The 57671-nt window shown below is 64.9% G+C and carries 42 protein-coding genes and 2 pseudogenes (1 of these 44 running past the window's edge); 18 read left to right on the top strand and 26 right to left on the bottom strand.

Annotated elements, in window-relative coordinates; genetic code table 11:
• The 6 genes from MSIMFI_RS13610 to MSIMFI_RS28945 all read right to left on the bottom strand — a co-directional run.
• Positions 1–162 carry the 5' end (the start) of a peptidoglycan DD-metalloendopeptidase family protein gene (locus tag MSIMFI_RS13610; RefSeq protein WP_191497593.1) on the bottom strand. It extends 1059 nt beyond the left edge of the window, so only the first 162 of its 1221 coding nucleotides appear in the window; its start codon is at positions 160–162; its stop codon lies off the left edge, out of view.
• A gap of 26 nt (positions 163–188) precedes the next feature.
• The gene (locus MSIMFI_RS13605) at positions 189–1115 is read right to left on the bottom strand and encodes a class I SAM-dependent methyltransferase (RefSeq protein ID WP_224770182.1); all 927 of its coding nucleotides are present in this window, start codon (positions 1113–1115) and stop codon (positions 189–191) included.
• A gap of 11 nt (positions 1116–1126) precedes the next feature.
• Positions 1127–1297: a hypothetical protein gene (locus tag MSIMFI_RS13600; RefSeq protein ID WP_191497591.1), complete on the bottom strand. Its 171-nt coding sequence runs from the start codon at positions 1295–1297 to the stop codon at positions 1127–1129.
• 183 nt (positions 1298–1480) lie between these two features.
• A complete protein-coding gene (locus MSIMFI_RS13595; protein ID WP_191497590.1) occupies positions 1481–2392 on the bottom strand; it encodes a class I SAM-dependent methyltransferase in 912 nt (303 codons plus the stop codon).
• A 238-nt stretch (positions 2393–2630) separates the two neighbouring features.
• A complete protein-coding gene (locus MSIMFI_RS13590; RefSeq protein ID WP_191497589.1) occupies positions 2631–4130 on the bottom strand; it encodes a serine hydrolase domain-containing protein in 1500 nt (499 codons plus the stop codon).
• Between the two features lie 9 nt (positions 4131–4139).
• The gene (locus tag MSIMFI_RS28945) at positions 4140–4268 is read right to left on the bottom strand and encodes a hypothetical protein (protein ID WP_263597371.1); all 129 of its coding nucleotides are present in this window, start codon (positions 4266–4268) and stop codon (positions 4140–4142) included.
• Positions 4269–4673: 405 nt separating this feature from the next.
• On the opposite strand from MSIMFI_RS28945, the gene MSIMFI_RS13580 reads away from it, so the two are divergent.
• Entirely contained in the window at positions 4674–4952 is a 279-nt protein-coding gene (locus MSIMFI_RS13580; RefSeq protein WP_191497588.1) for a hypothetical protein, read from the top strand.
• A 16-nt stretch (positions 4953–4968) separates the two neighbouring features.
• Here MSIMFI_RS13580 and MSIMFI_RS13575 read toward each other — a convergent pair whose 3' ends face one another.
• Complete coding sequence (locus MSIMFI_RS13575) at positions 4969–5319, bottom strand: hypothetical protein (protein WP_191497587.1); 351 nt, start codon at positions 5317–5319, stop codon at positions 4969–4971.
• Positions 5320–5807: 488 nt separating this feature from the next.
• Here MSIMFI_RS13575 and stf0 point away from each other — a divergent pair, with 488 nt between their 5' ends.
• From stf0 to MSIMFI_RS13550, 5 genes are all read left to right on the top strand, one after another.
• The gene (gene stf0 / locus MSIMFI_RS13570; protein WP_191497586.1) at positions 5808–6611 is read left to right on the top strand and encodes a trehalose 2-sulfotransferase; all 804 of its coding nucleotides are present in this window, start codon (positions 5808–5810) and stop codon (positions 6609–6611) included.
• Between the two features lie 68 nt (positions 6612–6679).
• A complete protein-coding gene (gene cysD / locus MSIMFI_RS13565) occupies positions 6680–7594 on the top strand; it encodes a sulfate adenylyltransferase subunit CysD (protein WP_191497585.1) in 915 nt (304 codons plus the stop codon).
• 8 nt (positions 7595–7602) lie between these two features.
• Entirely contained in the window at positions 7603–9486 is a 1884-nt protein-coding gene (cysC, locus tag MSIMFI_RS13560) for an adenylyl-sulfate kinase (RefSeq protein ID WP_396819948.1), read from the top strand.
• A gap of 52 nt (positions 9487–9538) precedes the next feature.
• Positions 9539–11275, top strand: coding sequence for a fatty-acid--AMP ligase FAAL21/FadD21 (fadD21, locus tag MSIMFI_RS13555; protein WP_191497583.1), 1737 nt, complete (start codon positions 9539–9541; stop codon positions 11273–11275).
• Between the two features lie 41 nt (positions 11276–11316).
• Positions 11317–12399 carry a PE-PPE domain-containing protein gene (locus MSIMFI_RS13550; protein WP_191497582.1) on the top strand — a complete coding sequence of 361 codons (1083 nt, stop codon included), beginning with the start codon at positions 11317–11319 and terminating at the stop codon, positions 12397–12399.
• Here the strand turns inward: MSIMFI_RS13550 and MSIMFI_RS13545 are convergent.
• The 7 genes from MSIMFI_RS13545 to fdxA form a co-directional block, all read right to left on the bottom strand.
• Complete coding sequence (locus tag MSIMFI_RS13545) at positions 12396–15353, bottom strand: MMPL/RND family transporter (RefSeq protein WP_263597416.1); 2958 nt, start codon at positions 15351–15353, stop codon at positions 12396–12398. The two genes, MSIMFI_RS13550 and MSIMFI_RS13545, sit on opposite strands and share 4 nt — an antisense overlap.
• Positions 15354–15455: 102 nt before the next feature.
• Positions 15456–16871 (bottom strand): condensation domain-containing protein, encoded by a 1416-nt coding sequence (locus MSIMFI_RS13540; RefSeq protein WP_191497581.1) that lies wholly within the window; start codon positions 16869–16871, stop codon positions 15456–15458.
• A gap of 15 nt (positions 16872–16886) precedes the next feature.
• Positions 16887–23159 (bottom strand): sulfolipid-1 biosynthesis phthioceranic/hydroxyphthioceranic acid synthase, encoded by a 6273-nt coding sequence (gene pks2 / locus MSIMFI_RS13535; RefSeq protein WP_318187407.1) that lies wholly within the window; start codon positions 23157–23159, stop codon positions 16887–16889.
• A 301-nt stretch (positions 23160–23460) separates the two neighbouring features.
• A complete protein-coding gene (locus tag MSIMFI_RS13530; RefSeq protein ID WP_191497579.1) occupies positions 23461–24702 on the bottom strand; it encodes an alpha/beta hydrolase in 1242 nt (413 codons plus the stop codon).
• Positions 24703–24713: 11 nt separating this feature from the next.
• A complete protein-coding gene (locus MSIMFI_RS13525) occupies positions 24714–27059 on the bottom strand; it encodes an APC family permease (protein ID WP_396819945.1) in 2346 nt (781 codons plus the stop codon).
• A 114-nt stretch (positions 27060–27173) separates the two neighbouring features.
• A complete protein-coding gene (gene dapC, locus MSIMFI_RS13520; protein ID WP_191497577.1) occupies positions 27174–28259 on the bottom strand; it encodes a succinyldiaminopimelate transaminase in 1086 nt (361 codons plus the stop codon).
• Positions 28260–28291: 32 nt separating this feature from the next.
• Positions 28292–28618 carry a ferredoxin gene (gene fdxA / locus MSIMFI_RS13515; protein WP_186242277.1) on the bottom strand — a complete coding sequence of 109 codons (327 nt, stop codon included), beginning with the start codon at positions 28616–28618 and terminating at the stop codon, positions 28292–28294.
• Positions 28619–28875: 257 nt separating this feature from the next.
• Between fdxA and MSIMFI_RS13510 the strand changes: the two genes are divergently transcribed.
• The 4 genes from MSIMFI_RS13510 (at position 28876) to MSIMFI_RS13495 (ending at position 32306) form a co-directional block, all read left to right on the top strand.
• Positions 28876–30912 (top strand): NADPH-dependent 2,4-dienoyl-CoA reductase, encoded by a 2037-nt coding sequence (locus tag MSIMFI_RS13510; protein ID WP_191497576.1) that lies wholly within the window; start codon positions 28876–28878, stop codon positions 30910–30912.
• A 202-nt stretch (positions 30913–31114) separates the two neighbouring features.
• Entirely contained in the window at positions 31115–31447 is a 333-nt protein-coding gene (locus tag MSIMFI_RS13505) for a hemophore-related protein (protein WP_186245659.1), read from the top strand.
• Positions 31448–31644: 197 nt separating this feature from the next.
• Complete coding sequence (locus tag MSIMFI_RS13500; protein WP_186242275.1) at positions 31645–31893, top strand: FitA-like ribbon-helix-helix domain-containing protein; 249 nt, start codon at positions 31645–31647, stop codon at positions 31891–31893.
• The gene (locus tag MSIMFI_RS13495) at positions 31890–32306 is read left to right on the top strand and encodes a type II toxin-antitoxin system VapC family toxin (protein ID WP_191497575.1); all 417 of its coding nucleotides are present in this window, start codon (positions 31890–31892) and stop codon (positions 32304–32306) included. Before MSIMFI_RS13500 ends, MSIMFI_RS13495 begins: the two co-directional genes overlap by 4 nt.
• 61 nt (positions 32307–32367) lie before the next feature.
• Here MSIMFI_RS13495 and MSIMFI_RS13490 read toward each other — a convergent pair whose 3' ends face one another.
• Positions 32368–34974 carry a bifunctional FO biosynthesis protein CofGH gene (locus tag MSIMFI_RS13490; protein ID WP_191498181.1) on the bottom strand — a complete coding sequence of 869 codons (2607 nt, stop codon included), beginning with the start codon at positions 34972–34974 and terminating at the stop codon, positions 32368–32370.
• A 147-nt stretch (positions 34975–35121) separates the two neighbouring features.
• Here MSIMFI_RS13490 and MSIMFI_RS13485 point away from each other — a divergent pair, with 147 nt between their 5' ends.
• Positions 35122–35997, top strand: coding sequence for a PE family protein (locus tag MSIMFI_RS13485; RefSeq protein WP_191497574.1), 876 nt, complete (start codon positions 35122–35124; stop codon positions 35995–35997).
• Positions 35998–36000: 3 nt separating this feature from the next.
• Here the strand turns inward: MSIMFI_RS13485 and MSIMFI_RS13480 are convergent, their stop codons facing one another.
• Both MSIMFI_RS13480 and mshB read right to left on the bottom strand, forming a co-directional pair.
• Positions 36001–36462, bottom strand: coding sequence for a hypothetical protein (locus MSIMFI_RS13480; protein ID WP_191497573.1), 462 nt, complete (start codon positions 36460–36462; stop codon positions 36001–36003).
• Between the two features lie 68 nt (positions 36463–36530).
• The gene (gene mshB / locus MSIMFI_RS13475; protein WP_191497572.1) at positions 36531–37439 is read right to left on the bottom strand and encodes an N-acetyl-1-D-myo-inositol-2-amino-2-deoxy-alpha-D-glucopyranoside deacetylase; all 909 of its coding nucleotides are present in this window, start codon (positions 37437–37439) and stop codon (positions 36531–36533) included.
• 165 nt (positions 37440–37604) lie between these two features.
• On the opposite strand from mshB, the pseudogene MSIMFI_RS13470 reads away from it, so the two are divergent.
• Positions 37605–37727 (top strand): annotated as a pseudogene (locus tag MSIMFI_RS13470) (PPE domain-containing protein); the annotation flags it as partial.
• An 86-nt stretch (positions 37728–37813) separates the two neighbouring features.
• Complete coding sequence (locus MSIMFI_RS13465; RefSeq protein ID WP_186242269.1) at positions 37814–38428, top strand: TetR/AcrR family transcriptional regulator; 615 nt, start codon at positions 37814–37816, stop codon at positions 38426–38428.
• A 7-nt stretch (positions 38429–38435) separates the two neighbouring features.
• Here MSIMFI_RS13465 and MSIMFI_RS13460 read toward each other — a convergent pair whose 3' ends face one another.
• The 8 genes from MSIMFI_RS13460 to MSIMFI_RS13425 form a co-directional block, all read right to left on the bottom strand.
• Entirely contained in the window at positions 38436–40013 is a 1578-nt protein-coding gene (locus tag MSIMFI_RS13460; RefSeq protein ID WP_191497571.1) for a PE family protein, read from the bottom strand.
• Positions 40014–40249: 236 nt separating this feature from the next.
• Entirely contained in the window at positions 40250–42160 is a 1911-nt protein-coding gene (locus MSIMFI_RS13455) for an ABC transporter family substrate-binding protein (RefSeq protein ID WP_191497570.1), read from the bottom strand.
• Between the two features lie 92 nt (positions 42161–42252).
• Positions 42253–44139, bottom strand: a complete 1887-nt coding sequence (gene typA / locus MSIMFI_RS13450; protein WP_191497569.1) for a translational GTPase TypA — start codon at positions 44137–44139, stop codon at positions 42253–42255.
• Positions 44140–44220: 81 nt separating this feature from the next.
• Positions 44221–44952, bottom strand: a complete 732-nt coding sequence (gene narI, locus MSIMFI_RS13445; protein WP_191497568.1) for a respiratory nitrate reductase subunit gamma — start codon at positions 44950–44952, stop codon at positions 44221–44223.
• Complete coding sequence (gene narJ / locus MSIMFI_RS13440) at positions 44949–45605, bottom strand: nitrate reductase molybdenum cofactor assembly chaperone (RefSeq protein WP_191497567.1); 657 nt, start codon at positions 45603–45605, stop codon at positions 44949–44951. Before narJ ends, narI begins: the two co-directional genes overlap by 4 nt.
• Positions 45602–47200 (bottom strand): nitrate reductase subunit beta, encoded by a 1599-nt coding sequence (gene narH, locus MSIMFI_RS13435; protein WP_191497566.1) that lies wholly within the window; start codon positions 47198–47200, stop codon positions 45602–45604. Before narH ends, narJ begins: the two co-directional genes overlap by 4 nt.
• Positions 47201–47203: 3 nt before the next feature.
• A complete protein-coding gene (locus MSIMFI_RS13430) occupies positions 47204–50956 on the bottom strand; it encodes a nitrate reductase subunit alpha (RefSeq protein ID WP_224770180.1) in 3753 nt (1250 codons plus the stop codon).
• Positions 50957–50991: 35 nt separating this feature from the next.
• On the bottom strand, positions 50992–51384 hold the full coding sequence (locus MSIMFI_RS13425; RefSeq protein ID WP_186242262.1) for a (deoxy)nucleoside triphosphate pyrophosphohydrolase: 393 nt from the start codon (positions 51382–51384) through the stop codon (positions 50992–50994).
• 24 nt (positions 51385–51408) lie between these two features.
• Here MSIMFI_RS13425 and MSIMFI_RS13420 point away from each other — a divergent pair, with 24 nt between their 5' ends.
• The 3 genes from MSIMFI_RS13420 (at position 51409) to MSIMFI_RS13410 (ending at position 54901) form a co-directional block, all read left to right on the top strand.
• Positions 51409–51693 (top strand): 4a-hydroxytetrahydrobiopterin dehydratase, encoded by a 285-nt coding sequence (locus MSIMFI_RS13420; protein ID WP_186242261.1) that lies wholly within the window; start codon positions 51409–51411, stop codon positions 51691–51693.
• A gap of 353 nt (positions 51694–52046) precedes the next feature.
• Complete coding sequence (locus MSIMFI_RS13415; protein WP_224770179.1) at positions 52047–53432, top strand: alpha/beta fold hydrolase; 1386 nt, start codon at positions 52047–52049, stop codon at positions 53430–53432.
• Between the two features lie 32 nt (positions 53433–53464).
• Positions 53465–54901, top strand: a complete 1437-nt coding sequence (locus tag MSIMFI_RS13410) for a serine hydrolase domain-containing protein (RefSeq protein WP_191498178.1) — start codon at positions 53465–53467, stop codon at positions 54899–54901.
• Here the strand turns inward: MSIMFI_RS13410 and MSIMFI_RS13405 are convergent.
• On the bottom strand, positions 54895–56085 hold the full coding sequence (locus tag MSIMFI_RS13405; protein ID WP_191498177.1) for a mannosyltransferase: 1191 nt from the start codon (positions 56083–56085) through the stop codon (positions 54895–54897). The genes MSIMFI_RS13410 and MSIMFI_RS13405 overlap by 7 nt on opposite strands.
• A gap of 161 nt (positions 56086–56246) precedes the next feature.
• Here MSIMFI_RS13405 and MSIMFI_RS13400 point away from each other — a divergent pair, with 161 nt between their 5' ends.
• Positions 56247–56963, top strand: a complete 717-nt coding sequence (locus tag MSIMFI_RS13400; protein ID WP_186242260.1) for a hypothetical protein — start codon at positions 56247–56249, stop codon at positions 56961–56963.
• 46 nt (positions 56964–57009) lie between these two features.
• A pseudogene (locus MSIMFI_RS13395) lies at positions 57010–57671 on the top strand (hypothetical protein); the annotation flags it as partial.

Genomic DNA, 57671 nt, shown 5'->3' with positions numbered 1-57671 from the left:
AACATTGGTGACCGCGGCGTGGTTCGCTAGAATCGCAGCGGTGTCGTCGGTGCTGCGGTCGTCGATCGCGTAGATGTCGTCGCTGAAGGTGGCCAGCGAGTCCAAGGTATCAGCCAAAGTCTCGCCGGCGTTGTGGGCACGCGTTACCGCCAGAATCCGCATCGTGGGTGTCCACTAAGTCGCGTGGATCACGCAAGAACCGAAATGTAGTAGCTGGGCTTGTCGGAAGGCGCGACGTAATTGCCAGGCATCGGGGGCAGGTCGTGATCGGCCAGCAGCTGCGCGGCCGTGGTCCCCACCGATCGCCACCCGTGGTTGTCGAGGTAGTCGGCAACCTCGCTGCGGGCCCCGGAATAGTTCAGCGACCAGATGTCTAGATGGAATCCATGGTCACGCCAGGTGCGAGTCGCACTACGGATGATTTCTTCGACCCGCCCGGAGTCCAGGTCCGACGACCCCATGAACGCCTCCATGGCCATTCGGCTTGCCGGCGCGCTGAGATCGGTGACGTTGTCCAGCAAGCGATCCTGGGCTTCCGGGGGAAGATAGCCGAACAGTCCTTCGGCGATCCAGGCGGTCGGTAACGCCGGTTCGAATCCGCTACGCAGCAGCGCGGCCGGCCAGTCGTGACGCAGGTCAGCCGGCACCATCCGCAGATTCGCCGTCGGTTCGGCACCCAGCTGTGCCAACGTTTCGGCCTTGAACTTCAGCACGTCCGGCTGATCGATCTCATACACCGTCATGCCCGGCGGCCACGGCAGTCGGTAGCCGCGTGCGTCGAGCCCGGACGCCAGGATCACCGCCTGCCGAATCCCGGTGGCTGTGGCGTCCGTAAGGAACTGATCGAAGTAGCGAGTGCGGGCCACCAACTCGATGGTCATTCGCTGTAGACCCCAGGCCGCTTCGGGCTCGTCGACCTCGGACGCGCAGAGCTCTCCGGTGGCCCATCTGATAAGGAATTCGATACCCACCGCGCGGACCAACGGCTCGGCGAAGCGGTCCTCGATCAACGGATCGGCCGAATTGGTAGCCCTCGCGCGGCCCGCGGCCACCAGCGTTGCGGTCGCGCCGACATGGCTGGCCAAATCCCAGCAATCGTCGTCTCTACGCATCACAATCCTCCCTTCTAGACGCATTCGGCGCGCGCAACGACGGATTCGGTGCCCGGCACAGCCAGCTCGCCCGGCCGGCGCAACATGCGCACGACGTCCTCATCGCCACGAATTCGTTGACCAATCCGAACCTTTTCCTCCGCCGTTCCGCACAACTGCCAGGCGCCGTCGTCGTCCACAGCCACGGACAGTTCTTTCGTCGTGAGATGCACGCATCCCATCTCGCACAACTACGATCAGAGAATCGCATACAAACGCCGTGTTTAGTGAAACTATTCACCCTAATTAATTAGCCGACAGCGACGGGGATGAGCGGCATGCGGTGAACGCGTTCCTGGCGCATTTGAGCGGACGTAGGTTAAGTCCGGTCACCGCGGCTGGTCGGTCAAGCCGCCGCTAATGAAGATGGTGTCGTCGTCGTCTGGAGTGGGCACATTGAGGCCGCTGCGCCGGAACAGTTCCGCTAGCGGCACGCCTTCGAGCTGCCAGCCCTTGGCGCCGAGGTAGTCGAGGACGTGGTTGCGTTGGCCGCTGTAAAGCAACGAAGCCAAGTCGACGTCGACGCCATGGCCACGGAACACGCTGGATATGGTCCGCGCTCGCTCGGCGCCGAAATCCACGATACTGGTAACGAATTCGGTGGCTACCATGCTCCCGGGCGCGCTGAGTGCGGTGATGTTGTCGAACAGCCGGTCCTGGGCCTCCGGCTTTAAATAAATCAGTAACCCCTCGGCCAGCCACGCCGTCGGTGCTGCCGAGTCAAACCCGGCGGCTTGCAATGCCGTCAGCCAATCTGCACGCAAGTCGATGGGCACGGCGCGCCGAGTGGCGGCGGGTTCGGCGCCCAGCTCGGCCATGGTCGTCGTCTTGAACTCCATCACTTGTGGTTGGTCGATCTCGTACACCACTGTCCCGGTCGGCCACGGCAGACGGTAGGCCCGGGCGTCCAACCCGGAAGCGAGGATCACCACTTGCCGAATCCCTCGGTCGGTGGCGTTGAGGACGTAGTCGTCAAAGTACTTCGTGCGGACCGCGTTTCCATCGACCATCGCCTGCGCCACTGTCGGTGCGACGTCCGCGATCGTCGACATGTCGAGTTCGCCGTCCATCATCTTGGTGAAGAAATCCAGCCCCACCGCACGGACCAGAGGTTCGGCGAACGGATCGTTGATCAAACCGCGAGAATCCTTGGTGGCCATCGCGCGCCCGGCGGCAACAATGGTCGCGGTGACGCCGACGCTAGACGCCAGATCCCAGGTGTCGTCGTCGGTGCGGGGCATCAGCCCACCTTAGCCGTAACCGTGGCATCGGAGGGGAATCGTGCGAGACTCCTGCTACCGCAGCACAAGCTCCGGTAGCAGGAGTCTTGGCCGGGCCGCCGATCTGCTCCACGGGGATTTCACCGCGGGACAGCCGACCCATGACCCGTTAATCGGCTCTTCGTCCCCTACCGAACACTGGCAGCAGAGAAGCCGATTTTGCTCGGCTGTCTGCGCTGCTGAATTCATCGGTGCTGTGCTATTGGCGTCGGAACAGGCGCCCGTGCTGGCTACAGAACCAGGCGATGTTGCCGTCCGGTCCGCGGACGAAGTTGGACCGACTGCCGGTGGGCTTGTTGTCGGGTCCGAGGTCGAGCCCATAGTCGGGTCGGTAGAAGGCGAAGCCCAGTTTGGCGCTATTTTGGCCATCCGGGTTGGCATCGCCGGCGCCCATGCTTCCAGCGAGCTGGCCGTCCCTTGCCCGGAAGTCGATGACCGTTTGCTCGAGGCTGCCATCCTGGGAGACTTGCTCGGCGATGTACCGGCCCTCGTAGGGCGCCAGGTCGACGGCGCCAAGGTGTAGCGGTGTGGCAGGCAGGTTGGTGACCCCGGCGAATCTGTGCAACGCCCAGCCGCAGGCGAATAGGTCGTTGATCATATGAAATCCGCCATCAGAGTTGGTGAGCACGGTCATGGCGAAGTTGCGATCGGGCACCATGACGAAACCAGAGCGTTGCCCCTTCCAGGTGCCGCCGTGCTCAACGACGGTCACATTCTGCGCGGAGGGCCGCAGCATCCAGGTCACGCCCATCCCGGTCAGCTCGACGAAAAGCGTTCCGCCTGCGCCCGGGTTCGAGCGCATTGCCTCCAGCGACTGCCAGCTCAGAATCTGCTCGCCGCTAGGCGCCCTGCCGTCGCCGAGATGGAACTGTGCGTAGCGCAGCTGATCTCGCACTGTGGACATCAACCCACCGGTGGGGTTGCAGCTGCGTGGGAAAGCCCAAAAGTCGGTATCGACAATAGGTTTGCCGTCGACCACCTTGTGCGATGCCGCCACATTCAGACCGATTATTTGGTCGGAAAAGTAGCGGGTGTGAGCCAGCTGCAGCGGGTCAAGCACCAGCTTCTGCATCGCAGACTCGTAGGTTGTTCCGGAGACAAGCTCGATGATGCGGCCCGCCACCACAAGACCTGAATTGTTGTACGCGAACGCGGTTCCCGGAGGAGTCAGCTGCGGTAAACGTGTCATTGAGTTGACGTAGCGCGCCACCGCATCATCGCCGCGCCCAAAGTCCTGCCCATTGCGACCATCCCAGCCTGCAGTGTGGTTGAGCAGTTGGCGCACGGTCACCGTGGCGCTGACCGACTCGTCGGCCACCGCGAAGTCGGGGATGTAGAGGCGCACAGGTGAATCCAGGTCTACCTTGCCCTGCTCGACCAGCCGCATCATCGCTGTTCCTGTGAAAGTCTTTGTGGTGGAACCGATTCGGAAGACGGTGTCGCCTTCGACGGGCAACGGATGGTCGACATTGGTGACCCCGTAGCCCTTGACGTATTCTTGACCGCCGACCCAGATAGCAACCGCGACGCCTGGAATCGCATAGGCCTTCATGCCCGCGTTGATCTTGGCATCGAGTTCGTCGAACGCTACGCCAAGGTCTGTGCAGTTACCAGTTTCAACCACTGCGGCGGCGCTTTCGTGCGGCAGTTGGCCTAGCGCGCACACACATTCGGTGACAGCCGCACGACCATGGCGCATCGCCGCCTGTCAACTCAGGCCGAACCATCTGCGGATCTGCTCGCTGTTGTCGGCGTAGTCGGCGTCGTCCCGCACGAGCTCCTCGGCGATACCGAGTCCGCACCGCGGGCAGGCCCGCGTCGAGGGACTCGAGATCATCGGCGGACATAATGACCGCGGCCACTCGGCCCGTGGCGGCTGATCTGAGTGGCTTCGTGGGCTGTATCCGCTTCGTCAATTAGCCCGGAAAGCTTGTCTTTGGCATTCAGCGGCACCGTCCACATGACTGTCAATATAGCTGGACTTACATAGACATCGCGAAGCCCTAGGAGTGGTGCGCTTCGGCTGGATCTTCGTGGTGACGCGCCGGACCCCAAGGGCCTGCTGGTGCCGGATTCGGTTGCACCGCTTGGGCGGCAGATGTTCTTGTTCGGGCACAACGATATCGCGAATCGGTGAGCAAGTATCCGCCAATCGGCGCAGACAACATCGCGTATCGGCGACGGCCGTATCGCAAATCGGCGAAAGCTAGCTACGCTGTTGAGTTGAATCCGCCGTCCCACATTGCCCGAAACCTGCTTCCGTGGGGCTGCAGAGGCACTGATCGACACACGGATCGTCGTCGTTCAGGTCTGTGAGTCGTCCACGGTCGATCTGCTCAAAACCATCGGCCGCATGCTGGCCCAGCAGGGTGAGCTGGGCCGCGTCCTTGACGAGGCGGGTCAGGGAGCGGCTGCGGTTGCGGCTGATGGCGGCGATCCTCCACGTGGTGGCCCCGACCCCGAGGGCGTAGCCGGTACGCCTTGGTCCGCCCGACGCCCCGACGTCGTAACGCGCTTCTGACCGCCGACGTCGCAGCCTACTGACACAACCCGTCGCTGCGGCGCGGCGCAACAGATCGGCGGCGGTGGTCGTCGGTACCGTGACGACGATGAAGGTCGCAGCCCTGGTCCTCTACGTAGTCGGTTTCGCGCTGCAAATGGTGGGCGCTTACTTGGTGATCCAGGACGTGCGCACGAGCATAGGCAATATGCGGCGCTTGAAGTCGGGCCTGGCCGATGCAGACGAAGCCGCCGCCGAACACCGCCGACAAATCACAGAGATGGCGAACAAGCCCCGCCCCTTCGGGCTTGACGTAGCGATGTCCCAGCTCGCTGATCAGCTGGCTGACGTGGCCGTCGAACAGACCGGCCCCGCGGCCGCGAAACAACGCCGCGCACTCCTGACCTACGTCACCGCCCAGAACGATCAGCGACCGTCGCCGGTGGGTCGCGGTCGGTCTGCTGCTCGGTGGCCTGGTTGTGGGCTTCGTCGGCAACGTGCTGTCGCTGTTCCCCCTGTGACGCACATTCGCCCTGGTCCGCGCCGTGGATTGGGGTGTATCTCAGATGAATGCCCGCGGGCGCCACAATCTGGACATCTCCGAGCGGACACGCACACACCACCCGATCCGGCAGTCGGCTGCTGTTCCCACCCTTTGTGTGCCCACGGGCGCATATGTCCATCACCGCAGCGCCACAACCTCCGTCGACCTACTCACCCCATCGGGGCCAAATGATGCCCACCCGTCACCGAACGCAACAAACCACCGCCATTCTGGGCCGGTGCTAGCCGACCTGAACCCCGCGCAAGAGTTAAGTTCAGGCTGAAGGTAACCGCATGTCTTGCAGGGGATTTGCTACCAGTTAGGCTTCCTGGGTGGCTGATCGTCCGTCGTCATACCTGGTGCTGGCCTCCCAGCGCAGTGGCAGCACGCTGCTCGTCGAGTCGCTGCGCGCCACCGGAGTTGCCGGCGAGCCCCAGGAATTCTTTCAATATCTGCCGACAACGAGCCAGTCCCCGCAGCCACGGGAGTGGTTCGCTGGTGTCGAGGACGAGTCGATCCTGAGCCTGCTTGACCCGTTAGACGAGGGCAAGCCGGACCTCGCGCCGGCCGAGATCTGGCGCGACTACATCCGCACCGTCGGTAGAACACCCAACGGCGTCTGGGGCGGCAAGCTGATGTGGAATCAGACGCCGCTGCTGTTGAACCGCGCGGCCGGACTACCGGATCGATCAGGCGACGGCCTGCTGGCCGCGATTCGCGACGTCGTCGGCGAGGATCCGCTCCTCATTCATGTCCACCGGCCCGATGTGGTGTCACAGGCGGGGTCGGTTTGGCGGGCGGTACAGACCCGGGTGTGGCGCGGCAGGCCCGATCCGGTCCGCGATGCGCGTGCCACCTACCACGCCGGGGCCATCGCCCACGTCGTCACCATGCTGCGTGCCCAGGAGAAGGGCTGGCAAGCGTGGTTCGCGGAAGAAGACGTCAAACCGATTGAGATTTCCTATCCGGTGTTGTGGCGCAACCTAACTCAGGTAGTGGCCAACATCCTTGAGGAGTTGGGGCTCGACCCGCGACTGGCGCCCGAACCGGTGCTGCAGCGGCAGGCCGACCAGCGCTCCGACGAATGGGTGGATCGCTACCGGGCGGATGCGGAGAAAGAGGGGTTACCGACATGACCCCCGGCGACGATGCGTTGGGGCACCTCCCGCTTGCGGGGACGAAGCGATGAGGAGGAGCGGCGCACATGACCCATACTGACGCCCGGCGCGTCGACGAACTGCGGCTTCTGGAAGCCGAAGCGGTGCACATCATCCGCGAGGTTGTCGCAGAGCTGGAGCGCCCGGTGCTGCTATTTTCCGCCGGCAAGGACTCGATCGTGCTACTTCGGTTGGCGGAGAAGGCCTTTCGACCGTCACCGCTGCCATTTCCGGTGATGCACGTCGACACCGGACACAACTTCCCCGAGGTAATCGAGTTTCGGGACCGCAGGGTCACCGGCCGGGGACACAAGCTGATTGTCGCGTCGGTTCAGGATTCCATCGACAAGGGCCGAGTCCCCGATCCGGGCCCCGGGGCCTCACGCAACCGCGCACAGACCCGCACGTTGCTCGACGCGCTGGAGGAAGGCGGCTTCGACGCCGCGTTCGGGGGCGCCCGCCGCGACGAGGAGCGCGCTCGCGCCAAGGAACGGATTTTGAGCTTCCGCGACGAGTTCGGCCAGTGGGATCCCCGTGCACAGCGCCCCGAACCGTGGTCGCTCTACAACGGCCGGATCAAGAAGGGCGAGCAGGTGCGGGTGTTCCCGTTGAGCAACTGGACCGAGCTCGACGTGTGGCGCTACATCGAGCTGGAAGAGCTTGAGCTGCCGTCGATCTACTTCGCTCACGAGCGCGAGGTATTCGAACGCGACGGCATCCTGTTGGCGGTTTCGGACTACGCCGGGCCGCGTAACGGCGAATCGTCCGCCGTGGAGTGGGTGCGGTACCGAACCGTCGGCGACCTGACCATCACCGGGGCGGTGCGCTCCACGGCCACCGACATCACGCGAGTCATCACCGAGATCTCGGCGGCGACGGTATCGGAACGAGGCGAGACCCGCGCCGACGACCGCACGTCGGCGGCCGCCATGGAAGACCGCAAGCGAGAGGGCTACTTCTGATGACTCTGATGAGGCCTGTCACGCGTCAGCTACTGCGCATCGCCACCGCTGGTTCGGTGGACGACGGCAAGAGCACCCTGATAGGACGGCTGCTGCACGACACCGACAGCCTGCCGCTGGACCACCTCGAAGCCGTCACCGATGAAGAAGGCATCGCCGACCTCGCAGCACTGTCGGATGGCTTACGGGCCGAACGCGAACAGGGCATCACCATCGATGTCGCGTACCGATTTTTCTCCACCGAATCCCGCAGCTACATCCTTGCCGACACCCCGGGCCACGAACGCTACACCCGAAACATGTTCACCGGCGCCTCCAACGCACACGCAGCGATCCTGCTGGTCGACGCGCGCGCCGGGGTATTGCGTCAGACTCGCAGACACGCGCGGATCGCAAAGCTGTTGGGCGTCAAGCATTTTGTCGCGACAGTGAACAAGATTGACCTCATCGCCTTCGATCAAGCGGGATTCGCTCGGGTGGCGGACGAACTGCAACAGATGGCGGCACGCCTGGGCGACGTGGACATCACGGTGATCCCGATCGCGGCCAAACACGGGGACAACGTCGTGCACAGATCCGAGCGCACCCCATGGTACAGCGGCCCGACCCTGCTCGAGTACCTGGAAAGCATCGAGCTCGCCGCGCCGCAGGCTGAGGCGTCGCGCCTGAGGCTGCCCGTGCAGTGGGTGTCGCGCCCGACCGCAAACGTGCGCCGTCGTTATACCGGACGACTGGCGGCAGGAACGCTCAGCATCGGTGATCCAGTGGTATCACTGCCCGCCGGTACCCGGTCGACCGTGGCCGCGCTGGACACCCTCGACGACGACCGCACGACAGCCGTCGCACCGCTCTCAGTGTCCATCGAGCTGACCGACGATATCGACGTGGGTCGCGGCGACGTGCTGGTCAGTGGGGCTGAAGGGGCAACCCTGCCGATGCTGGCCCGCGAGCTCGACGCGACGGTGTGCTGGTTCTCCGACACCCCGCTACGAGGCGGAGACCGGCTGGCACTCAAACAAACGACCAAGACCGTGCGGACCACCGTACAAGAACTGCACACGCGGCTCGACCCGGAAACGCTCGACGAGCTCGATAGCCCAGTCGAATTGGCGCTCAACGACATTGGCACGGTGACGCTGCGAACCAGCTCGGTCGTCGTCGCCGACAACTACGCCGACAATCGCGACAGCGGCGCATTCATCCTGATCGACGAAACCAGCAACGACACCGTCGGCGCCGGCACCATCCTCGAAGCGCGCGAAGTCAAGCCGGGTACGCATCCGCGGACCGACATCCGTTGGCACCCGTCAGCGCTGGACCGGAAGTATCGCTGGCAAGCCACCGGACAACCAGGCGCGACAATCTGGTTCACCGGCCTGCCCGCGTCCGGCAAGTCGACAATCGCCGTCGCCGTGGAACGCGCACTGGTCGAATCGGGGCGGGTGGCCTACCTGCTCGACGGTGACAACCTGCGGCACGGCTTATCCGACGACCTGGGCTTCTCCCCCGGTGACCGCACCGAAAACATCAGACGGGTAGGGCATTTGACCCGGCTGCTCGGCGATGCCGGCGTGGTCGCACTGGCGTCCCTGGTGTCACCGCTCAAGTCGGACCGCGAGATCGCGCGCGCGCTCAACGACGCCGCCAAGCTGCCCTTCATCGAGGTATACGTCTCCACTTCGGTGCAAGAATGCGAACGGCGCGACCCCAAAGGCCTGTACGCGCGGGCGCGCAGTGGCAGTCTCAAGGGGCTTACCGGTGTGGATGCCCCCTACGAGCCGCCCGAGAACCCGGACCTGGTGCTCGACACCACCGACGCCGACATCGACGACCTGGCCGCGCAGGTCATTGCGCTGCTCAACGAGCGCAGCCCTCGATTGCCGGGACGTTGAGGCGGATTCGCCGCAGGAACTCGGTCGACGGCGCGGCGGTAACGTGGCCGTTATGCCCACTTCTTCTGTCGTCTCCTTGTTGCGGGAACGTGCCGGTCTGCAACCCGACGAAATCGCATACACATATCTCGATTACGAACTGGATTGGGCCGGCGTCGCCGAAAGTTTGACGTGGTCACAGGCGTATCGGCGGAGCCGCAACGTTGCGCACGAGATCCGTCGACATGGCCGACTCGGAGACAGAGCCGTGATTCTGGCTCCACAAGGCCTTGCGTATATCGCGGGTTTCCTGGGCGCTATGCAGGCCGGGATGATCGCAGTTCCATTGTCAGTCCCACAGATTGGTTCACACGACGAACGGGTGACTGCCGTACTCGCCGATACATCACCATCGGTGATCCTGACCACGGCCGCGGTCGCCGAAAACGTCGGCGAGTTCATTCGCCAGACGAACACGGACGCCATTCCGGCGATCGTCGAAATCGATTCTCTTGATTTGGACGGGAATTCACCGAATCCGTGGACCGAAGATTTGCCGAACACTGCGTACTTGCAGTACACGTCCGGTTCGACCCGACTTCCGGCCGGCGTCATGATCTCGCATCGGAATCTGCACGCGAATTTTCGGCAGCTGATGTCAGCGTATTTCGTGGAGTTCGATGGCGTGCCGCCGCGCGATGCCAGCATCGTGTCGTGGCTGCCGTTCTACCACGACATGGGCTTGATTCTCGGTGTGATCGCGCCGATCCTGGGCGGCTACCGCAGTGAGCTCACGAGTCCGGTGGCGTTCCTGCAACGTCCGGCACGGTGGATGCAATCGCTTGCCCACCAGACTTATTCATGGTCTGCGGCACCGAATTTCGCGTTCGAACTAGCCGCAAAACGAACATCGGACGCGGACATGGCCGGCCTCGACCTCCGTGGCGTACTGGGCATCATTAGCGGCAGCGAACGAATCCACCCGGCCACGCTGAACCGGTTCTGCGATCGATTTGCTCCGTACAATTTGCGCGATCGTATGATGCGCCCCTCGTACGGCCTGGCTGAGGCGACTGTTTATGTAGCCAGCCGCAATTCGAGTGGTTCGCCTGAAGTCGTGTACTTCGAATCCGACAAACTATCGGCGGGCAGCGCAAACCGGTGCGCACCGGAAACCGGCACACCGCTGCTGAGTTACGGCATGCCGGGATCACCGATCGTGCGGATCGTGGATCCCGACACCGGCGTCGAGTGTCCAGCGGGAACGATCGGTGAAATTTGGGTTCATGGCGACAACGTCGCCGACGGCTATTGGCGGAAGCCGGATGAGACGAAGCGCACCTTCGGCGCAATGCTGGTCGCCCCTTCGCCGGGTACACCCGAAGGACCCTGGCTGCGGACCGGAGACCTCGGATTCGTCTCCGAGCAGGAGCTATTTGTGGTGGGCCGGATGAAGGACCTGCTGATCGTGTACGGGCGCAACCATTATCCCGAGGACATCGAGTCGACGGTCCAGGAAATCACCGGTGGTCGGGTCGCGGCGATATCGGTCCCGGCGGATCACACGGAGAAGTTGGTCGCGATCATCGAACTCAAGAAGCGCGGTGATACCGACGAGGAAAAGATGCACAAGCTCCGCGTCGTCAAGACCGACGTCACGGCGGCGATATCCGAGTCGCACGGTCTGAAGGTCGCAGACCTCGTCCTGGTGCCACCGGGGTCGATCCCCACCACGACGAGCGGCAAGGTCAGACGGGCCGCTTGTGTGGAGCAGTACCGACACCAGCAGTTCACCAGGCTGGACGCCTGAGTGTGTAGCCTGAACGCTGAAAAGTTGTGGGGGAAAACATAATGAAACGACTTCTCGCATGTGCTTTCGCGGCATGGCTCGCGGGGTGGGCCGCTGGATTCGGACCAGGCGTCGCGACCGCCGATCCAGGGTCGCCATGGGCCCCCTGGCAACCTCCGACGCCATCCCCGGTCGGCGATGCCGCGAACGCCAAGGTCGTCTACGCGCTCGGCGGTGCGAGAGCGCCGGGGATCCCCTGGCGCGACTACACGAACCGGGCGGGCTCCGGCTACTTTCCGAACGCCAAGCGCGACCTGATCGACTACCCCGCTGGAGCCCCCTTCAGCTGGGTCCCGACCATGTTCTTGTCGGGAACCCGAGACCGGGTGACCATCGGCGAGGCCGCGCGACAAGCGACCAATAGCCTGGACACGGCTATTCGTCACGCGACCCAGCCGGCCGCAGCCGTCGGCTTGTCCCAAGGCACCCTCGCCCTCGACCAGGAACAGGTGCGGCTCGCCAATGACCCAACGGCACCACCACCAGATCGATTGCAGTTCACCACAATCGGTGACCCAATGGGAACTCACGCGTTCGGGGCGAGCTTCCTCTCGGGCATCTTCCCACCCGGAAGCTATATCCCGGTGATCGACTACACGATGCCCCAACCGGTGGAAAGCCAGTACGACACCAACAAGATCGTCGCCACCTACGACGGTCTCGCCGACTTCCCCGACCGGCCCGACAATCTGCTGGCCGACGCCAACGCGTTCGTCGCCTCTGCGATCGTGCACACCCCGGCCGCGTTCACCGGCCCTGGTGACGTTCCTCCGCAGAACATCAGAACCACCGTCAACTCACGAGGCGCTCCCACGACGACGTATCTTATTCCGGTGAACCATCTTCCGTTGACAATGCCGCTACGCTACCTGGGCATGTCTGACGCCGAGGTGGATGCCATCGATGCGATGCTGCAGCCGCAAATCGATGCGGGCTATTCACGTAACGACAATCCGTTCACCCGCCCCGTTTCGGTGGATCCGGTGCGCGGCATGGACCCGGTGGCCATTCTGGATCCGATAACTCGCGACTCCATCGAAAACGCCTTCGCCACGGTTCGCGGCATCATCGGCGTCAACGGTTAGCGCTCGGATCCGTCGGCCACAGCTTCGAAAACGGTTTTCTTCCTGTCGGGTTCGGCCGGCGGGAGCCGCTGGCCCAGACGGCCTCGCGGTGTGGGCCACCAACTGACTCGTCCGAGCAAAGCCGCGATGGCGGGCACCGTAATGGTGCGCACCACGAAAGTGTCTACCAGAATGCCGATTCCGATGACGAAGCCACCCTGGACGACGGTCCCGATGCTGGAGAACAGCAGGCCGGCCATCGAGGCCGCGAAAATCAGGCCCGCCGCCGTGATGACTCCGCCGGTGGAACCCACAGTGCGGATGACGCTGGAGCGCGAGCCCGCTGACGACTCGTCACGCAGTCGCGACGCCAGCAACATGTTGTAGTCGGCGCCCACGGCGACCAACACGACGAACGCCAATCCCGGCACACTCCAATGCAAATGCTGACCCATTAGCACCTGAAACATCAACACACCGAGCCCAACCGCCGACAGATACGAGATAATCACCGAGCCGACGAGGTACAGCGGCGCAACGATCGCTCGCAGCAGCGACATCAGGATCAACAGCACGACGACGATGGTCACCGCGACGATGAGCAGCATGTCGCGGTCGTAGTAGTCGCGGGTGTCACGCAGCGTGACCGGATACCCCGCGAGGGATATCGAAGCATCGGCCAGCGACGTGTTCGGCTGTGCGCCTTGGGCGGTGTCGATGATCGTGCCGACCTGATCCATAGCCTCGGCGCTGAACGGGTTGAGGTCGGTCTGGATGAAGTACCGCACCGAATGCCCATCCGGCGAGATGAAGGATTGCGCCACCTTCTTGAAGTCCTTGGTGTTGAGCACCTGGGGCGGCACATTGAATCCGGCCATGGACGGCTGCGCGGCGTCGTTGCCCATTGCCATCAGAAATCCCGACGCCTGGGATAGCCCCACACCCATCCGCTTGGTCTGGTCGACCAGCAGCTGCACACCGTCGGCGATCTGACGACTGGCGCTGGCGAGATCGTTGGCGCCGGTTTGCATGGTGATCAACCGGGTTCGGACCGCGTTCGGATTGTCCAGTCCCAGTGACTTCAGCGATCCGGCCACGGATTCCAGCGATCGGTCCAGTCCGCTCACCATCGACGACACGGTTTGCAATGACTGAGTCGACTGCAACTGACGAGCCAGATCGGAGATCTTATCGAGCGTTCCGTCCTCACGCGCGGCCTGCAGCTTGTGGAACTGAACGCGAGCGGTACCGCACACGGGGTTGGTGTCACAGACCACGCTGGTATCCAACGCCGCGACAACGGCATCGACCCAGTCGAAGCTGTTGGCGATACCGGCGAAGTTCACTTGCAAGACGTCACCCAGCCCACGGATGCTGGTGACAAGTCTGGCGGCAGTGTCGATTTCGCCGAATGTCTTGCCGCCACCAAATTGGTTCTGGACATAGGCGAGAGCATCGACCAGACCACGGACGCCCGCGACGGCCCGACTGACCTGTGTTCGGACGTCACCGAGGTTGTCGGCCAACAGGTCTGCACCCGAGGCCAGTCGGTTGAGGTCACCCGTGCGCTCGCTGATCAGGTGTGACGCCCCGCCCAGCTGCTGGCCGACCTGGCCCGCTTGATAGGTGGCTCTGGCCTGTTCGAGCGATTCTCCCGTCGGCCGCGTCACGCCGCGGACCGCGGCTATGCCCGGGATCTGGCTCACCCGTTGCGCCATCTGCTCCAGGTCGGCCAGCGCCTGCGGTGTGCGCAAGTCGTGCGGAGACTGGATTAACAAGTACTCCGGAATCGTCTGATTCACTGAAAAATGGCGTTCCAGCGCGGCGTACCCGACCGAGCTCTCGGCGGTAGCCCGCAGTTGCTTGCGGTCGTCGTAATTGAAGTGGGCCAGGGCCGCGCAGCCGGCCAACGCAAGCAAGATCGCCAGGCTAGCACCCAGATAAGCTTTGGGCCGCCGTACTATTCGCACGCCGGTCCGCCGCCAGAATGCGGCGGTGCGCTCGCCGCGCGGGGCGACCCAGCCGCGCGGCCCGGCCAGCATCAGGATGGCCGGCAGCAGCGTCACGGCGGCCAGGAACGACACCGCGATCCCGATCGCCAATGCCGGGCCGACCGTTGAGAACACGCCGAGCTTGGCGGATCCCATTCCAAGGAAGGCGATTCCGACCGTCGCCGCCGACGCGGCAATCACCTTGCCGACGGAGATCAGTGCCGCCTTGACCGCCGTTCGTGAATCGTCACCGCGCCTGACGTAATCGTGATAACGGCTGATCAAGAAGACGGCGTAATCGGTTCCCGCCCCGGCGATCATGGCGCTGATGAGCACGATGGTCTGGTTGGACACGGCCATGCCGCTGAACAGGGAGACTCCAGAGACCACCGCTTGCGCGGTGAGCAACGATGCGCCAATCGTGACCAGGGGCAACAGCATGGTGATCGGGTTGCGGTAGATGACAATCAGGATGACCAGCAACATCACGGCGATCGCCAGCTCGATCGACGCGCGATCGCGCGCCCCGGCGTCGGTCAGGTCAGCGACGGTGGACGCGGGTCCAGTTACGTTGGCCGTCAAGGTTGATCCGGCGACGGTTCGCTTCACAATATCGGCGACGTTTGTGTAGGCGCGGTAGGACTGCGGCGTCCCCAGCTCGCCCGCTAGGCCGATCGGCAGGATCCACGCCTTGCCGTCCTTGGCCCCCAGCACTTCGCGCAACGGCGGCGTGCTGAGGAAGTCCTGCAGCATGACGACGTCTTCGGTGTCGCCGCGCAAACGATCCACCAGTGTGCGATAGACGTTTTCGTCGGCCGGCCCCAACCCCTTGTCGTTGGTCAGGAGTACCACCAACACGTTTTCCGATCCCGCCTCGTGGAACGCCGTGGTGATCTTGCGCGCGGCGGCGGCCGACGGCGCGTCGGCGGGCAGGATGGCGACGGGATGCCGCTGAGCCATCTCCGTCAGCGGCGGCACCGTCATCGGCAGCAGCAGCGCCAGCGCCACCCAGCAGCCGATGACAACCCATGGCCGCCGCGCGACGAATTCGCCTAGCCGTCCGAAGATGGCCTCACCTCCCGCGAATCACGCGACATTGCGCCAGTGCCCGCTCTCGGCGACACGCTCGAACACCGACTTCAGCGCCGCCACATAGCGGGCGACCGATTCCTGGGCGACCGGGTTGTCGGGGAACATCACGGTGACCGCGGTCTGCTCCTCGACTCGGATGACGTAGATGGACAACTGGTATGAATACCGGCCGTCGCCGTAGACCCCGATGTTCAACCCGCCCAATTCCGCGGTCAGCAGCACCGAGAGCGGTGCTGTACCGGCGTCGAGGAAGTTGATGACGGGGAAATTCGGTCTAGGCTTGTCCAGCGTCGACGCCAATTCCAGGACGCGGCCATACGGCACCTCAGCCAGGTTCACACCCGAATCGAAGGCGTTCTGCGCGGTGCGGGCCGCCTCATCGAAGGCCGACTCAGCGATCGGTACGGTGACCGGGATCAGGCCGGTGAACCAGCCCTGGGTCAAAGCGTCCGTCGTTGTTCGGCGTGTGTCACGCGGTGTGAGTCCGTAATACGTTGCTGCACCGGTCAACTCGTGCTCAGCCAGACCGCAGCAGGCCAGCACACCACCGATGTATCGCGCTCCGGCAGCAATACAAGCGGACTCGAACCGGGCCGTCTGCGCCGCGTCCAGCATGGTCACGGTGACGATGTCGGCGCCGCAGGGCTGCAACGGATCACCCAGCGGCAGTGGGAATTGCGGCAGGCTGCCGCCGTTACCTTCGGCGAACTCTTTCCAAACGCGAACCTGTGGGGATTCCTGCGTGAGAGTTGCGGTGAAACTGCGCTGCCGGACGCAGAACTCGTCGTAGCTGCCTGCTTGCGGCAGCTCCAGCGGCGCACCACCGCCCACCAGGGCGGCGTACATCAAGTGGAACTCCATCAGCGTGACACCGACGATCATCGCGTCCACATGGACGTGGTCCACACTCGCGAAGAACGTGAAGTGGTCTTCGCCTTGGACGATCCCGAATCGAAAGCAATCCCACTGCAGCGGATCCGGCGTGCTCTCGACAACCTCTCGAACTTGCGTCGACGTAAGCACGCCATGCCGGACGGGCACGAATTCGATGTCGGCGGGATCCTGGACAGTGCGTCGCACGATCTGGCCATCACCGCTGTATTCGAACCAGCTGCGGTATGTGTCGTGCCGGCGAAGGTGTGCGTTGACGACGTAATTGGCCGCACGGATGTCGCAGCGGCCGGGTTTTTGGCAACTGACCAGCATCAACCGCGAGTAGTCGAGTCCTTTCTCCTTCTGGTTGCAATAACCGCGAATATGTTGTCCCTGCATGTAGCTGACGGGCACATCGCTCACGGGTGCCTGCAACGCCTTGTCACGCGCGGCCGGAGATGGCTGCCACGACACGGTCAAACCCGTGCCGGGTTCCCAATCCCGCAGTGTTCCAACGGTCAACGGCCCAACCTGCAACGTTTCCCCCTTGACTCAGACTGCGGCAGCTGCTGCAGCTGCGGCAGGTTCCAGAGTTGCCAGCTCTTCGCATACGTGCTCGGCCAAACCACGGACCGTGGTGATCTTGGTGGGGCTGATGCGGACACCCGTTTCGGTTTCAATGCGGGTCCGCAATTCCAAGTTGCCCAAGGAATCCAGACCATAGTCGGACAATGGCCGGTCCGGATCGATGGTGCGCCGCAGCATCAGGCTGATCTGGTCGGATAACAGCCGTCGAATGGCGCGAGGCCATTCCTCCCGCGGCAGGCTGCTCAGCTCCGCGAGGAACTTGCCGGTGTCCGTTCGATTTTCGCGAAGGGACTGAAACGCTTCGGCGAAGCGGCTACGTTGCGCAAACGCCGTCAACCACGGTGTTCCCATGATCGGTGCGTAGCCGCAGTAGGCACGGTCGTAACGGAGCAGCGTCTGGAACGCCCGAGCGCCCTCGGCCGGCGTGATCGCCACCCCGGTGCCTTCGGCCAGTGCGGTGGCGCGACCAACCTCGGCCCACGCTCCCCACGCAATGGCACTACCTGGACGGCCCTGCTGCCGCAGCCAGTGGGCGAACCCGTCCAACCAGCTGTTGGCCGCCGCGTAGGCGCCCTGACCCGGCGAGCCGACCAACGCGGCGGCCGATGAGAACACGCAGAACCAATCCAACGGCTGCCCAACGGTGGCTCGGTAAATGTTCCATGCCCCATCCACTTTCGGCGCCCAGCAGCGATCGATGAGTTCATCGGTGATGTTGGTCAACGTAGCGTCCTCGACCACCGCCGCCGCGTGCAGCACACCGCGCACCGGCAACCCGGATTCGGTTGCTATCGAAACCAGAAGGCCCGCCGTTTCGGGCTGACCGATGTCACCGCACTCCACCTGGATATCGGCGCCGTCGGCGCGCAGCCGCGCAATGGCTTGCTGCGCTTGGACATCGGGTGTCGAGCGGGAATTCAGCACGATTCGTCCGCAGCCTGCCGCAGCCATCTCTCCGGCGAGAAACAGCCCAAGGCCGCCCAGCCCGCCGGTGACGATATAGGCACCGTCGGGCCGAAACACCGGAACCTGCTCCGGGGGCAACACGGCCACGCCGCTTCCCGTGTGCGGCACGTCGAGCACCACCTTTCCGGTGTGCCTAGCGCCGCCGACCAACCGCACCGCGGCTGCGGCGTCGTGCATCCGATAGTGCGTGGTCTGCGGCAGCGGTAACCCACCCTCCGCCGTGCGCTGGTACACGGTGGTCAGCAGACGCCGGACGGTATCGGGGTGGCTGTGCGTCAACAATGCCAGGTCCACCGCGTGCATCGAGAGGTTGCGGCGGAACGGAAAGAGACCGAGCCGGGTATCGCCGTAGATGTCGCGTTTGCCGATTTCGATGAACCGCCCGCCGAAGGCCAGCAATTCGATTCCTGCGCGCTGCGCCGCGCCGGGCAGCGAGTTGAGCACCACGTCGACGCCGTACCCACCGGTGTCCCCGCGGATCTGTTCGGCGAAGTCGGTGCTGCGTGAGTCGTAGACATGCTGGATACCCATGTCGCGCAGCAGTTGCCGGCGCTGCGGGCTGCCCGCCGTTGCGAAGATCTCGCATCCCTCGGCTCGGGCGATCGCGATCGCCGCCTGCCCGACACCACCCGTCCCCGAGTGGATGAGCACCTTGTCCTTCGGCGAGATTCGAGCCAAATCGTGCAGGCCGTACCACGCGGTCGCGGAAGCGGTAGGCACCGCGGCGGCTTCAGAGATCGGCACCTGGGCGGGAAGCGTGACCGCCAGCCGGGAGTCGCAGATGACGAACGTGCTCCAGCATCCGTTGGCGGACATGCCACCAACCTCGTCGCCGACCTTGTGCTCGGTCACATCCGGACCGACCGCGGTCACCACACCGGCAAAATCGATGCCCAGCTGCTGTCGGTAGCCCTCGAAGGTGGGATATCGACCGAAGGCGACGAGAGCATCGGCGAAGTTGACGCTGGACGCGGTGACCGCGACCTCGATCTCGCCCGGTCCAGGTGCGCCCCGGTCGAACGCGACGAACTCCAACGACTCGAGGTCGCCGGGGACACGGATCTGCAGGCGCATGCCATCGTGTTCGGGTTCGACAGTCGTGGTTCGCCGTTCGACCGGGCGCAACGGAGCCGGCCGCAGGCGGGCGGTGTGCCACTCGCCGTTGCGCCAGGCGGTTTCGTCCTCCTCGGACCCGCTTTGCAGTTGCCGAGCCACCTGCGCGGGGTCGGCGCCGTCGTCTAGGTCGATCTGGGTGACACCCAGGTGCGGATGCTCGGAGTCGATCACCCGCAGCAGACCGCGCAGCTCGGCCTGCGCCAGGTTGGCCAGATCACCCGCTTGCACGGTCGCGGCGTTTCTGGTCACCACGAAAAGCCGAGGCGGCTCGCCGGGCAGCTCGGCCAGCTCGCGGGCGACGCCGACCAGCTGAGACACGTAGTCGCGGCCCCGGCGTACCGCTGCCGATGTCGGCGGCGCGGTCACGACAACCACCCCGGTGAGCCCGTTGACCGGCCCATGCAGCGAATGCAGCTCTACGGCACCGAGAGCCGCGGTCCTGCTGTGCAGGCCGACGTCGTTCAACGCATCACCGAGTTGTCTTGTCAGCGGATCAGTTTCGGAAGCGCTCAGCAGCAGCCAGGAGCCCCCGTCGATCTGGGGTACTTCCGGCAGATCACGCCGCTCCCATTCGATGGTCAGTAGCCGTTCGTTGAGCACCCGATCGGCTTGTTCGTGCTGTGAAACCCCGGCGGCCAGCTGTAGTCCTTCGACGCTCATGAGTACCGTTCCGGACCGGTCAACCACGTCGAGGTCGGCCTCGCATTCGCCGGCTCGCGACGACGTGACCCGGACCAGGCAATACTGCGCATTACGCGTTGAGTGATAGTTGCGCAGTCTGCGCACCCCCACGGGCAGCATCAGCCCACCAACGCTTGCCATTTGGACATCCGGATGGATTACGACCGACTGGAAGCATGCATCGAGTAGGGCCGGATGGATTGCATAGGCCGACTGCTGCGAGCGGATGCCTCCCGGCAGCGCCACCTTGGCCAGCACCGTGGTGACCTCACCTACAGCGGTTTGAGCCGCGGTTAGACCTGAGAAGGCCGGACCGTAATGAATGCCCAGGCTGTCGAAGGCTTTTCGCAATTCGGCGCCGTCGGTGCTCGACGGATGCTCCGCGATCAGCGCGTCAATATCGTACGTGGGGTCGTACGTGGGGTCGTACGCGTGCGGCCGCTGCACGGCCTCACCCGAATGCAGCATCGCGCTGGCCCGCCGAACACTCCCACCTTCTTCATGCGTCTCGACCACGAATTCGAGGACGCCGGGTGTGGCAACCGATGCCGCCGCCGATACCAACATCTCCGCACCCAGCAGCAGCGTCTGCTCGAACCGAATATCGCGGACCTCGGACACCTCACCCAACGCGGTGCGCGCTGCGGCCAACGCCATCTCGCAATACGCGGCGCCGGGAAGCGCGGCCACTTGGTGAATCTGATGGTCACCAAGCCAAGGGTGCGCCCCGGTTCCGACCTGGCCCTGCCAGACGTGGCGCTCGGGTTCCTCATGTAGGTGCACGTGCGCGCCGAGCAGTGGATGAACGGCCTGGAGGGAGCCGCCGCGCGCTTGGTCACCGTCCGCACGCGTCAGCATGAGCTCCCGGTGCGTCCAGGTCGGCAGCGGCGCATCCACTAAGACCCCGGTGGGGTACCGGGCGGTGAAGTCGACCGCGGCGCCGGCGCTGTATATGTCGCCGACGAAGCCGCGCAGCCCGAAGGGCTGCTGTTGGTCGCGGCGCATCGCGGCCAGCGCGGCGATCGGCATGTCCAGGCTGGCGGCGTTTTGCTCGACGGCGTAGGTGAGCAGCGGATGCGGCGCCAGTTCGGCAAACACCCGGTAGCCGTCTTTGAGGGCCGCCTGCACAGCCGCCGCGAATCGCACAGTGTAGCGCAGGTTTTCGGCCCAGTACTCGGCGGTGAACGACGGTCGCTCGCGGGGGTCCCATAGGGTCGCGGAGTAGTACGGGATCGCTGGTGTCCTTGGGGCGAGGTCGGCGAGCGCCTCGACCAGCTCGTCGAGGATCGCATCGACCTGCGGGGAATGCGAGGCGACGTCCACCGCGACCTCGCGCGCCAGCACGTCCTGTTGTTGCCAGGCGGTCACGAGCTGACGAACGGATGCGGTGGCACCGCCGACGACGGTCGAGGTCGGCGACGCCACCACCGACAACACCACGTCGGACACCCCGCGAATCTCGAGCTCGGACAACACTTGGTGGCCAGGCAGTTCCACCGACGCCATGGCGCCGCTGCCGGCGATGCGCGCCATCAGACGTGACCGGCGGCAAATGACTCGCAGCCCGTCCTCGAGCGACAAGGCTCCGGCGACCACGGCGGCGGCGGCCTCACCCAGCGAATGCCCGATCACCGCGCCAGGGCGCACCCCGTAAGACGCCATCGCCGCGGCCAACGCGACCTGCATCGCAAAGATCGTCGGCTGGACCCGATCGATGCCGCTCACGGTCTGCGGCGCCGACATCGCCGCGGTCACCGAGAACCCTGCTTCATGGGAAATCACCGGCTCCATCGCGGCGACGGTTGCGGCGAATACCGGCTCTGTTGCCAGCAGTTGGGCACCCATCGCAGGCCACTGCGAACCCTGTCCGGAAAACACCCACACCGGCCCCCGAACGTCTTGGCCCACGGCGGGCCGATACGGAATGTCGCCGCCGGCGACGTCGCGCAGGGCCGCGCTCAGCTCAGCCACGCTCCCTGCGGTGACCATTGTCCGCACCGGCCGGTGTGCGCGGCGACGAGTCAGGGTGTAACCCAGATCCCAGATCCGGGCACCACCGCCTTGCGAGTCAACCCAATCAGCCAATCGCGCAGCCGATATGCGAAGTTGCTGGGCCGACGTCGCCGACACCGGAAACAACAGCGGCCCAGCCGCTTTCGGAGCCGACGATTTCGATGCCTGTACTGGTGCTTGCTCGACGATGGCGTGCACGTTGGTGCCCGACATGCCATACGACGACACCGCGGCGCGCCGTGGCTGACCATCGTTGCTGGGCCAAGTCGTATTCGCTTGTGGGACAAATAGTTCGGTGTTGATCTCGGCCAACTGCTCCGGCAGCTCGGTGAAGTGCAGGTTCTGCGGAACCACGCCGTGCTGCAACGCCAGGATCGCCTTCATCAGCCCCAATGGCCCCGACGCCGACTGCAGGTGACCGAAGTTCGTCTTCACCGAGGCCAGCACACACGCACCCTGGACCCCGTACACTGCGGCAAGGCTTGCATATTCGACCGGATCGCCCACCGCGGTGCCGGTGCCGTGCGCTTCGACCATCCCCACCGTGGCCGCGTCGACGCCGGCTACAGCTAACGCCTTGCGATACACCGCAATCTGTGCCTGCAGCGACGGCGCCGCGATATTCACGGTGCGGCCATCCTGGTTGGCAGCCGTACCCCGAACGACCGCCAACACCCGGTCACCGTCGCGCACCGCATCCGGCAACCGTTTCAGCAACAACACCACACAACCCTCGCCCGACACGAAACCGTCTGCCGCAGCATCGAAGGCATGACAACGCCCGGTGGGAGACAACATGCCTTGCAGGGAGCCCGAAATGGCCTTGCGTGGTTCCAACGTGACGGCGACGCCACCGGCAAGGGCGAGGTCGCTTTCGCCGTCGTTCAGGCTGCGGCAGGCCTGGTGCACCGCCATCAGACCCGACGAACATGCCGTGTCCACAGTGACCGCGGGACCATGCAACCCCAACGCATGCGACACACGACCGGACGCGAAACTGTTGCTGGTGCCGGTAAATCCGTATGGTCCCTCGGCGGCGCCACAATCGGCGGACAGCAATTCGTAGTCGCCGTGCGTCAGTCCCACGAAAACGCCGGTCTGCGAGCGAGCAAGTGCCACCGGGTCAAGACCGGCGTGCTCAATGGCATCCCACGACGTTTCCAGCAACAAGCGGTGTTGCGGGTCAATGGCGGTCGCCTCACGCTCGGTCATACCGAAGAAGTCGCAGTCAAAGCCCCCCACGTCATCTAGAAACGCACCCCAACGTGAAATCGATCGGCCGGGAACACCGGGTTCGGGGTCGTAGTACGCGTCCGCGTCCCACCGCTCCACCGGAATCTCACCCACGAAGTCATCGCCGCGTAACAAGGCTTCCCACAAGCATTGTGGAGAATCAATCCCCCCAGGAAGCCGGCAAGCCATACCGATGATGGCAACGGATGTGGCGGTCGCAGCACGCACCATGTAGTCCCCCTGTACACGCCCAACGGTGCTGGGCAAACCATGCCGACACGAATGCACGTAGGGCCCCCGGGCGCACGCGGCCACTTAATCCCCTACGCGTCCCCATGCATTCCCATGCATTTCCCAATGCATGCGTGGGCAGGATTGGTCAACGTACGAACTTCACCTTAGCGACTCTAACTGACGGCGGCGCGCTCGCCAGCGGTCCAGAAGCATGAAATCCCTGGTGGGACTACGGAATTCCATGATATCCCGCGGTTTGGCGGGATACGATCTACAGCAAGTACACAGCGATAAGCTATGTTGAGGAACGCGACGCGTACGTCTCGGCCAGGAACTGCTCGACGGCTACTGCCGCGTGTGCTGCACGCGCCGAACCGAAGATATCGAAACCGTGTTGTGCGCACGGCAACTCGGCATAGACGACCGGCTGTCGGCTCACTTCACGCAGTCGCGCGGTAAAGCAGCGGGCCTGCTCGACCGGGATCAACGAGTCGTTACGACCGTGCAGCACGAAAAACGGTGGCGCGTCCTCGGAGATATGGGTGATCGGTGAGGCGATGCGGAACGGCTCGTCGATTTCCGTCCGGCTCAGCTTGAACACCCGCTTCGCTACCACCGGCACCAGCAGTGGGTGCATCGACTCGTCGTTTCGGGTGAAGTCGTAGACACCGTAGAAAGGGACAGCCGCTTGCACCCGCGTGTCGGGGTCTTCGAAGCCCGGCTGGAATCGCGGATCGTTGGGGGTAAGGGCGGCAAGGGAAGACAGGTGCCCGCCGGCCGAGCCCCCGGTGATCGCGATCCAGTCCGGGTCACCGCCGTACTCGGCGATGTGTTCCTTTGTCCACGCGATCGCGCGCTTGACATCGACGATGTGGTCGGGCCAGGTGGACCGCGGGCTGAGCCGGTAGTTGATCGCCACACAGACCCAACCCAGCTCGGCCAGATGGCTCATCAGCGGATGTGCCTGACCACGTTTGTTTCCGACCATCCAGGCACCGCCGGGAACCTGCAGCAGCACCGGAGCCCGCCCGCCGCGGGCGAGATCGGGCCGTCGCCAAATGTCGAGATGGTTCCTCGAGCCGCACTCTCCGTAGCTGATGTCGCCGTCGTGCGTGTAATCGCGGTAGATCCGCAACATGCGTGCCACACCGGGCTTTTTCGCGGTGGCGCCCCCGGGTACGGGCCGCTTCCACAGGTCGCCCGACTCGGTGCGCCGGTCGGCGCCCAGTCCCGCGTCCAGCGCCGCCGTCAGTGGTTCGTCAGCGCGGCGACCAAAGTGACGCAGGCCTAGCAGCCCCACCCACGACACCGCCGACACCAGCCAAGCGAATCGCAGCACCCGCGGCGGCAACCGTCGCGACAGCGCGACCAGCGCCGCGAACTGAGCAGCCAGCGTCTGCATGGGAAGCTCGGAGGCGAACAGACCGTAAGCGAACGCGTACAGCGACCCGTAACCGTGTTTCGTCAGCGGTCGATAGCCATTCGCTGTGAACGCAATTCCAGCTATGGATACCAACAGGGCCGCTATCCGCTTCATGGTTAACCAATCTAACTGTTTGGCTCCTTGGCCAGTTCCTCGACCACGTGATAGGTGGGATTGACCATCGACATGGGCCGGTTGCCGCTCTGCCGAGCCTTGCCGGTGATGCGCAACAGCTGACCGGGTTGGATGTCAGCGCCGCCGCGACCGGGATGAAACGCGATGCGCATGTCGCCGCTGTCGTCGCCGACTACGATCCATCGGAAGGTACGCCGGCGCTTGGTGATGTCCTCCACCTGGCTGACCCGCCCTTCGATGGTGCCACGCTGTCCGGGGATCAGGGCCGCCACCGTGATCACCGACGGCGGCCGCTCGGGGTGTTCATAGGCCTCGACCGCTTGCTCCTCGGCCTGGAAAACCCAGGTTTCGAGCTTGTCGAGTTCTCGCGTAATCCGTTGCTCGAAGCGCTCGGGGTAGGCCTCCTGGATCCGGGATTGCACATCGTAGGGCACGATCGTCGCCGCGGCGTCCGGGATCACGCTGACGGCCCTGGCGATCTTGTCCGCGGTGCGGTCATGCAACAGTCGTCCCAGCAGCGGCGCATAAGTTCGACGCGGTAACAGCACTGTGACGTTGCTGTCCGGATGTTCCTTGCTCGCCGTCGCGACGAGCACCTGCGCGGCGCGGGTGATCCGCCGGTCCGGGCAGTCCACAATGCGGAGCCGAGTGTCAAGATCGAAGTGATCCCAACGCTTTCGCAACTGCGCGGCGTACGGCGCGTCAACCATGAAGTGCACCGCGATCAGCTCGTCGGCCCGCAATCCTTTCCCGTACCGCAGCGCCTCGATCACGGCGAGGTCGACCGAGTTGACGAAGATGAATACCCGGTGTCGCGCGTACTTCACCAACTCGGGTCCGCCGGTGCGGAACATCTCGAGAATTGCTGCCTCGGCGCGGTATTCGCGGTTCAGTCGCATCAGGACGAACACCAGCAGCGGGAACAGGACCACGACCAGCCACGCACCCTCCGTGAACTTCGCCACCGCGAAGATGGCCACCACGATCGTCGACAAGATCGCCGCCGACAGGTTGATCGCCAGCCGGTACGGCCAGCCGTGTTCCCGGTGCGTCAGATGGTATTTGGTCATGCCGTAACCGGCCATCGCGAAGCCGGTGAACACACCGATCGCGTAAAGGGGGACCAGCGCGTTGACTGAGCCGCCGGTAACCACCAGTAACACCACCGACAACGCCGTAAGGGTGATGATTCCGTTCGAGAACACCAGGCGATGACCACGTTTCGTGAGCTGTCGGGGCAAAAAGCGGTCTTCGGCGACGAAATTAGCCAGTGCCGGGAAGCCGTTGAAGCTGGTGTTCGCGCCGGTAAACAGAATTGCCGCCGTCGACGCCTGGACCACTATGAAGCAGATGTTGCCGGTCATCCCGCTGCCGAAGACCATGCGCGCGATTTGCGACAACACCGAGGGATATTCGGTGAGATACGGCGTGGCGTGGGTCGCGTACGCCAGGTAGGCAACGCCGGCCAGCAAGAATCCCAAAATGCCGGCCATAGCGGTGAGCACGCGACGCGCATTGCGACCCTGCGGCTTGCGAAAGACATCGACGGTATTGGAGATTGCCTCGACCCCCGTCAGCGATGAACCACCGTTGGCAAACGCGCGCAGCAAGACCAGGATCGTGGCGCCCATCACCAATCCGTTGCCCTGATGCACCGGCACCGTTCCGGGCAGCTGCTGCGGATCGTAGGTTGGGAGGCCCCAGAACAGATGGCGGATGACGCCGGTCACGATGGTCGTCGCGATCACGATGACGAAGAGGTAGGTCGCCGCCGCAAAGGGTCGTCCCGCTTCCTTCATTCCCCGCAGGTTGGCGTAGCAGATGACGATCACCACACCAACCGTGATCTCCAGGCTGTAGGGCCCCAGCGCGGGGATCGCCGACACCACCGCCACCGTGCCGGCCGCCGACTGCACAGCCACGGTGACCACATAGTCGATCAGCAGCGCCGCGGCAGCGATCTGTGCGACCCGGGGGCCGAAGTTGTCCCGCGCGACGATGTAGGACCCGCCGGCCCGGGTGTAGGCCATCACGACTTGTCGATACGACGCTGCGACCAACGCCAGGATCAACAAGATGACGCCGGTAATGGGTAGCAGCAACGCGAAAGCCGCCAACCCCGCATTCGGTAGCAACTCGATCAGGATCTGCTCCGGGCCGTAGGCGGTCGATGAGATCGCGTCGGGCGAAAGGGCGCCCAGTGCAACGGGATTTGACAATCGCTCGGCTGCCAGGTCCTCGGTGATCAGCGGCTTTCCCAGAAAGAGCCGCTTGCACACATCTCCTATCGTCAGCGGGATCCGTAGCTTGCCGGCCGAACTGCCATCCGAAGTCACGACCACATTCCTTACCTCGGGCCGAGAGCAGGAGCAACCGCAACCCGCGCCGAGCAGACGCAAAAGCCCCCAAATCATGCCGATTTTGGGGACTTTTGCGTCTGCTCGGCGGTACTAGGCGAGCCGCTGCACGGCGGCGCCGATGCGCTCGTCGGTCGCGGTCAATGCCACCCGGACATGACGCGCGCCGCCCGGGCCGTAGAAATCGCCGGGCGCGACCAGGATGCCGCGCTCCGCAAACCAGGCCACGCTGTTTCCGCAGGACTCACCGCGGGTGGCCCATATATAGAGGCCAGCCTCCGAATGGTCCACCACAAAACCCGCCGAGCGCAGCGCCGGCATTAGTGCCGCACGCCGCCGCTCGTAGCGCTCGCGTTGTAGCTTCTCGTGAGCATCGTCATCAAGCGCGGCGACCATGGCGGCCTGCACCGGCGTCGGCACCATCATCCCGGCATGTTTGCGCACCGCCAGCAGCTCAGCGATCAATCCCGGATCACCTACGACGAAGCCGGCGCGATAACCAGCCAGCGACGATGTCTTCGACAGCGAGTGCGCCGCCAGCAGCCCGGCGTGGTCGCCGTCGCATACCGACGGGTGCAACACCGAGAACGGCTGGGCGTCCCAGCCCAAACCCAGGTAGCACTCGTCGGAAACGACGAGAACGCCACGCTCACGCGCCCACCCGACCACCTTGCGCAGGTGCTCGATGCCCAGCACCCGACCGGTCGGGTTACTCGGCGAGTTGAGGTACACCAGTGCCGGCGACCGCGGGCCCAGCTGAGTCAGCGAGTCCGCCCGGACCACCTGCGCCCCGGCCAACCGAGCGCCCACGTCGTACGTCGGATACGCCAGTTCGGGCACCACGACCAGATCCGCGGGACCCAAGCCCAGCAGCGTCGGCAACCAGGCGATGAGCTCCTTGGTGCCGATCACCGGCAGCACCGCCTCCTCGGCCAGCCCAGTGACGCCATAGCGGCGTGCTAGCGCGGTCACCGCAGCCTCACGCAGCCGCGGGGTACCCGCGGTGGCGGGATATCCCGGCTCGGAAGCCGCAGCCGCCAACGCTTCGCGGATCAGCGCGGCGACCAGGTCAACAGGTGTGCCGACGGACAGGTCGACGATGCCGCCCGGATGGGCGCCGGCCAGCGCTTTTGCGTCGGCCAAGGTGTCCCACGGGAATACCGGCAGAGACGCCGACACAAGCCGGCGCAGCCGGGGACCAAGCGGCTCGCTCAGTCGTCTTCGCCCTGCGGCGGCAGATCCTTGACCACTTGCGGGTCGTTCTCGGTCATCCCGACCTTTGCCGCGCCGCCCGGCGATCCCAGCTCATCGAAGAAGTCGGCGTTGATCTGCGTGTACTGGCTCCATTGGTCAGGCACATCGTCTTCGTAATAGATCGCTTCGACGGGACACACCGGTTCGCAGGCACCGCAGTCAACGCACTCGTCGGGGTGGATATAGAGCATCCGGGCACCCTCGTAGATGCAGTCGACCGGGCATTCCTCAATGCATGCCTTGTCCTTTATGTCGACACAAGGTTCGGCGATCACGTACGTCACGGACATCTCCTCAACGTGTCCTCCAGGTACTGCTCAATGTGGGCTGCTGCTGTGTCACCCGAGGGCCTCCCGGCAACACCTTCGGTTACTGATACTAGACGTTGCACATATACCTCAACCAATTGGCACGCCCGTCAGCGTGCCCGGTCTGTATGCACTTATATGCATAGTGACGCCGGGTGCCATTTATGCTGCTCGGGCGCCTTCCCCGATCCATCGGGACTCGACGAGGTGGCTCAAGCGCTTCCGGAGGACCAATGACAGGCCCGTACCCCAACTTACTTTCACCGCTAGACCTCGGGTTCACCACGCTACGCAACCGCGTGGTCATGGGTTCGATGCACACCGGACTGGAGGACCGAGCCCGCCATATCGATCGGCTCGCCGCATACTTCGCCGAACGCGCCCGCGGCGGTGTCGGCCTGATCGTCACGGGCGGCTACGCACCCAACCGCACCGGTTGGCTGCTGCCATTCGCGTCCCAGTTGATCTCCTCCGCGGAAGCCCGCCGCCATCGTCGCATCACCACCGCAGTCCACGACGCAGGCGCCAAGATCCTGTTACAGATCCTGCACGCGGGACGCTATGCCTACCATCCGCTTTCGGTCAGCGCGTCGTCAATCAAGGCGCCGATCAACCCATTTCGCCCGCGGGCACTGTCGGGGCGTGGCATCGAAGCGACCATCGCCGATTTCGTCCGCTGCGCGCAGCTGGCCCGAGAGGCTGGGTATGACGGTGTCGAAATCATGGGCAGCGAAGGGTATTTGCTCAACCAGTTCCTGGTGCCGCGCACCAATAAGCGCACCGACGCCTGGGGCGGCACAGCCGCCAACCGCCGCCGTTTCCCGGTCGAGATCGTGCGCCGTACCCGCGCCGCCGTCGGATCCGATTTCATCATCTGTTACCGGATGTCGATGGCCGACTATGTCGAGGACGGCCAGACCTGGGACGAAATTGTCGCGCTCGCAACCGAAGTGGAGGCCGCGGGCGCAACCATCATCAACTCCGGCTTCGGATGGCACGAGGCGAGGGTGCCGACGATCGTCACCTCGGTGCCCAACAGCGCGTTCGTCGACATCTCCCACGCCGTCGCCGAACGCGTCAGCATCCCGGTGGTCGCGTCCAACCGGATCAACATGCCGCAGGCCGCCGAACAGATCTTGGCCGACACCCAGGTACGGCTGATATCGATGGCTCGGCCACTGCTGAGCGACCCGGAGTGGGTGCTCAAAACGCAGTCCGACCGTGCTCAAGAGATCAACACCTGCATCGCCTGCAATCAGGCCTGCCTGGACCACGCCTTCGCCAAGAAGCTGGTGTCGTGTCTACTCAACCCGCGGGCCGGACACGAAACGACGCTGGTGCTGTCGCCGACACGGCGTGCCCGCAAGGTTGCCGTGGTCGGAGCCGGCCCGGCCGGACTGGCCGTCGCGGTCAACGCCGCCCAGCGGGGCCACCACGTCACACTGTTCGAAGCCAACGACTTCATCGGCGGCCAGTTCGACATGGCCCGCCGCATACCCGGCAAAGAGGAATTCAGCGAAGCCATCCGATACTTCGCCACGATGCTGGACAAGCACGGCGTCGTGGTGCGACTGGGCACTCGGGTTACCGCGGACGAATTGACCGGCGACGACTCGGATTTCGACGACGTAGTACTGGCCACCGGTGTGGCGCCGCGCATTCCGGCGATTCCCGGCATCGACCACCCCATGGTGCTGACCTACGCCGAGGCCATCACCGGCGTCAAGCCGGTGGGAAAGGCCGTGGCCGTCGTGGGCGCCGGAGGCATCGGATTCGACGTCAGCGAACTGCTGGTGACCGAGCATTCGCCGACCCTGAACCTTAAGGAATGGAAGGCCGAGTGGGGTGCGGTCGATCCGCAGGAGGCTCGCGGCGCGTTGACCACTCCCCTGCCGGCGCCGGCCGCCCGGGAGGTGTACCTGTTGCAGCGCACCAAGGGTCCGCAGGGTAAGCGACTGGGCAAGACCAGTGGATGGGTACATCGCGCGTCATTGAAGGCGAAAGGCGTCCACCAGCTGTCCGGGGTGAATTACGAGCGGATCAGCGACGAGGGCCTGAGCATCAGCTTCGGCTCGGACCGCCAGCAGCCACGGCTGCTGGCGGTGGACAACGTGGTGGTGTGCGCCGGTCAGGAACCGGTGCGTGATCTGGTGACCGAACTGCGGCGCAATGGCATCGAGCCGTACATCATCGGCGGTGCGGCGCTGGCGGCCGAGTTGGACGCCAAGCGCGCAATCCAGCAGGGCACCGAGCTGGCGGCCCGGCTGTAGGGCGTATTTCACTCAACGCGAAACACCGCGAATTGTGCCGTTGACCTGCAGATAGTTATGGCTGGGGGTCGTCGCGCGATAAGCAGCTTGATATGAGCAAGCCCGGGGGGCCTGGTACCCTCAATCGGAGACGGCAACCGCTGGGCAGATGTCGTCGCCGTCTTTTTGGCGGTGCATTAGTTGGGGAAGGTGTCCACAAATGGTGAAGCTGTCGTTGTCTGCACTCAGCGCCGGTATCGGCGCTCTGGCATTGTCGCTGGGTGTTGGTGCTGGGGTCGCGTCTGCGGACCCCCTAGACGTGGCGATCAATACCACCTGCAACTACGGGCAGATCATGGCAGCGCTCAACGCGCAGGATCCAGGGGCTGCCGCGCAGTTCAATGCATCACCGGTCGCACAGAACTGGCTGCACTCGTTCCTGGCCGCGCCTCCGCCACGTCGCCAGCAGATGGCCGCGCAGCTGCAGGCCATGCCAGGTGCCGCGCAGTACGTGGGACTTGTCGAGTCTGTCGCCGCATCCTGTAACAACTACTGAGCAGCTCAGTAGGAGCTTAGGCCGGGCGCACCCGGCCTAAGCTTCGCGCTTTGTTATCGGGCAACTCTCCGCGTGTTTCAACATCTAGCTGGCGCGGTGCTGCAGGGGTCGTTTCTGCGACGCAGGCAGCGGTGTCGTCACACTACACCAGCTTGTAACGATCCAGCTAGATAGCGATATCGAGATATCATTGCAAGATGGCGCAGATACTCATCCGGCAACTCGATGACGACACGAAGAGCAAACTGCAACGCCTGGCCCGTCAGCACGGTCGCAGCACGGAGGAGGAAGTGCGCGAAATCTTGCGGAACGCCGTCCGCAATGTCGACGATCCGCCGCGGCGGCTAGGTTCGCGTATCGCTGCGCGCTTCAAAGGCGTTGGGCTCAAGGAGGACATTCCCGAGTTGCGGGGACAGTCTGTCCAACCCGCGCGGTTCGAATCATGATCCTGCTGGATACGAACGTGCTCTCCGCATTGATGCGGGACGTCCCCGATCCGGCCGTGGTGGAATGGCTCGACAACCAACCAGCCGAATCCATTTGGACGACTTCGATAACAGTTTTCGAAGTACGTTTGGGCATTGACCTTTTGGAGCCAGGACGCCGGCGCAAACAGCTCAACGCCAGCTTTTCTCAACTCCTAGCCGAGGACCTCAACGATCGCGTGCAGCCTTTCGACCAGATGGCGGCACTCGCCGCCGGGATCATTGCGGCAGGCCATCAGCGCGTAGGGCGGTTTGTGGAGATTCGTGATGTTCAGATCGCAGGTATCGCGAATTCCCGGCATGCAACTGTGGCTACACGCAATACTCGCCATTTCGAAGGAACGGGCGTCGAGCTGGTCAATCCATGGAACTGACCGTGACCGCCGAGCACACGGGCGAGCACCAGACTTCGCGAAGGTGCGCAAAATGCCGGGCCTAACGGCGTGTCCCCGCACAGACACGCACGCTCGCGGCGGAATAAGTAGTGGTGCGCTGGCGTGCGGGCCGGCCGATGCCCGCCGCGATCGCGACCAGTTCGGCGACGGTCTTCGCTGACCCGTATTCGGAACCGGCCATCCGCGAGATGGTTTCCTCCATCAGCGTGCCGCCCAGGTCGTTGGCGCCGCCGTTGAGCATCACCTGGGTGCGCTCGACACCCAGCTTCACCCAGCTGGTCTGGATGTGGGAGATGCGCCCGTGCAACATGATCCGTGCAAGAGCATGCACGGCACGATTGTCGCGATGGCTCGGCCCCGGCCGAGCCGCCCCCGCCAGATACAACGGCGAATTCTGGTGCACGAACGGCAGCGGCACGAACTCGGTGAATCCGCCGGTGCGATCCTGAATGTCGCGCAGCACATTGAGGTGGGCGACCCAGTGGCGAGGGCTGTCGACATGGCCGTACATCATCGTCGATGACGACCGCAGGCCCACTTCATGTGCGGTGGTGACGATTTCGATCCACAGCGACGTCGGCAACTTGCCCTTGGTGAGCACCCAACGCACCTCGTCGTCAAGGATTTCCGCGGCGGTGCCGGGGATGGTGCCCAGCCCGGCCTCGCGCAGGCTGATCAGCCACTCGCGAATGCTCAGCCCACTCTTGGTGACGCCGTTGGCAATCTCCATCGGGGAGAACGCGTGCACATGCATCGACGGCACCCGGGTCTTGACGGCCCGCACCAGCTCGGCGTAGCCGGTCACCGGCAGCTCTGGGTCGATCCCGCCCTGCATGCACACCTCGGTGGCACCGGCGACGTGGGCCTCCCACGCGCGTTCGGCAACCTCTTCGGTGGACAGTGAATACGCGTCTGCGTCGCCCTTGCGCTGGGCGAACGCGCAGAACCGGCAGCCGGTGTAACAGATGTTGGTGAAATTGATGTTGCGGTTCACCACGAAGGTGACGTCGTCGCCGACGACATCGCGGCGCAGCGAATCCGCGAGCGCGGCAACCGCTTCCAGCGCAGGCCCGTCGGCGGTCGCCAGCGCCAGATATTCGTCGTCGGTGCAGCCGGCTGGGGCTCGTTCGGCCGAACTTAGCGCCGCGAGCACATCGGTGTCGATGCGTTCGGGAGCGCTGACCGCCAACTCGTGCACCCGCGTCCGGATCGACTCCCAGTCACCGAAGGCACTGTCCAGATCGCTGCGGGCCTCGGTGCTGCGGCCCTCGGTGTCGATCGCAGCATTGAGGTCGACCCGGCCGAAGGACGCCACATCGTCGGGCTCCTGCCACGGCATCCCCACCGGGTTGACGTCGCGGGCAAAACCGGTCGCCGGATCGGCAAGCGCCACAACATGTCCCCGCACCCGCGGGTCGATCCACGCCGCGCCCGCCTGCACGTATTTCGGTTGCGCGGTCAACCGCTGCACCAGCTCGTAGCCGGCCTCCGCGGTGACGGCGGCCAGCTCATCCAAAGTGGGCCAGGGCCTTTCGGGGTTGACATGGTCGGGCGTCAGTGGTGAGACGCCACCCCAGTCGTCGACACCGGCGGCCACCAAAGCCAGACATTCGTCACGCGACACCAGGTTCGGGGGCGCCTGAATGCGCATCCCCGGGCCGAGCACCAGCCGCGCAACCGCCACCGTGGCCAGGTAGTCCTCGATGCCGGCATCGGGGACGTCGGCCATCGCGGTGTGTTCCTTGGCCCGGAAGTTCTGCACGATCACTTCTTGGATGTGTCCGAACTCCTTGTGCGACTTGCGAATCGCGTGCAACGTGTCAGCGCGCTCGGCCAGCGTCTCGCCGATGCCGACCAGCAGACCGGTGGTGAACGGAATGGACAGCCGCCCGGCGTCGGTCAGCGCGCGCAGCCGCACCGCCGGGTCTTTGTCCGGGCTGCCGTAGTGCGCGAGCCCTTTGGTTTCGAACAGCCGCCGTGACGTCGTCTCCAACATCATGCCCATCGAGGGGGCCACCGGTTTGAGCCGCGACATCTCCGACCAGCTCATCACGCCGGGGTTCAGGTGCGGCAACAGCCCGGTTTCCTCCAGCACCCGGATGGCCATTGCACGCACGTAGGACAGCGTCGAGTCGTAGCCCCGTTCGGCGAGCCATTGGCGCGCCTCAGGCCAGCGATCTTCGGGACGATCGCCAAGCGTGAATAGCGCTTCCTTACAACCTAGTTCACGTCCTCGGCGGGCGGCATCGAGAATCTCGTCGGGCTCCATATACATGCCGGCGCCTTGGGCACGCAGCTTGCCCGGCACTGTGACGAATGTGCAGTAGTGGCAATTGTCGCGGCACAGATGGGTGACCGGGATGAATACCTTGCGCGAATAACTGATCGGCAGCCGACCACCCGCGCCGTAGCGTCCCGCCGACTTCAACCCCGCATCACGCACCCGCGCCGCACTCGCACACAGGTCAGCCAGGTCGTCGCCGCGCGCGGTCATCGCGACCGCCGCCTCCTCGACGTTGAGCACCACACCGTCTCGAGCCCGCCGCAGCACTCGGCGCAGCGCCGAAGTATTCGGCTTGGGCGGGACGACGGGGCTAGGCAAAGCGGTGGGCTCTCGGCCCGGAGGCTCTGGTGGCCCAGATCTCACTGGCACGTTGGTGTAACTTCCCCGCGATCTGGTTTCATCCCTGGTGCCATATCCGCAACAGTAGCGCCAGGCTGCGAGCAAGACGCGATCGACCGTCCTGCGCCAGTAACGGGCACGTACGAAGGCCGATCGCGATACGATCACGGGATGTCGTTCATGTTCGCCGCACCGGAGGCGCTGGCCGCCGCGGCTTCGGACATTGCCGGCATCGGTTCGAACATCAGTGCCGCCAATGCCGCGGCGTCGCTCCCTACAACTGGAGTCCTGGCATCGGCCGCCGATGCTGTTTCGACGCAGGTCGCCGCCCTTTTGTCCGCACATGGCCAGGGCTACCAGCAGATCAGCGCGCAGCTGTCCACGTTCCACGACCAGATTGTGACGGCGCTGAACGCGGGAGCGAACTCGTATGCATCCGCCGAGAGCAGCGCCGCGAACACCTTGGCCGTTGCGATGAAGTCCCCAGCCGCGGAGCTGCTCGGCCAGCTGCCGCTAACCGAGAACGGCATCGTGGCCAGTGCTTCGAATGCCGTCGCACGGGTTGAGAGTGCCGTCGCCGGCGTCCTAGGGCCCAGCGCGCTGGCGCTCACTCCCACCGGGGGGCTCGGCGCCTTGGCAGCCTCGAGCGGGTTGCTGGGGCCCTTAGGTGGCGCGACAACCGGCGCGGCGGCGGCACCGGCGGCTGTCATACCGGTGTCATGGGCCACCGCCATCGAGAACTTCTACATCACCTACGAGCCGTGGGTGCAGTACGGCTTCAACCTCGCCGCATGGGCGGCCGGTTGGCTGCCCTGGATCGGCATCCTGGCGCCGCAGATCAATATCTTCTACTACGCGTTCGAGCCGTTGGTGCAGAGCGTCCTGTTCAACTCGCTCGACTGGCTGAGCGGACAGATCGCGTTCAGCCAAGGGCTCAGCAACGTCTGGTCGGCCACGACGCAGTCGATCAACAACTTCCTCTATTACGAGTACCAGTGGATACGCGGCTTCTTACCGCCGTTCCCGCCTTTTGGCTCCGTGGTCTAGCGATCAGTCGTGGACTCTGCGCCGCCACAGCACCCACGCTGGCGGCCCAACCCCTAACACGATGAGGATCAGAGCCCCGTACGCCATCAGGCCCTGGCCGCCCAGGATCACATCGTCACCGGGACCCCCCAGGCTCATCGCCGCCACCGTGAGCAGCCACGTCCACAACGGCAACGCGGCCACCCTCGGCGAGCGAGTCCACCGCCCGGCGGCCCACACCAGGGCCGCATTGACCAATCCACTGATCAAAGCGCTGACCGGAAATGGAACCGAGCCGATATAGGAAGGCAGCAGCAGCGCACCGGCTAGTGCAGATAAAAGTCCGTCGACGGCCAATATCGCCAGGATGACGAACCGAATTGCGGGATCTGTCGCGCTGGCCTCTTCGCTCGGCAGCGCGCGCGGTTTGGTTGCGGTCAGGTCGGGACGCTGTCGATCTGAGAGAGTATCGAGCCGAGAACCCACTGCAGACTGTCCAGTCGGTCTTGCCAGTGCTGCAGGTTGGGGTCCAGGTCGGGGTCCATACGGACAGCCTATGCGCCAGAGTCAGCGAAGCCCAGACCGGCGAGCAGATCCGTTTCCCAGCCACGCTCATCACGATCGCCCGCGGAACCGGCGACAAGAATGTAGTGTTCCTGCGCCAGGATGGGCAGCGCCAGATTGTTCGACAGGGCGCACGCCCGGCCGGTCGGTCCCACGACGACCTGGGTGGCATGCGCGGCGAGGGCGGCGACCTTGGCGGCGTGTGTGTTCGCGTCGGTTTCGATGATGGCGTCGATGTCGTCGTCGGCGTACGCGAACGGGATCTCTTCTGGCGGCAGCATCCACTCGGGTCGCAAATCTTCGGGCACCAGCGCGCGCACGCCCGAAACTATTGCGTTCGCCGCTAAAACCGTCCAGTAGAACTTCGGCACCATCCACGGCTCGCCCGGGAGGTCGCCGGCCGCTGCTCGAGAACCGGCTTGAGCCACCGCGGCCGTGGTGACGGTGTGGGTGTGCACGTGGTCGGGATGGCCGTAGCCGCCGTTGGGGTCGTAGGTCACGACCACATGCGGCCGCAGCTCGCGAATGATCGCGACCAGCGCTCCCACGGCTTCCCGTTCGTCGGCGTCGACGAACCTGCGCCGGCTGCGTCGCTCGGTGCCGGCCATGCCGGAGTCGCGCCAACGGCCGGCGCCGCCCAAGTAGATGGGGCCGCTGACCCCTAGCGCATGCAATGCCGCGGTGAGCTCGCCGATGCGGTAGCCGCCGAGTTGATCGGCGTGATCGACCGCGAGCTGGGCCCAACGGTCACCGATGACCTCACCTTCCTCGCCCAGCGTGCACGTGACGACATGGACCTGTGCGCCGCGAGCGGTGTAGTGGGCGATGGTGGCGCCATTGCTGAGGCTCTCGTCGTCGGGGTGGGCATGCACGAATAGCAGCCGCGGCGTCTCAGACATGGACGCACCCTACCCGCCGGCCGGACGGCGCCGGAAAACTCGCTCGTTGTAGACGCTGGCCGCTATGCTCAGACTTGTTAGTGAACGTATACGTCTATAATATTCCCTAAGGAAGTGGTACGCAATGGATTTCGCCGCACTGCCACCAGAGATCGGACCGCAACCGCGGCCTACGAGACGGCGTTTGCGATGACCGTGCCGCCACCGGTAATCGCCGCCAAGCGGGCCTTGTTGACGACCTTGGTAGCCACTAACTTTCTGGGCCAGAACACCCCGGTGATCGCGGCATGGCTTGGCCGCCTTGGCCGGACGCGCGGTCGGCGCCGTTGTGTCCGTTCGCAACAAATAGGAACGCGACTGACTACTATTGAACGATGGCCCAGCTCTCCCAATCCATATCGAATGCCAGCCGAAGTCGCCGCCGGGGTGAGGTGCTCGAACGTGCGCTCTACGCGGCGACCCTGGCCGAATTGGCTGCGGTCGGGTATGGCGGTCTGACGATGGAAGGGATCGCCGCGCGCGCCCAAACCGGCAAAGCCGCCTTGTACCGGCGCTGGGCGAGCAAGCACGACCTGGTGCAGGCCGCTCTACATCATGCGGTCCCGCAGCTGCCCGGACCGCGGCCCAACCGGTCGGCCCGAGAGAACCTGCTGGCCGTGTTCACTGCCCATCGTGATGTACTGGCCGGCAAGACCGACTTTCCTGGCCTGGACATTGTCAGTCAGCTGCTGCACGAGCCCGAGCTGCGCGCCATCTTCGCCGACGCAGTGGTGGGCCCACGTTTGAAGATCGTCGAGTCGATCCTGCAAGCCGCCGTCCGCGAAGGCGACATCGACCCGGCTACCCTCACGTCGTTGTCGGCGCGAATCGGACCCGCTTTGATCAACCAGCACTTCATGCTCACCGGGTCACCGCCGAACCGCCGGGAGCTGGCGCTGATCGTCGACACCGTTATACCGCCGAGAACTCGTGCAGCACAAAGTAATTGAGCAGCGCTCAGTTGGTGGTCTCGCCCTCGCCGCCGCCGGGACCCTCGCCGGGGCCTTCGCCGGGGCCCTCCGGGATCTCGGGCGGGACGCTGGGGACATCGGTTGAGCCACCGCCCATGACGAGGCCGACCAGCTGAGCGTCGAGCATGAATTTCTGTTGTACGGCTCCCAAAACACCGCCGATCTCTCCGCTGCTGAAGACTTGCCCTTCCTCGCCGGCAATAAGGCTGACAGTGAATTCCTCCGGCGTCGGCGCACCCAAGACGACGTTGACGAACTGTTCTCCGGTACCGATCACCAGGTTGCCGAGGTTAAAGCCGCGGTTGATCACGCCGTTGAGGGCCGTATTGGTCCCGAAGAGGCCCTGCTGCAATGCCATCTCGTTGGCGACCAAAGCTTGGTTGAAGGCGAGCTCATTGCTGATCAGGTTGGCGTTAAAGCCGACCAGACCCTGCGCTAGCTGCTCCACAAAACCGGCGGGCGCGCCCAGCATCGCCTGGACGGGCGCATTCACACCCAACGCCACCAGCACCGGCGACGCCGCGCCTCCGGCCAGTCCCAGCAGGTTGGCGTTGAGCATGAACGTATGCATTATCGCGCCCGCAAAGCCGCCGAGCTGAGTACCGCCTTCGGCGGAACCACCGATGGACAAGCTGGCGTTGAAGCTAGCCGGGACTTGCGCACCGAAGACGATGTTCACGAATTGCTCACCAGTACCGACTAGCGAGTTTACGATGCCAAAACCGTTGTTGATCACCCCATTAAGCGCGTTATCGGTGCCAAAAACGGCCTGTTGCAACGCCATCTCGTTGGCAACCAAAGACTGATTGAAGGCCAGCTCAGCATCGACCAGATTGGTGTTAAAGCCAATCTCTGCTTGCTCGATTTGCTGTAATACGCCGCTCGAGGAGCCCGTCAGCACCGCCTGAATGGGCCCAGGAACCATGCTCTGGAACAGAACCGAAAGGCCCGGAATTCCGCCACTGAAACTGGTCTGCAAGGCTGCGCCGAACGCCGGCAGCCCACCATTCAAACTGCCCGCTAGCGTCCCTCCGGTCTGGGCCAGCTGCGTCAACGCCGCACCGAATGGGCCGGGCACGACAGACAGCCCACCGCTGAAGCTGCCCGAAACGGCCGCATTCAGCTGGGCACCCAACCCGGACAGCGCAGCGTTGAAGCTGCCGGCCAGCGACTCACCGGTCTGCACCAACCCGGTGCCGAAAATGGCCTGCTGCAACGCCATCCCGTTGGCCGCCAAGGACTGATTGATGGCCAGCTCACCGCTCGCCAGAATCGCCTGCACATTCGCGCCCTCCGCGCCCGCATACGCAGCCGCGCTCGCATTCAGGGCCCGGACGAACTCGTCATGAAAGCGAGCCACCTGCGCGCTGACCGCCTGATATGCCTGCCCGTGGGACCCGAACAGTGCCGCGATGGCCGCCGATACCTCGTCGAGGCCCGCTGGGATCACGCTGCTCGTCGCCGACGCGGCCGCGGTGCTAGCCGCACCTATCGTCGAACCAATACTTACCAAATCCGTTGCCGCCGTTGCCAAAACTTGCGGCTCTGCAAACAAAAAGGACACCCAGACCTCCCCACACCACCAGCTGCGAAATCATTTGCTGGCATCCCGGCCCGATCGGGTGCACCCCCAAGGCGGAGCGTATCGCGATTCGTGGGCCGCCTCGGCGGTTTCGCCACAATCCGTTGATAACGATTCGTCGCAAGGGGGGGACCAGTCGGCCACGCGGTGCGCACCTGGCGCCCACCGGCGGCGAGCAGTCGTTAACCAAATACGTTATACAGCAAGCAAATCCCGTCTTATGACCCGGTCTTGACCCATTGGCCGGCGTCGCCGACGATGCCAACCGGAACCGCCCCGGACAGGCTGACGTTCTGTACGCTCGGGCCCGCCGCGACGATCGTGGTGTCCTGCAGGATCGGTAAGACCGTCGACATGTTCCACAGCCGTGGCTCGACGGCCGTGATCACGTCATTGATGTTCTTGCTGCCGTTGAGGGCCGCGTCGATGTTGGCCTGGATGCTGCGATCACAGATCCCAGTGAGATTCGACGGCGCTTGCACGAGCGCGCCCGGGTCTGGTGGCCGGCTAGGTTGGGTTGATACCGGGGCCGGCGTCGTCGGTTGTGTCGGCGCCGAAGACGAACCAGCTGGACCAGACAGTGATGTGGTCGGCGTACCGGTGGTCGGCACCGTCGTCGCCTGCAATGCGTGGCAGCCGTACCGAGACGCCAGCGATGTCGCCAGGTTTCCGCCGGCCTGGTGCCAGCCCACGAGGGCGTCGACGCGGTGGTCGTTCAATGCGCCGCCATACAGCGTCACCGGATCCAGCGCCAATACGCTCGCGGCGATCCCCACGTTGCGCAACTGGTCGGCGGCGGTGTTGGCGACGGCCACCGAGGTCGGGTCGTTGGCGGCCACGCCGATCACCAGGGAGAGCTGTTTGCCGTCCTTGCTGATCCGGCCCCGGATGACCTCGGGCGGCCCGGTACTGACCGGCGTGGTCGTCGAATCGGGTCCCGGCGGCACCGGCGAGGCCGACGTGTTGCTCTCGATCTGGTATCCCGCCGCGGCAAGCAGGCTCAGCGCAGCCGTGGTTCCGATGGCCGGCGGCGCCGTCGGCACATACCCGGGGTCGCTCGGCGAACGAATCTGCGCCTGGTCCAAGGTGACGGTGTTGTCGCTGCCGGCGCCGACCGCGGCGAGCAGGTCAACATCGAGCAATCCCAAGATCGCCTTGCGGACCTGCGCGTCGGCCAGCTTTGGCTCGTTTGCCCGCAGCGTGAGCTGCATGACCCGCGGTGTCACGATCCGCGCGGTCCGTACGTCGGGGATCGCCGACAGCTGGGCGAAGGCTGCCGAGCCGCCATGCACCTGGGCCACCTGGGTATCGCCGTTGCGCACGGAATCGGCCAGCGCGGCGGGCGCCCCGGCGCGCCGGAATTGGATGAGACCCGGCTTGGCGGGCGGCCCCCAGTAGCGGTCATTGCGGGCGATCAGGATCTCATCGCGCTGCGGGTCAATGGTCTCCACTCGGAACTGACCACCGGTGACCGGCAGCGCCCGGGCCAGCCCGGCCGCGAAACCACCCGGCGCGTCCTTGACGATGTGGGCCGGCAGGATGTTGCTGAACAACTCCCGCCACGCCGGATACGGCTGCGAGAAGGTGACGACAGCCTGCTTGCCGCCCTCCAGCGACTGCACGGAGGTGATCAGGTCATAGCCGGCCGGATCAACCACCCCCGGCTGACTGACCATCTGCCGCCACAGGTACCAGAAGTCGTCGGCGGCGATCGGTGCGTTGTCGGTCCACTGCGCCTCGGGCCGGATCTTGTACGTGACGGTGAACGGCTTTTCGCTCGTCACGTCCGCGGACACCAGCAGGGTCGGGTCCATCTCCCAGCGCGAACCCGTCGGCGAGTTCGGATCGGGCACCGGGCGAAACGCGCTAGGTAATACCAGCGCGCTGATGGCCGCGTTCACCGGCGACAGATCGGAAAGCAGGTGCGGGTTGAACCCCGCGCCGATCGAATCGATCCCCATGATGATCTGGGTAGGGTGCGGCGGTGGTGGCGGTGTGGTGTGCGGTGTATCGGTGCTTTGCGGGGCGGGCGGCGGACTGACCGTGCACGCCGATAACGCCAGTCCCACCAGCGCGATCAGCACGCCGACCGTCATACAGACGCGGCGGACTGGGCTCGGCACGCCCATCAGGTTATCGAGACGACCGGCGAGCGTAACGGGGCTGCGAAATTCCTGGCCGGATTTCGCAGTGACGTTACGCTCGCGCGGCTTGGACACCCCTAACCCCGGGCCTTGGCGCGGGCCCGGCTGCGGGCTCGTGAGGTGGCGTCCAGTTCGACCTTGCGGACCCGCACGATCTCGGGGGTTACCTCGACGCATTCGTCGGGCGCGCAGAACTCCATGGCTCGCTCCAGGTCGAGCTCCAGGGGCTTGGCCAGCGTCTCGATGACATCTGCGGTCGACGACCGCATGTTGGTCAGCTTCTTCTCGCGGGTGACGTTGATGTCGAGATCCTCCGGACGCGGGTTGATCCCGACGACCATGCCCTCGTAGGTGTCCTGTCCGGGTTCGACGAAGAACTGGCCTCGATCGGCGAGTTGGAGCAGCGCGAACGGCGTGATGGTGCCGGACCGGTCCGATACCAGAGACCCGGTGTGCCGGGCCCGGATCTCCCCCGCCCACGGCCGATAGCCGTCGAACACGGCGTTGGCGATGCCGGTGCCGCGAGTAAGCGTGAGGAAGTCGGTGCGGAAGCCGATCAGTCCGCGGCTGGGGACGATGAAATCCATCCGGACCCAGCCGGCGGCATGGTTGGTCATCTCCTCCATGCGGCCCTTGCGGCCGGCCATCAATTGGGTGATCGCCCCGACGAATTCCTCGGGACAGTCGATCGTCATCGCCTCGAACGGCTCGTGCAGCTGACCGTCGATAGTCTTGGTGACCACCTGCGGCTTGCCGACCGTGAGCTCGAACCCTTCCCGGCGCATCGTCTCGACCAGCACCGCCAGCGCCAGCTCGCCACGGCCCTGCACCTCCCACGCGTCCGGCCGGCCAATGTCGACGACCCGGATCGAGACGTTGCCGACCAACTCGGTGTCCAGGCGGCTGCGGACCATGCGTGCGGTCAGCTTGTGCCCGGACACCTTGCCGGCCAACGGCGAGGTGTTGGTGCCGATCGTCACCGAGATGGCGGGCTCGTCGACGGTGATGCGCGGCAGCGCATGCGCATGGTCGGGATCGGCCAGCGTGTCGCCGATCATGATCTCGGGAATGCCCGCGACCGCGACGATGTCGCCGGCGCCAGCCTCGTCGGTGGCACTGCGCTGCACGCCCTCGGTGGCGAGCAGCTCGGTGATCTTGGCGCTGGTGATCACGGGCACCCCGTCCACCTCGCGCATCCACGCCACCTGTTGGCCTTTGCGCAGTTTGCCGTTATAGATGCGCACCAGGGCGAGCCGGCCCAGGAACGCCGACGCGTCGAGGTTGGTGACCAGCGCCTGCAGCGGCGCCTCGGGGTCGCCTTGCGGCGCCGGCACGTGTTGTTCGAGAACCTGGAACAGCGGGTCCAGGTTGGTGCCGTCGGGAGCCTGGCCGTCTTCTGGCTGGATGGTGCTCGCGATGCCCGCACGCCCGGACGCGTACAGCGTCGGCAGGCCCAGTGCGTGCTCGGCGGCTCTGGCGGCTTCGTCGTCGAGGTCGCTGGCGACGTCGAGCAACAGGTCGTGGCTGGCCTCCACGACCTCGGCGATGCGGGCGTCGGGCCGGTCCGTCTTGTTGACGACGAGGATCACCGGCAGATGAGCGCTCAGCGCCTTGCGCAGCACGAACCGCGTCTGCGGTAACGGGCCCTCGGACGCGTCCACCAGCAGCAACACCCCATCCACCATCGACAGGCCGCGCTCCACCTCGCCGCCGAAATCGGCGTGCCCGGGAGTGTCGATGACATTGATCACCGTCACGGTCCCGTCCGGGTTCTGGCGGTGCACGGCGGTGTTCTTGGCCAGGATCGTGATGCCCTTTTCCCGTTCCAGGTCACCGGTGTCCATGACGCGTTCCTGCACTTCACCGCGTTCGTGCAGGGCACCCGATTGCCGCAGCATCGCATCGACCAGGGTGGTTTTGCCGTGGTCGACGTGGGCGACGATGGCGACATTGCGGAATGGCACGTCGGTGATTGTGGCAGGTATTTGTTGCCGCGCACCAATAGCGAACCGAGCAGCTCAGTCGAGTGTGAATGTCGGGCGCGGCTACCAGCCGCGGCGGCGCGGCACTGAACCGACCAACTGGTGCTTGTCGGCCGCCTCGCGGCTGCGGTAGACGATGTAGGGCCGGAACAGATAGGCGATCGGCGCGCTGAACACATGTACCAGCCGGGTGAACGGCCACAGCGCGAACAACATCAGCGCGATGAACACGTGTATCTGGTAGTACAGCGCGGCGTGGGCCATCAGATCCCCCCGCGGATCGAGGATCCAGATCGACCGGAACCACACCGACACCTTCTGCCGGTAGTCGTGCAGCTCGCCGAAGTGGGTGGCGCCAATCAGCGTGCAGCTCATCCCCGCCACCAACGCGCACACCAACACCAGATACATCACCACGTCATTGCGGGTGGTGGCAATTGCGACGGCGCCGCGAGTGCGCCGCCGGTAGATCAACAGCCCAATGCCGAGGATGGTGGCCGCCCCGGCAGGGATGCCGAGCATCAGCGCCTGCAGGTGGTACAGGTGATCGCTCATCCCGATGGTGCGGGTCCACGGTTCCGGGATGAGCAGGCCCGCAACGTGGCCCATGATGACTGCCAGGCTACCGAAATGAAACAGCGGACTACCGATCGACAGCAACCGGGACTCGTAGAGTTGCGACGAGCGGCTGGTCCAGCCGAACTTGTCATACCGATATCGCCACCAGGTGCCCACGACAACGATCGCCAGCACCACGTAAGGCGCATCGTCCCAAAAGATTTCGAGGAGGTTCATGCCCGGCCACCGGCGCGTTTGGGCGGGACGGTCAAGGTAAACGGCTGCAGCCCAACGGCTTCCGCAGGCGGACCGGAAGCTGCTAGGTGCTGTGCCCGGCGCACGTCCTGGTCGGTGGCTGCCGGCAAGGTCTGGCAGACCGCCGTCACGGTGTGTTCGTACGGGGAGTTGGCGTCAGCCAGGGCGCCACGCAACACGTCGATCGGGACCCGATGCTCGGCGAGCAGCCTGCGACCAGACTCGGGAGCGACAGTAGCGGCGAATTCTAGTACGACGGGCAAGTAATCCGGCGCTTCTTGGCGTGGCGGCTCGACACCAGCGTCCCGATATGCGGTGGCGAAGGTCAGCATCTCGCGACCGCGGTTGCGGGTGTCGCCAGCGGTCCAGTACGTCAGGTACATGGTGGCGCGCCGGCGCATGTCGAAGGTCTCGACGTAGTGCGCCGCGGCGGCCATCGGATCGCGGGCACGCAACGCCGCCGCCGTCCGGGCCAGCAGCCCCGCCGCCGGTCCGCTGACATGGCCCAGCAGCTCATCGACGGTGTCGAGTCGTTGCACCAGGCCGTCATCGGGATAGGCGAGCAGCAGGGAGGCGCACTGCCACACCAGCCGGTCTTGCAGAGCGCTGTCGCGGGCTCGGGACAACAGCTTCATCGGTCGACCCTGTCCGGGAAGAGGCCGGCGGGCTTACCCCTGCCGTCCCAGTTGAGCAGGTTCGTCTGTGTTTGTCGGTGCCGCAACGCATGGAAAGTTTCGACCGCGACCGGCATCGGCCCGGGTTCGTACATGCCCGGTCCACCGTCGAACGACAACGAACACCCCGTATCCTCGGCCATCTCTGCGCCCGGCAGGTCCGCGGCATATGCCGTCGGAATGACATAGCGCTCTTCGTATTTCGCGATCGCCAACAGCCGGTACATCTCGTAGATCTGTTCCTCGGTCATCCCGACCGCCTGCGGGATGTGCGGCTGGGTCTCGCGGCCCAGGTTGATATCGCGCATATAGGACCGCATCGCCGCCAACCTGCGCAGCACTCCTGCGACGACCTCGGTGTCGCCCGCAGTGAACAGCTCCGCCAGGTACTGGATCGGAATGCGCAGTGCCTCCAGGGCGCCGAACAGATTGCCCAGATCCTCGCCATCGTGCCCGTCGTGGCTGACGGCATCGACCACCGGTGACAGCGGCGGGATGTACCAAACCATTGGCATGGTCCGGTATTCCGGGTGCAGCGGCAGCGCCACCCGGTAGGTGTTGATCAACGCGTACACCGGAGACCGCTGCGCGGCTTCGATCCATTCCGCCGAGATGCCCTGCGCCCGCGCACCCGCGATTACCTCAGGATCATTGGGGTCCAATAGAATCCGGCGTTGCGCCTCATACAGGTCGGTGTCGTTTTCCACCGACGCCGCCTCGAGCACTCGGTCGACATCGTAAAGAACCAGCCCGAGGTAACGCAGCCGACCCACGCAGGTTTCCGAGCACACCGTCGGCAACCCCACCTCGATGCGCGGATAGCACAGCGTGCACTTTTCAGCCTTGCCGGTTTTGTGGTTGAAATACACTTTCTTGTAAGGACATCCGGACACGCACATCCGCCAGCCACGGCAGCGGTCCTGGTCGACCAGCACGATGCCGTCCTCGGTGCGCTTGTACATCGCCCCCGATGGACACGAGGCCACGCACGACGGATTGAGGCAGTGCTCGCAAATGCGCGGCAAATAGAACATGAAGGTCTCTTCGAGCTTCAGCTTCACCTGGTGGCTGACCTTTTGCAGGATCGGGTCGCTGGGCACGATTTCCGGTGAGCCGGCGAGGTTGTCGTCCCAATTCGAGCCCCACGACAGCTTCAACGGCTGGCCGGTGATCTGGCTGCGCGGCGCCGCCGTCGGAAAGGTGTCGCCGGCTGGCGCCTGGGTCAGGTTTTCGTAGTCGTAGGTCCACGGCTCGTAGTAGTCGCCGAGGTTGGGCAGTTTGGGGTTGGCGAAGATGCGCAACAGCTTTGCGAAACGTCCGCCGTCACGTAACCGGAGCCTGCCCTTCGCATCCCGCATCCATCCCCCGCGCCACCGACCCTGGTCCTCGTAGGTGCGCGGATAGCCCACACCGGGACGGGTCTCGACGTTGTTGAACCACACGTACTCCGTTCCCGGGCGATTGGTCCAGGCCTGCTTGCAGGTCACCGAACAGGTATGGCACCCAATGCATTTGTCGAGGTTCATCACCATCGCCATCTGCGCCATTATCTTCATTGCTTAGTACGTCACCTCCTGGCTGCGGCGGCGCACCACGGTCACTTCATCGCGCTGATTGCCCGTGGGACCCAGGTAGTTGAACGCGAACGCGTGCTGGCCGTAGCCACCGGCGAGGTGGCTGGGCTTGATGCGCACGCGGGTGAGCGCGTTGTGGTTGCCGCCACGCTTGCCGTTGCTCTCGGTGCGCGGCGTGTCCACAGTGCGCTCCTGCACGTGGTAGACGTACACCACCCCATCGGGCATGCGGTGCGACACGATCGCCCGGCACACATAGATGCCATTGGCGTTGACGGCCTCGACCCAATCATTGTCGCGGACTTTGATTTTCGCCGCGTCGCCCGGGCTCATCCACATCGTCGGGCCGCCGCGGGACAACGACAGCATGTACAAGTTGTCCTGGTAGGTGGAGTGAAACGACCACTTCGAATGCGGCGTCAAATACCGCACGGTAAGTCCGATTCCATCGCCGGTCGGGCCGAGCTGGGGTGCATCGAACAGCCGCGCCATGTCCAGCGGTGGCCGGTAGACGGGCAATTGTTCGCCGAGTTCCTCGATCCAGTCGTGGGCGAGGTAGAAGTGCATCCGCCCGGTCAGGGTGTGAAACGGCTTGAGGTGCTCGATATTGATGGTGAACGGGGCATACCTGCGGCCCCCGGTCTCGCTGCCCGACCATTCCGGGCTGGTGATCACCGGAACCGGACGTGCCTGGGTGTCGGCGTAGGTGATGCGGCGTTCCTCGCTGCCCTCGGCCAGATGAGCCAGCCGCTGCCCGGTGCGCTTCTCCAGCTCGAGGAATCCCTCGACGGCGAGCCGCCCGTTGCATGTTCCCGACAGAGCGAGGATCGTGTCGGCCATCCGTCGGGCCGTGGTGATCGCCGGACGTCCCTCGGCCACACCGGAATCCATCACGCCGAATTTGGCGGCCAGTTCACTGACCTCACGAAACGGGTGGACGGTGTAGCCCTTGACGGTCGTGCCGAACTTCTCGACGAGCGGTCCCAAGGTCACCCACTTGTCGTAGGTTGCGGCATAGTCGCGCTCCACGACGGTGAGCTTGCCCATTGTCCGTCCGGGCACCGGAACCTCACCGGTTTCCAGCCAATCACGTTCGGTGCCATCGGGATACGCCATCTCGTCCGGAGTGTCGTGCTGCAACGCGGTCAACACGACATCGGTACGCGTACCCAGATGGCGCTTGGCCAGCGCACTGAACACCCGCGCGATCGCGGCGAATGCGTCGAAATCCGAACGGGTTTCCCACGGCGGGTCGATTGCCGGGCTGAATGCGTGCACGTAGGGGTGCATGTCGGTGCTGGACAGATCCGCCTTTTCGTACCAGGTCGCGGCGGGCAGCACCACGTCGGATACCAGCGTCGTCGACGTCATCCGGAAGTCGACCGACATCATCAGGTCGAGCTTGCCCTCCGGAATTCCGTCGGCCGCTTCGGACTGAATGTTGGAGTCGGTCCCCAGCAAATGCCGCAGAAAGTACTCGCCGCCCTTGCCCGACGAGCCGATCAAGTTCGCCCGCCACACGGTCAGTACGCGCGGCCAGTTGACCGGGTTGTCGGGATCGCTGATTGAGAGTGTCAGCTTGCGCTGGGCGAGTTGTTCGGTGACGTAATCCGTGACGCTGCGGCCGGCGGCGCGTGCCTCGTCGGCGACGTCGAGGCTGGACCGATCGAACTGGGGATAGAACGGGCTCCAGCCCATCGCCGTCGCCGAGGTCATCAGGTCCATCGTGTGTTTTCCGGCGAACCTGCCGCGGCCCACCGGGCTGGTCAGCTTGTCCGCGCCGTAGGCGTCGTAGCGCCACTGGTCGGTGTGCGCATACCAATACGAGGCGCCGGGCACCTGCCGCGGCGGGCGCACCCAGTCGGTGGCGTTGGCCATCGTCTGCCACCCGGTCAACGGACGCACCTTTTCCTGACCGACGTAATGCGCCCATCCCCCGCCGTTGCGTCCCATCGATCCGGTCAACATAAGCAGCGCCAGCACCGAGCGGTAGATGACGTCACCGTGGAACCAGTGGCAGATGCCACCGCCCATGATGACCATGGATCGGCCGCCGGATTCCTCTGCGTTGCGCGCAAATTCCTTCGCGATGCGGATGGCTTGCGCGGCCGGCACCCCGGTGATCGGCTCCTGCCAGGCCGGTGTGTTCTGCTGGGTGGGGTCGTCGTAACCGGTGGGCCATTCGCCCGGCAACCCCTCGCGCCGTACGCCATAGTGGGCGAGCATCAGGTCGAACACCGTGCACACCAGATGCTGGCCGACCCGGCGCACCGGCACCCCACGTGACACCGTCTCACCATGGCCGTCGACGGTGTCAAAGCTGGGCAGTTCAACACATGCCGCACCATCAACACCCTCGGCGCTTAGGGAAGGTATCAGCGGCCCCAGGTCCAGGTTCCATTTTCCGACGCCGTCCTCACCGAAGCGGAATCCCAAGGAGCCCTGCGGCACCACGACGGCATCGGTGACCTGGTCGAGCAGCGCCGGTTTGAATGCGGCGTTCTCAACCTCCTCACCGATGTCAGCCGCCGTCAAGAACTTGCCCGGCACCAGCGTGCCGGCGCGCTGTTCCAGCTTGATCAGGAACGGCAAATCGGTATAGCGGCGCGCATAGTCGATGAAGAACGGAACCTGCTTGCGCACATAGCATTCTGTGAGAATCACGTGGCCCATGGCCATGGCCAGCGCGGCGTCGGTGCCGGCGGCGCAGCGCATCCACTCGTCGGCGAATTTGGTGTTGTCGGCGTAGTCGGGGCTGACGACCACGACTTTGGTACCGCGATAACGGGCCTCGGCCATCCAGTGCGCATCGGGGGTCCGGGTGATCGGGACGTTGGAGCCCCACATCACCAAGTACGATGCGTCCCACCAATCTCCGGATTCGGGGACATCCGTCTGGTCACCGAACACCTGCGGCGAGGCCACCGGCAGGTCGGCATACCAGTCGTAGAACGACGTCATCACGCCGCCGATCAGCTCGATGAACCGGGAGCCCGCCGCATGACTGACCATGGACATCGCCGGAATCGGTGTGAAGCCGGCGACCCGGTCCGGGCCGTAGGTCTTGATGGTGTGCACGTGGGCCGCGGCGATCATCTCGGTCGCCTCGGCCCAGCTCACTCTTACCAGTCCGCCCTTGCCGCGGGCTCGCTGGTAGCGGCGACGACGCTGCGGATCGGCTTGGATGTCAGCCCAGGCCAGCACCGGGTCGCCCAGCCGGGCTTTGGCTTCGCGGAACATCTCGACCAGCACGCCGCGGGCATACGGATAGCGCACCCTCGTGGGCGAATAGCTGTACCAGGAGAACGACGCGCCACGGGGACAACCGCGCGGCTCGTATTCGGGTCGGTCCGAGCCCACCGAGGGGTAATCGGTCTGCTGGGTTTCCCAGGTGATGATCCCGTCTTTGACGTAGATCTTCCACGAGCAGGAGCCCGTGCAGTTCACCCCGTGTGTGGAGCGAACCACCTTGTCGTGACTCCACCGGTCGCGGTAGAAGACGTCACCCTCACGGCCGCCGCGCCGCGTTACCGTGCGCAGATCATCGGAGAAGTCACCCGGCGTAAAGAAGTGACCGCTACGCGCCAGCAATTCCTCGATCGGTCCGCCGACGCCAGGGGGCGGGCCGACCGTCGTCACGACGCCGCCCGGGAGACCATCGGGATCGGTTCTGGCATGCAAGTCAAGGTCAAGGTTTTTGTTACGTTGTTCATTCCAGTCGACCGTACCTACCTTCATTGGGCCTGTATGTTTGCTGCAAACGGGCTGCGTACTCAGAGCTCTCGAGTCAGGTCGTCAAGCCAGGCGCGATCGGCCGGCACCCAGTCGACGTCGCGCAGTTCGGCCGCCGTGACCCAGCGCAGCGCCCGGTGGTCGCGCGCGTGCGGTTCGCCACGAAGCAGCCGCACCCGATATGCGCGCAGTGTCGTCGTGTCATCCAATCGAACATCGCCGCCGAGGCGGTGGCCCACCGCGACGTCGCTGACCTCAACTCCCAGTTCCTCGGCCAGCTCGCGAGCCAGCGCGGCACGCTCGGTTTCACCGGTGGCAACCTTACCGCCGGGAAGTTCCCACCGACCCGCCAATTCCGGTGGCCGACCCCGCTGCGCCACCAGGACCGTTGCACCGGAGATGATGGCCCCGGCGACGACGATCTGGGTCGGCATGGCCAGACGGTATACCGTCGAGGTATGGCTGTGTTAACGGATGAGCAAGTAGACGCCGCACTGCCCGACCTGAATGGCTGGAAGCACGCCGAGGGTACCCTGCGCCGATCGATCAAGTTTCCGACGTTTCTCGACGGTATTGACGCCGTGCGCCGGGTGGCGGAGCACGCCGAAGCCAAGGATCATCACCCTGATATCGATATCCGTTGGCGGACAGTGACTTTCGCACTAGTGACGCATTCAGCGGGTGGCATTACCAAGAACGACATCGACATGGCACGCGATATCAACGACATGATCGGAAGCTAACCCGGCCCGCATTTGCGCCGAGCTGGGGGTACCGCCCGCTTGCGGGGGACACGCGAGCGTGGCGCTGGACGTCGGGAGCCACGCTAACGTGACGCTCGACGCGCCGGTGCAAAATAACAGGCGTTTTCGTACCCGGCCGACGCTGCGATGTGTGAGCATGTCCTGCGATGGCGCTACACGGATCGCCCCGAATCGGTTTCGCGCTGGCGGTAACGCTGGCAATGACGTGCGTAGCCTGCACACATTCTGAGTCACCCCCTAGCGGCAAACCGTCAGCGGCGGCGGCGCCAACAACGGTGTCGCACCCGCCTGTGCAGTACCAGCCGGGCCCCTGCCCGGCAACCCCGCAACCGGTGCCGGAGCTGCAAGCTGCACACTGCGCGACGCTGGTGGTTCCCGAAAATCGCACCAAGCCCGGCGGGCGCACGCTGCGGTTGGCGGTTGCGGTCATTCCCTCGGAAACTCAGCCGGCAATCGCGGACCCGATCGTCTTTATCACCGGCGGACCAGGTGAGGACGCGATCGTGGATCCGCCGATCGCCGACGGCGTGGGACTCAACCGCAACCGGGATTTGATCCTGCTGTCGCAACGCGGCAATCACTCGTCGCAGCCCGCGCTGACCTGTCCAGAGATCGATCGGTTTTTCGCTCGCCGGGTGGGCCTGGTCTATGACGCGGCCAGCACCGGCGACGAGTATGTGCAGGCGGCAAAGACCTGCCGCGACCGCCTGGCCGGCGGCGCCGACCTAGCGGCCTTCAACTCCACCGAGAGCGCCTACGACCTGATCGATCTGCGCAATGCGCTGCACATCAATCAGTGGAATGTGTTCTCCCACTCCTACGGCACCGACCTGGCATTGCTCTACTCGCGGCTGGACGCACCGGCTATCCGGTCCCTGGCCCTCGACGGAGTGGCGCCGCCGTCGATCGCGAGTCCAAGTTGGACCTGGGGCAGCGCGCGGGAAGCATTCGACAACATGATGAGCGCGTGCACCGTGCAACCTGAATGCCAAGCACGCTATCCCAACCTTGGCGACACCTTCGTCCGGCTGGTCAACCAACTCGAGGCGCATCCCACCACCACGACGGTCAACGTCGAGGGGGTCGGCGAGACGAAGGTGGTCATAGACGGAGGCACCCTGCTGAACTGGATGGTCACCCTGGGCACCCACTTCCCGGCCGAACTGCCCGCCGCGATCGACGAACTCGCGCATGGCAATCCGGCGCGGGTCGCCCAGCGCTGGGCTTGGGTCTGGACGACTCCCAGCAGAGTCGGGATGATGGGCTGGGGCCTGACCCTGAGCGTCTGGTGCAGCGAATGGGTGCCGTTCGAGTCCGAAGACGACCAACTCCGTGCCGCCCGACAGGATTTCGCGGCCCTGCCCGATTCGGTGCGCGCCCAAGCGCCGCAACTACCGTTCCTGCGCCAGGCCTGCTCCGCGTGGAATGTACCGAAGGCCGCCGATTGGGTGCGCGGGGTAGCCGACGGCACATTCCCGGCGCTGGTGTTGTCCGGCAGCTATGACGGGCAGACCGGACCGGCATCGGGACAGTATGTGGCCCAGCATCTTCCGCATGCCATCTCGGTAACGGTCCCCGGCGTAGCCCACGGCATATACACCGACCGCTGCGGCGCCGCGATCATCGCGTCGTTCTTCAACGCCCCACAGCAGCCCGACACCAGCTGTATCAACTCGACACAGCCGCCGCCCTACGCCATCGCGCCGCCACTACCGTGACGGTGACCCGACGCGCCCTGTTGGGCGGCGCCATGGCGGGAGCAGCGGCACTCGGCCTGTCGTCGTGCTCGTCGAAATCTTCGGGCCTCGCCGCAGCGTTTGACGAGCTCGATAGCAAGATCACTGCTGGCATGAAGGCGTATGGGATCCCGGGTGCCGCGGTTGGCGTCTGGGCCGGTGGTCAAGAATATGTCAAGGGCTACGGAGTCACCAATATCGACCATCCGGTACCTGTCGACGCCGACACGGTGTTCCGGATCGGTTCCACCACAAAGACATTCACCGGTACAGCGATGATGCGACTGGTGGATGAGGGCAAGGTGGACCTGGACGCTCCGGTGCGCCGATATCTTCCCGAGTTCGCCGTTGCCGACCCAACGGCCAGCGCCACGGTGACGGTCCGCCAACTGCTCAATCACACCCCGGGCTGGATGGGGGATGATGTGCAGGACTTCGGGCGCGGCGATGACGCGCTGGCCCGCTACGTCGCCTCAATGACTCGGCTACCGCAGCTGAACCCACCGGGAGCCGTATTCGCTTACAACAACGCGGGTTTGGTGGTAGCGGGCCGGATCATTGAGGTCGTCACCGGATCGACCTACGAGTCGGCGATGCAGTACCTGCTGCTCGACCCGCTGCAGCTCGGCGACACCCACTACTTCTCCGATCAGATAATTGGTCTGAATGTCGCGGTCGCCCACAACGTGGTCGACGGCAAACCGGTTGTCGACACCGGCTTTTGGTCCTTTCCGCGCAGCTGCAATCCAACTGGGGCGCTCATTTCCAACGTGCGAGATCAGCTGCGCTACGCCAGGTTTCACCTCGGCGACGGCACCGCACCCAACGGCACCCGGCTGCTAAGCCAGCAAGCACTGACGGCAATGCGCTCAAATCCGGGTGCCGGCGGGACGCTGCAGGTCGAGCTCACCGGGATGGGTGTGACCTGGATGCTGCGGCCATCCGCGGAGAACGTCACGATCGCGCAGCACGGCGGCACCTGGAACGGGCAGCGTTCGGGATTCTTCTTGGTGCCCGATCGCAACTTCGCCATGACCCTGCTCACCAATTCCGAAGGTGGAGCCGCGCTGGCCATCGACCTTTTCGCCGACGACTGGGCGCTGCGGCGCTTCGCTGGGGTCAGCAACCTGCCCGCCACACCGCAGCACTTCAGCGCCGATGATTTGGCGCCCTACCAGGGGCGATACGTCGCCGAGCTGGTAAACGAATCCGGCGCTATTGAGCAAGCGGTCATCGAATTTCGGGCCGGCAATGGCCAACTTGACGGCACCGTGGGCGATGGCAGTGGCGACCCGGGCAGCCCAATGGGGCTGGCCTTCTACCGGCCTGACTATGGCCTGGACCTCGGACCCGACAACAAACCGGTCGGCACCCGATCTAATTTTGTCCGCGGCCCAGACGGCAACATCGCTTGGTTCCGCAACCACGGGCGCCTCTTCCGGCGTCAATAGCGCGCTCGGCGCGTCGCGGCTATCCAGCCTAGGGTCGCCAGCGCCGCCACCACGTAGACCAGGCCGGCCCAGGCCAGATACCACGGGCGGCTGATCACCCAGATCGTTGGTTGAGCGAAGCTCAGCAACCACGGCACGCCGGCCGCGGTCAGCGCCAACCAGCCCCAGCCGAAGATCCGCGCGCCGAGACGCTCCCGCAGCGGTCCATGCAGCAGCCAGATCATCATCGGCACCAGCCACACCCAGTGATGGGTCCACGAAATCGGCGACAGCAGCAGGCCGAAGAATTCGACCACCAGCAGCTTGCCGAGATGATCCGACGAGTCGAGCGCCCGCCAGGCCAGGATGGCCAGTACCGCGGTCACGGCAACCGCTGCCAGGACCAATGGACCAAAGCCGGCGTCGTGACCGAGGATTCGCGAAATCGCGCCACGCCATGACTGATTGAACGAGGTGGCAATCGGTCCCACCCGGCGAGCGTCGCCCAGCAGGTCGGTGAAGTAGTACCGGGCCTGATCCCCAATGACGACTAGCGACACGCCGATGGTGGCAAGGAAGACCACCGCCGAAAACGCGGCGGCGCGCCAGCGCCGAACACCGAGGAAATAAACGCCGGCGATCGCCGGGGTCAACTTGATTCCCGAGGCCACGCCGACGAGCAGACCCGAGAGCCACCACCGCGTGGTGTAGACCGCCCACAGCACCGCCAACATCAGCAGCACGTTGACCTGCCCGTAGTCGAAGGTGCTGCGCAGCGGCTCAAGCCAGATGGCGACCGCGGTCCATAGCATCGCGGCGGGCTGGCCGCCGGGGCCCCCAATAGCCGAAGCAACGCCCATCAAGCGCTGGCTGAGCCGAACCGCGCCGTACAGCGCGGCCATGGTCGCCACCTGCCAAATAAAAGCCACCATGCCGAACGGCAGCAGATGCAGCGGATAAAAGACGACCGCCGCAAACGGCGGATAGGTGAACGGCAGCGGGAAATCCGGCGTCTGGTCGGCATAAACGTAGCTGTACAGCGTGCCCGGACTATCGAGCGCCGCTCCACCGCCCAGGTACACGTGCAGGTCGACGAAGTTTGCGCCGTTGGGAGCCAAATAGGTCCAGGCGAATCGCGCGGCGATGCTGAGGACCAACAGCAGCGGGGCCGCGCGTGCCGCCGGGGCGGCTGTAGTGGTGTCTATCCGCCCGACTCTAGCGACCGTCCGAGTGCCGGGTCACCGCAACCACTCGTCTCAGTAACGATCCAATAAATGCCACACGTGTCACTTGAGTCACATCTGTACCGCGATAGCTTCGAGCTCGGGCCCTATGGGGACCTGTCATTCGACAACCAGGGAGAGTCATGCCAACCATCTGGACGTACGTACGCGCCGGCGCGGTCTTAGTCGGCTCGTCCGCCGCACTATTGACGGGCGGTATCGCCCACGCAGACCCGGCACCGGCGCCGGCGGACCCCGTGAGCAACATTCCGCAGCAACTGATCAGTTCAGCCGCCAACGCGCCCCAAATCCTGCAAAACCTCGCGACGGCTCTCGGCGCCACCCCGCCGCTGGCCGCTCCGAGAGCGCCGGACCCCGCACCCGGAGTGACCTCCCTGATCCCCGGATTGACACCGGCCGCGCCCGCGGCTCCCGCCACCGCGCCCGCGACGGTTCCCTCGATTCCCGGGGTAAACACGCCGATCCCGGGGATCACCTCGCCGGCACCCGCTGCGGCGGCACCCGCGCCCGCGGCAGTTCCATCCATTCCGGGAGTTAACACTCCGATCCCGGGGCTCACCGCACCAGCCGCAGCCGCACCAGCTCCCGCACCTGCAACTCCAGCCATTCCCGGGGTGAACGCTCCGATCCCGGGAGTTACCGCGCCATTGACGCCTGCGGCGGCTCCGGCGGCGCCCGCAGCGGCGCTTCCCGGCTTGGCGTCAGCCATTCCGGGTCTCGCCCAGGCGGCGCTACCGGGGCTTGCATCGGGAGCCATCCCCGGATTGCCGATCGCAGGTGCCCCTGCGCCGGCTGCGCCGTCGAATCAACCGCAGACGTTGCTCGCCGCACTGCCCTGAGCGACCTGTTAGACGGCTGACCATCACTTAAGACCGGGAGAACACCGTGGCAAGCACTTGGAGTCTGTCCAAAGGTTTGGCCGCAGTCGTCGCCACATCGGCTGCCGCGCTCGCGCTTTGTCCGAGCGCGGCAGCCGACCCCGCGACACCGCCGCCCAACCCCGCCCAACAGCTGCCGGGTCTTCCGGCGTTGACCCAGTTGAGTCCGATAATCCAGCAAGCGGCTAGCAACCCGGCGCAGGCGACGCAGCTGCTCATGGCGGCGGCGCAAGCGTTCACCCACAACCCGACGGCACCGACCGAGTCCAAGAATGTCGCCTCGTCTGTGAACCAGTTCGTAGCGGACCCAAGCAACCCCGCCCCGGCGGGAGTCACCCCGCCCGATGCCGGTCCCGTTCCGCATGTGCCACCGGTAGGTGTGCAGCCCGGCATGGTTGCACACCTACCGACGGGTATCGATCCGTCCCACGTGGCGGGCCCGGCGCCCGCCGCGGCGCGGCGGGCGTCCCGGGCGCACCCCCCCCGGCCCCCAGCCGCCGGCGGGGCCGGGGAGAGGGGGGTGGTTCTGCGCGGCCCCCCCCCCCGCCATATCGTGACCGCCGACGCAGATGTGCGGTCGGGCAATATGTTTCGCGACGGCATGATTCCTTACCAGCGCTTCCGCGGTTGGGAGATCGCCGGGCGCACCGCCGGGCTGGTCGGGCTGGG

The sequence above is a fragment of the Mycobacterium simulans genome, assembly GCF_900232995.1.
GTDB lineage: Bacteria > Actinomycetota > Actinomycetes > Mycobacteriales > Mycobacteriaceae > Mycobacterium > Mycobacterium simulans.
Note: the sequence above shows the minus strand (reverse complement) of the source record. Positions and strands in the feature narration are given on the sequence as shown.

Excerpts from the sequence above, each read along its gene's own strand:
- mshB (WP_191497572.1), bottom strand. The coding sequence starts at position 37,439 with ATGTCTGAGACGCCGCGGCTGCTATTCGTGCATGCCCACCCCGACGAC.
- MSIMFI_RS13430 (WP_224770180.1), bottom strand. The coding sequence starts at position 50,956 with ATGAAGGTAGGTACGGTCGACTGGAATGAACAACGTAACAAAAACCTT.
- MSIMFI_RS13590 (WP_191497589.1), bottom strand. The coding sequence starts at position 4,130 with ATGCGCCATGGTCGTGCGGCTGTCACCGAATGTGTGTGCGCGCTAGGC.
- narI (WP_191497568.1), bottom strand. The coding sequence starts at position 44,952 with ATGAACCTCCTCGAAATCTTTTGGGACGATGCGCCTTACGTGGTGCTG.
- narH (WP_191497566.1), bottom strand. The coding sequence starts at position 47,200 with ATGAAGATAATGGCGCAGATGGCGATGGTGATGAACCTCGACAAATGC.
- narJ (WP_191497567.1), bottom strand. The coding sequence starts at position 45,605 with ATGAAGCTGTTGTCCCGAGCCCGCGACAGCGCTCTGCAAGACCGGCTG.
- MSIMFI_RS13420 (WP_186242261.1), top strand. The coding sequence starts at position 51,409 with ATGGCTGTGTTAACGGATGAGCAAGTAGACGCCGCACTGCCCGACCTG.
- MSIMFI_RS13595 (WP_191497590.1), bottom strand. The coding sequence starts at position 2,392 with ATGCCCCGCACCGACGACGACACCTGGGATCTGGCGTCTAGCGTCGGC.
- cysC (WP_396819948.1), top strand. The coding sequence starts at position 7,603 with ATGAGGCCTGTCACGCGTCAGCTACTGCGCATCGCCACCGCTGGTTCG.
- MSIMFI_RS13530 (WP_191497579.1), bottom strand. The coding sequence starts at position 24,702 with ATGAAGCGGATAGCGGCCCTGTTGGTATCCATAGCTGGAATTGCGTTC.
- MSIMFI_RS13500 (WP_186242275.1), top strand. The coding sequence starts at position 31,645 with ATGGCGCAGATACTCATCCGGCAACTCGATGACGACACGAAGAGCAAA.
- MSIMFI_RS13425 (WP_186242262.1), bottom strand. The coding sequence starts at position 51,384 with ATGCCGACCCAGATCGTCGTCGCCGGGGCCATCATCTCCGGTGCAACG.
- MSIMFI_RS13400 (WP_186242260.1), top strand. The coding sequence starts at position 56,247 with ATGCCAACCATCTGGACGTACGTACGCGCCGGCGCGGTCTTAGTCGGC.
- MSIMFI_RS13410 (WP_191498178.1), top strand. The coding sequence starts at position 53,465 with ATGGCGGGAGCAGCGGCACTCGGCCTGTCGTCGTGCTCGTCGAAATCT.
- MSIMFI_RS13545 (WP_263597416.1), bottom strand. The coding sequence starts at position 15,353 with ATGACGGTGCCGCCGCTGACGGAGATGGCTCAGCGGCATCCCGTCGCC.
- MSIMFI_RS13510 (WP_191497576.1), top strand. The coding sequence starts at position 28,876 with ATGACAGGCCCGTACCCCAACTTACTTTCACCGCTAGACCTCGGGTTC.
- MSIMFI_RS13495 (WP_191497575.1), top strand. The coding sequence starts at position 31,890 with ATGATCCTGCTGGATACGAACGTGCTCTCCGCATTGATGCGGGACGTC.
- MSIMFI_RS13485 (WP_191497574.1), top strand. The coding sequence starts at position 35,122 with ATGTCGTTCATGTTCGCCGCACCGGAGGCGCTGGCCGCCGCGGCTTCG.
- MSIMFI_RS13465 (WP_186242269.1), top strand. The coding sequence starts at position 37,814 with ATGGCCCAGCTCTCCCAATCCATATCGAATGCCAGCCGAAGTCGCCGC.
- MSIMFI_RS13455 (WP_191497570.1), bottom strand. The coding sequence starts at position 42,160 with ATGGGCGTGCCGAGCCCAGTCCGCCGCGTCTGTATGACGGTCGGCGTG.
- cysD (WP_191497585.1), top strand. The coding sequence starts at position 6,680 with ATGACCCATACTGACGCCCGGCGCGTCGACGAACTGCGGCTTCTGGAA.
- fadD21 (WP_191497583.1), top strand. The coding sequence starts at position 9,539 with ATGCCCACTTCTTCTGTCGTCTCCTTGTTGCGGGAACGTGCCGGTCTG.
- MSIMFI_RS28945 (WP_263597371.1), bottom strand. The coding sequence starts at position 4,268 with ATGATCTCGAGTCCCTCGACGCGGGCCTGCCCGCGGTGCGGACTCGGT.
- MSIMFI_RS13550 (WP_191497582.1), top strand. The coding sequence starts at position 11,317 with ATGAAACGACTTCTCGCATGTGCTTTCGCGGCATGGCTCGCGGGGTGG.